Source organism: Mesorhizobium sp. M0676 (assembly GCF_040320535.1).
In the GTDB taxonomy this organism is placed as follows: Bacteria; Pseudomonadota; Alphaproteobacteria; order Rhizobiales; family Rhizobiaceae; genus Mesorhizobium.
Map to the genome: position 1 here is coordinate 55,822 of NZ_JAMYPU010000013.1, position 55,706 is coordinate 111,527.

Annotated in this window: 53 protein-coding genes (2 of these 53 only partly in view); 28 read left to right on the top strand and 25 right to left on the bottom strand. The window is 63.1% G+C overall.

The window, feature by feature from the left end; genetic code table 11:
* Nucleotides 1-5,378 carry the 5' portion of a kinesin gene (locus NKI35_RS16280; RefSeq protein ID WP_352740873.1) on the bottom strand. Its footprint begins 832 nt before the window's first position, so the window shows 5,378 of its 6,210 coding nt (coding positions 1-5,378); it begins with the start codon at nucleotides 5,376-5,378; the stop codon falls past the left edge of the window.
* 313 nt (nucleotides 5,379-5,691) lie between these two features.
* Here NKI35_RS16280 and NKI35_RS16285 point away from each other — a divergent pair, with 313 nt between their 5' ends.
* From NKI35_RS16285 to NKI35_RS16295, 3 genes are all read left to right on the top strand, one after another.
* Complete coding sequence (locus tag NKI35_RS16285; RefSeq protein ID WP_023700815.1) at nucleotides 5,692-6,030, top strand: Hpt domain-containing protein; 339 nt, start codon at nucleotides 5,692-5,694, stop codon at nucleotides 6,028-6,030.
* Between the two features lie 157 nt (nucleotides 6,031-6,187).
* On the top strand, nucleotides 6,188-6,508 hold the full coding sequence (locus NKI35_RS16290) for a 2Fe-2S iron-sulfur cluster-binding protein (protein WP_023673507.1): 321 nt from the start codon (nucleotides 6,188-6,190) through the stop codon (nucleotides 6,506-6,508).
* A gap of 104 nt (nucleotides 6,509-6,612) precedes the next feature.
* On the top strand, nucleotides 6,613-7,644 hold the full coding sequence (locus NKI35_RS16295; RefSeq protein WP_023673506.1) for an NAD(P)/FAD-dependent oxidoreductase: 1,032 nt from the start codon (nucleotides 6,613-6,615) through the stop codon (nucleotides 7,642-7,644).
* Between the two features lie 20 nt (nucleotides 7,645-7,664).
* Here the strand turns inward: NKI35_RS16295 and NKI35_RS16300 are convergent, their stop codons facing one another.
* Nucleotides 7,665-9,149, bottom strand: coding sequence for an MDR family MFS transporter (locus NKI35_RS16300; RefSeq protein ID WP_023833166.1), 1,485 nt, complete (start codon nucleotides 9,147-9,149; stop codon nucleotides 7,665-7,667).
* Between the two features lie 232 nt (nucleotides 9,150-9,381).
* On the bottom strand, nucleotides 9,382-10,002 hold the full coding sequence (locus NKI35_RS16305) for a DUF922 domain-containing Zn-dependent protease (RefSeq protein ID WP_352536834.1): 621 nt from the start codon (nucleotides 10,000-10,002) through the stop codon (nucleotides 9,382-9,384).
* A 163-nt stretch (nucleotides 10,003-10,165) separates the two neighbouring features.
* Between NKI35_RS16305 and folP the strand changes: the two genes are divergently transcribed.
* The 3 genes from folP to folK are packed head-to-tail and all read left to right on the top strand — an operon-like array spanning nucleotide 10,166 to nucleotide 11,890.
* Nucleotides 10,166-11,011 (top strand): dihydropteroate synthase, encoded by an 846-nt coding sequence (gene folP, locus NKI35_RS16310; protein WP_352740876.1) that lies wholly within the window; start codon nucleotides 10,166-10,168, stop codon nucleotides 11,009-11,011.
* 17 nt (nucleotides 11,012-11,028) lie between these two features.
* Nucleotides 11,029-11,388: a dihydroneopterin aldolase gene (gene folB / locus NKI35_RS16315; RefSeq protein ID WP_023673502.1), complete on the top strand. Its 360-nt coding sequence runs from the start codon at nucleotides 11,029-11,031 to the stop codon at nucleotides 11,386-11,388.
* Nucleotides 11,372-11,890 carry a 2-amino-4-hydroxy-6-hydroxymethyldihydropteridine diphosphokinase gene (gene folK / locus NKI35_RS16320; protein ID WP_023685987.1) on the top strand — a complete coding sequence of 173 codons (519 nt, stop codon included), beginning with the start codon at nucleotides 11,372-11,374 and terminating at the stop codon, nucleotides 11,888-11,890. Before folB ends, folK begins: the two co-directional genes overlap by 17 nt.
* Here the strand turns inward: folK and NKI35_RS16325 are convergent.
* Nucleotides 11,887-12,435 (bottom strand): DUF924 family protein, encoded by a 549-nt coding sequence (locus NKI35_RS16325; RefSeq protein ID WP_023673500.1) that lies wholly within the window; start codon nucleotides 12,433-12,435, stop codon nucleotides 11,887-11,889. The two genes, folK and NKI35_RS16325, sit on opposite strands and share 4 nt — an antisense overlap.
* Nucleotides 12,435-14,282, bottom strand: a complete 1,848-nt coding sequence (locus tag NKI35_RS16330; protein ID WP_352740877.1) for a monovalent cation:proton antiporter-2 (CPA2) family protein — start codon at nucleotides 14,280-14,282, stop codon at nucleotides 12,435-12,437. Before NKI35_RS16330 ends, NKI35_RS16325 begins: the two co-directional genes overlap by 1 nt.
* A gap of 160 nt (nucleotides 14,283-14,442) precedes the next feature.
* On the opposite strand from NKI35_RS16330, the gene NKI35_RS16335 reads away from it, so the two are divergent.
* From NKI35_RS16335 to NKI35_RS16345, 3 genes are all read left to right on the top strand, one after another.
* A complete protein-coding gene (locus tag NKI35_RS16335) occupies nucleotides 14,443-15,432 on the top strand; it encodes an AraC family transcriptional regulator (RefSeq protein ID WP_352740968.1) in 990 nt (329 codons plus the stop codon).
* 60 nt (nucleotides 15,433-15,492) lie between these two features.
* A complete protein-coding gene (locus NKI35_RS16340; protein WP_352740879.1) occupies nucleotides 15,493-16,701 on the top strand; it encodes an MFS transporter in 1,209 nt (402 codons plus the stop codon).
* Between the two features lie 183 nt (nucleotides 16,702-16,884).
* A complete protein-coding gene (locus tag NKI35_RS16345; RefSeq protein WP_023688654.1) occupies nucleotides 16,885-17,151 on the top strand; it encodes a hypothetical protein in 267 nt (88 codons plus the stop codon).
* Nucleotides 17,152-17,495: 344 nt separating this feature from the next.
* Here NKI35_RS16345 and NKI35_RS16350 read toward each other — a convergent pair whose 3' ends face one another.
* The 4 genes from NKI35_RS16350 to NKI35_RS16365 form a co-directional block, all read right to left on the bottom strand.
* Complete coding sequence (locus tag NKI35_RS16350) at nucleotides 17,496-18,044, bottom strand: hypothetical protein (RefSeq protein ID WP_023673495.1); 549 nt, start codon at nucleotides 18,042-18,044, stop codon at nucleotides 17,496-17,498.
* Between the two features lie 82 nt (nucleotides 18,045-18,126).
* Nucleotides 18,127-19,191, bottom strand: coding sequence for a YcjF family protein (locus tag NKI35_RS16355; RefSeq protein WP_023700805.1), 1,065 nt, complete (start codon nucleotides 19,189-19,191; stop codon nucleotides 18,127-18,129).
* Nucleotides 19,188-20,666 (bottom strand): YcjX family GTP-binding protein, encoded by a 1,479-nt coding sequence (locus NKI35_RS16360; RefSeq protein ID WP_352740881.1) that lies wholly within the window; start codon nucleotides 20,664-20,666, stop codon nucleotides 19,188-19,190. The genes NKI35_RS16355 and NKI35_RS16360 overlap by 4 nt, the downstream gene beginning before the upstream one ends.
* 86 nt (nucleotides 20,667-20,752) lie before the next feature.
* On the bottom strand, nucleotides 20,753-21,256 hold the full coding sequence (locus NKI35_RS16365; RefSeq protein WP_023693370.1) for a SixA phosphatase family protein: 504 nt from the start codon (nucleotides 21,254-21,256) through the stop codon (nucleotides 20,753-20,755).
* A 254-nt stretch (nucleotides 21,257-21,510) separates the two neighbouring features.
* Between NKI35_RS16365 and dksA the strand changes: the two genes are divergently transcribed.
* The gene (dksA, locus tag NKI35_RS16370; RefSeq protein WP_023673491.1) at nucleotides 21,511-21,927 is read left to right on the top strand and encodes an RNA polymerase-binding protein DksA; all 417 of its coding nucleotides are present in this window, start codon (nucleotides 21,511-21,513) and stop codon (nucleotides 21,925-21,927) included.
* Nucleotides 21,928-22,103: 176 nt separating this feature from the next.
* Here the strand turns inward: dksA and NKI35_RS16375 are convergent, their stop codons facing one another.
* Nucleotides 22,104-22,820, bottom strand: coding sequence for a hypothetical protein (locus NKI35_RS16375; RefSeq protein ID WP_352653609.1), 717 nt, complete (start codon nucleotides 22,818-22,820; stop codon nucleotides 22,104-22,106).
* 205 nt (nucleotides 22,821-23,025) lie between these two features.
* Between NKI35_RS16375 and cckA the strand changes: the two genes are divergently transcribed.
* A complete protein-coding gene (gene cckA / locus NKI35_RS16380) occupies nucleotides 23,026-25,596 on the top strand; it encodes a cell cycle histidine kinase CckA (protein ID WP_023670922.1) in 2,571 nt (856 codons plus the stop codon).
* Between the two features lie 84 nt (nucleotides 25,597-25,680).
* On the top strand, nucleotides 25,681-26,391 hold the full coding sequence (locus NKI35_RS16385) for a purine-nucleoside phosphorylase (RefSeq protein WP_352740884.1): 711 nt from the start codon (nucleotides 25,681-25,683) through the stop codon (nucleotides 26,389-26,391).
* Nucleotides 26,392-26,396: 5 nt separating this feature from the next.
* Here the strand turns inward: NKI35_RS16385 and NKI35_RS16390 are convergent, their stop codons facing one another.
* Entirely contained in the window at nucleotides 26,397-26,699 is a 303-nt protein-coding gene (locus NKI35_RS16390) for a ribbon-helix-helix domain-containing protein (RefSeq protein ID WP_352740886.1), read from the bottom strand.
* A gap of 220 nt (nucleotides 26,700-26,919) precedes the next feature.
* Here NKI35_RS16390 and NKI35_RS16395 point away from each other — a divergent pair, with 220 nt between their 5' ends.
* From NKI35_RS16395 to NKI35_RS16405, 3 genes are all read left to right on the top strand, one after another.
* Nucleotides 26,920-27,315, top strand: a complete 396-nt coding sequence (locus tag NKI35_RS16395; protein ID WP_352740888.1) for a VOC family protein — start codon at nucleotides 26,920-26,922, stop codon at nucleotides 27,313-27,315.
* 82 nt (nucleotides 27,316-27,397) lie between these two features.
* On the top strand, nucleotides 27,398-27,922 hold the full coding sequence (locus tag NKI35_RS16400; RefSeq protein WP_352740890.1) for a gluconate 2-dehydrogenase subunit 3 family protein: 525 nt from the start codon (nucleotides 27,398-27,400) through the stop codon (nucleotides 27,920-27,922).
* A gap of 50 nt (nucleotides 27,923-27,972) precedes the next feature.
* The gene (locus tag NKI35_RS16405) at nucleotides 27,973-29,544 is read left to right on the top strand and encodes a GMC family oxidoreductase (protein ID WP_352740892.1); all 1,572 of its coding nucleotides are present in this window, start codon (nucleotides 27,973-27,975) and stop codon (nucleotides 29,542-29,544) included.
* A 64-nt stretch (nucleotides 29,545-29,608) separates the two neighbouring features.
* Here NKI35_RS16405 and NKI35_RS16410 read toward each other — a convergent pair whose 3' ends face one another.
* Nucleotides 29,609-31,522 (bottom strand): PhoX family protein, encoded by a 1,914-nt coding sequence (locus tag NKI35_RS16410; protein ID WP_352740893.1) that lies wholly within the window; start codon nucleotides 31,520-31,522, stop codon nucleotides 29,609-29,611.
* Between the two features lie 118 nt (nucleotides 31,523-31,640).
* Nucleotides 31,641-32,036, bottom strand: coding sequence for a hypothetical protein (locus NKI35_RS16415; protein ID WP_023684620.1), 396 nt, complete (start codon nucleotides 32,034-32,036; stop codon nucleotides 31,641-31,643).
* Between the two features lie 314 nt (nucleotides 32,037-32,350).
* On the opposite strand from NKI35_RS16415, the gene urtA reads away from it, so the two are divergent.
* The 6 genes from urtA to NKI35_RS16445 all read left to right on the top strand — a co-directional run bounded on the left by urtA (nucleotide 32,351) and on the right by NKI35_RS16445 (nucleotide 38,842).
* A complete protein-coding gene (urtA, locus tag NKI35_RS16420; RefSeq protein WP_023684621.1) occupies nucleotides 32,351-33,661 on the top strand; it encodes an urea ABC transporter substrate-binding protein in 1,311 nt (436 codons plus the stop codon).
* Nucleotides 33,662-33,773: 112 nt separating this feature from the next.
* Nucleotides 33,774-35,390 carry an urea ABC transporter permease subunit UrtB gene (gene urtB / locus NKI35_RS16425; RefSeq protein ID WP_352740895.1) on the top strand — a complete coding sequence of 539 codons (1,617 nt, stop codon included), beginning with the start codon at nucleotides 33,774-33,776 and terminating at the stop codon, nucleotides 35,388-35,390.
* Entirely contained in the window at nucleotides 35,387-36,619 is a 1,233-nt protein-coding gene (urtC, locus tag NKI35_RS16430) for an urea ABC transporter permease subunit UrtC (RefSeq protein WP_023670933.1), read from the top strand. Before urtB ends, urtC begins: the two co-directional genes overlap by 4 nt.
* A gap of 4 nt (nucleotides 36,620-36,623) precedes the next feature.
* A complete protein-coding gene (gene urtD / locus NKI35_RS16435; protein ID WP_023696501.1) occupies nucleotides 36,624-37,370 on the top strand; it encodes an urea ABC transporter ATP-binding protein UrtD in 747 nt (248 codons plus the stop codon).
* Between the two features lie 69 nt (nucleotides 37,371-37,439).
* Complete coding sequence (gene urtE, locus NKI35_RS16440; RefSeq protein WP_023688639.1) at nucleotides 37,440-38,135, top strand: urea ABC transporter ATP-binding subunit UrtE; 696 nt, start codon at nucleotides 37,440-37,442, stop codon at nucleotides 38,133-38,135.
* A 530-nt stretch (nucleotides 38,136-38,665) separates the two neighbouring features.
* Entirely contained in the window at nucleotides 38,666-38,842 is a 177-nt protein-coding gene (locus tag NKI35_RS16445) for a hypothetical protein (RefSeq protein WP_023670936.1), read from the top strand.
* A 92-nt stretch (nucleotides 38,843-38,934) separates the two neighbouring features.
* Here NKI35_RS16445 and NKI35_RS16450 read toward each other — a convergent pair whose 3' ends face one another.
* The 8 genes from NKI35_RS16450 to NKI35_RS16485 form a co-directional block, all read right to left on the bottom strand.
* Nucleotides 38,935-40,080 carry a GGDEF domain-containing protein gene (locus tag NKI35_RS16450; RefSeq protein WP_352740897.1) on the bottom strand — a complete coding sequence of 382 codons (1,146 nt, stop codon included), beginning with the start codon at nucleotides 40,078-40,080 and terminating at the stop codon, nucleotides 38,935-38,937.
* Between the two features lie 315 nt (nucleotides 40,081-40,395).
* Nucleotides 40,396-41,199, bottom strand: coding sequence for a DUF72 domain-containing protein (locus NKI35_RS16455; RefSeq protein ID WP_023693383.1), 804 nt, complete (start codon nucleotides 41,197-41,199; stop codon nucleotides 40,396-40,398).
* A 28-nt stretch (nucleotides 41,200-41,227) separates the two neighbouring features.
* The gene (locus tag NKI35_RS16460) at nucleotides 41,228-41,692 is read right to left on the bottom strand and encodes a GNAT family N-acetyltransferase (protein WP_352740899.1); all 465 of its coding nucleotides are present in this window, start codon (nucleotides 41,690-41,692) and stop codon (nucleotides 41,228-41,230) included.
* 34 nt (nucleotides 41,693-41,726) lie between these two features.
* Nucleotides 41,727-44,648: an excinuclease ABC subunit UvrA gene (gene uvrA, locus NKI35_RS16465; RefSeq protein WP_352740901.1), complete on the bottom strand. Its 2,922-nt coding sequence runs from the start codon at nucleotides 44,646-44,648 to the stop codon at nucleotides 41,727-41,729.
* A 785-nt stretch (nucleotides 44,649-45,433) separates the two neighbouring features.
* Entirely contained in the window at nucleotides 45,434-45,655 is a 222-nt protein-coding gene (locus tag NKI35_RS16470; RefSeq protein WP_352740970.1) for a hypothetical protein, read from the bottom strand.
* Between the two features lie 146 nt (nucleotides 45,656-45,801).
* Nucleotides 45,802-46,410: an ATP-dependent Clp protease proteolytic subunit gene (locus NKI35_RS16475; protein ID WP_352740903.1), complete on the bottom strand. Its 609-nt coding sequence runs from the start codon at nucleotides 46,408-46,410 to the stop codon at nucleotides 45,802-45,804.
* 29 nt (nucleotides 46,411-46,439) lie between these two features.
* The gene (locus NKI35_RS16480) at nucleotides 46,440-46,907 is read right to left on the bottom strand and encodes an SRPBCC family protein (RefSeq protein ID WP_352740905.1); all 468 of its coding nucleotides are present in this window, start codon (nucleotides 46,905-46,907) and stop codon (nucleotides 46,440-46,442) included.
* Nucleotides 46,904-47,218, bottom strand: coding sequence for an ArsR/SmtB family transcription factor (locus NKI35_RS16485; RefSeq protein WP_023670944.1), 315 nt, complete (start codon nucleotides 47,216-47,218; stop codon nucleotides 46,904-46,906). The genes NKI35_RS16480 and NKI35_RS16485 overlap by 4 nt, the downstream gene beginning before the upstream one ends.
* A 133-nt stretch (nucleotides 47,219-47,351) precedes the next feature.
* Between NKI35_RS16485 and NKI35_RS16490 the strand changes: the two genes are divergently transcribed.
* From NKI35_RS16490 to NKI35_RS16505, 4 genes are all read left to right on the top strand, one after another.
* Nucleotides 47,352-47,846, top strand: a complete 495-nt coding sequence (locus tag NKI35_RS16490; protein WP_352740907.1) for an ABC transporter ATP-binding protein — start codon at nucleotides 47,352-47,354, stop codon at nucleotides 47,844-47,846.
* Between the two features lie 116 nt (nucleotides 47,847-47,962).
* Nucleotides 47,963-48,496, top strand: a complete 534-nt coding sequence (gene ssb / locus NKI35_RS16495; RefSeq protein WP_023670946.1) for a single-stranded DNA-binding protein — start codon at nucleotides 47,963-47,965, stop codon at nucleotides 48,494-48,496.
* 37 nt (nucleotides 48,497-48,533) lie between these two features.
* Nucleotides 48,534-48,932 (top strand): DUF2306 domain-containing protein, encoded by a 399-nt coding sequence (locus NKI35_RS16500; protein ID WP_023670947.1) that lies wholly within the window; start codon nucleotides 48,534-48,536, stop codon nucleotides 48,930-48,932.
* A gap of 23 nt (nucleotides 48,933-48,955) precedes the next feature.
* Nucleotides 48,956-49,381, top strand: coding sequence for an OsmC family protein (locus NKI35_RS16505; protein ID WP_023748736.1), 426 nt, complete (start codon nucleotides 48,956-48,958; stop codon nucleotides 49,379-49,381).
* A gap of 31 nt (nucleotides 49,382-49,412) precedes the next feature.
* Here the strand turns inward: NKI35_RS16505 and NKI35_RS16510 are convergent, their stop codons facing one another.
* The 3 genes from NKI35_RS16510 to NKI35_RS16520 all read right to left on the bottom strand — a co-directional run bounded on the left by NKI35_RS16510 (nucleotide 49,413) and on the right by NKI35_RS16520 (nucleotide 51,096).
* Nucleotides 49,413-50,042: a MarC family protein gene (locus NKI35_RS16510; protein WP_023670949.1), complete on the bottom strand. Its 630-nt coding sequence runs from the start codon at nucleotides 50,040-50,042 to the stop codon at nucleotides 49,413-49,415.
* Between the two features lie 106 nt (nucleotides 50,043-50,148).
* Nucleotides 50,149-50,526, bottom strand: a complete 378-nt coding sequence (locus NKI35_RS16515; RefSeq protein ID WP_352740909.1) for a VOC family protein — start codon at nucleotides 50,524-50,526, stop codon at nucleotides 50,149-50,151.
* A gap of 33 nt (nucleotides 50,527-50,559) precedes the next feature.
* Nucleotides 50,560-51,096 (bottom strand): hypothetical protein, encoded by a 537-nt coding sequence (locus NKI35_RS16520; RefSeq protein ID WP_023748734.1) that lies wholly within the window; start codon nucleotides 51,094-51,096, stop codon nucleotides 50,560-50,562.
* Between the two features lie 87 nt (nucleotides 51,097-51,183).
* Between NKI35_RS16520 and NKI35_RS16525 the strand changes: the two genes are divergently transcribed.
* Together NKI35_RS16525 and gyrA are read left to right on the top strand one after the other, a co-directional pair.
* On the top strand, nucleotides 51,184-52,035 hold the full coding sequence (locus NKI35_RS16525; RefSeq protein WP_352740911.1) for a helix-turn-helix transcriptional regulator: 852 nt from the start codon (nucleotides 51,184-51,186) through the stop codon (nucleotides 52,033-52,035).
* A 223-nt stretch (nucleotides 52,036-52,258) separates the two neighbouring features.
* Nucleotides 52,259-55,048 carry a DNA gyrase subunit A gene (gene gyrA / locus NKI35_RS16530; protein ID WP_352740913.1) on the top strand — a complete coding sequence of 930 codons (2,790 nt, stop codon included), beginning with the start codon at nucleotides 52,259-52,261 and terminating at the stop codon, nucleotides 55,046-55,048.
* Nucleotides 55,049-55,105: 57 nt separating this feature from the next.
* On the opposite strand, the gene NKI35_RS16535 is transcribed toward gyrA, so the two are convergent.
* A complete protein-coding gene (locus tag NKI35_RS16535; RefSeq protein WP_023700785.1) occupies nucleotides 55,106-55,252 on the bottom strand; it encodes a hypothetical protein in 147 nt (48 codons plus the stop codon).
* A gap of 194 nt (nucleotides 55,253-55,446) precedes the next feature.
* Between NKI35_RS16535 and coaD the strand changes: the two genes are divergently transcribed.
* On the top strand, nucleotides 55,447-55,706 hold the 5' portion of the coding sequence (coaD, locus tag NKI35_RS16540) for a pantetheine-phosphate adenylyltransferase (RefSeq protein ID WP_023670954.1). 241 nt of this gene lie beyond the right edge of the window; 260 of the gene's 501 nt are visible here — the first part of the coding sequence; the start codon lies at nucleotides 55,447-55,449; its stop codon lies beyond the right edge, outside the window.

Consider the following 55,706-nt stretch of genomic DNA (forward strand, 5'->3'; position numbering starts at 1 on the left):
GCGGTGCGCCGCATCTCCTCGGTCGCATCGGCGAACCGGCTGGTTGCCGAATCGACCACTTCCGTTATGGCGATGCGGATCTTGTCGGCTGATGCCAGCGTCTTGCCTTCGGCATTCTGCATCGTCTGGCCGACAAGGTTTTCGAACGAACGCATCACCTTCTCGAGGTCTTCCGACTTCTTGACCAGGCCGACGGCGAGATCTTCGAGCGACGATTGCCGCTCAAGAGTGTGCTCCAGATTGCTCTGCGCCGAGCTCAACAGATCCGAAGCCGAGGACAGCAAGCGGCTGTGCTCGTCGAACTTGGTGGCGATCGAGGCCACTTCGCGCAGGGTCGACGACGACAGTTCGGTAAGCCGCGTCGTGTTCGAATCGACCAGGCGTGCCGAGCTGGCGAAGGTCTGCGCCGCCTTTTCGGTGGTTGCCGCGAAGCTTTGCGTGCTGCCGCTCAGACGTTCGTCAACCTGGCCGAGGTTGATCGCCGCCTGTTCGATCAGCTCACCAAGCTGCGAGCTGGAGACGCTCATGCGGCCGATGAGGTCGGCGACGCTATCGGCGAGCGACGAGCGCGCGCCTTCGACGGCCGACAGCGTTTCGGCGGTGCGGCTGGCGAGCGCGTTGACGAGGGCGGCATTTTCGCTGCGCAGCTTCTCGGTCGCGCGTTCGGTGACCTCTTCCATGCTCTTTTGCAGTTCCGAGCCGCCCTGGGCGAAGCGCTCGACCAGCGGCCGCGCGGTTTCGTCCAGGATCTTCGCCATCTCGGCCGAACGCGCCGCCAGCATCGTGTTGAGCTCGCGGGTATTGGTGCCGATGGTCTTGGCAGCGTCGTTGGTGCTCTGGCCGATGTGCTGGCCGACCGCGGTAAAAGTCTCCGCAATCGTGTTGGCCCGCGAGATCAGCTGAGCTTCTGCGCTGGAAACCTGCTCGTTGAGCTTCTGGCCCATCGTCTCCGTCGTATAAAGAAGGCGGTTCTCGACGCTGGCGACCTGTTCCTCGACGCGCGAAGCTGCGGACGCAACGCTCGCAGCCAGCCGCTCGTCGGCCCCGGCCAAAGCCTGCTCCATCTCGCGGGCGTGGACGGCAAGTTCCTGGCCGGTCTGGCGTGCGCGTTCGGCAACACGCTGCTCGGTGCTGGCGAAGGCACCGACGATGTTGTCGGCATGCTCGCCGATCGTCGACGTGGAGTCGGCGATGCGCGACACCAGGCGGTGATCGGCCTCGTCGAAGATGCGGCTGATCTCGGTGGCGCGTGCCGACAGCGCGTCCGAACCCTCGGCAATGCGCGAGATCAGCTGTTGGTCGGCGGCGTCGAAGATGCGGCCAAGGTCCGAGGCGCGGGCGGCCAGCGCTTCGGCGGATTCGCCGATGCGCATGCTCAGCCGCTGGTCGGCGCCCTCGAAGTTACGCAGGATGTCGCCGGCGCGGTCGGCCAGCGACTGCGCCGTCTCGACCGCGCGGGCGACCAGCTTCTGGTCGGCGGCGTCGAACGTGCCGGCGATCTCGCCGGCGCGGGCAGCCAGCCGTCCGGCCGTTTCTTCGGCGCGGGCGAGCAGCGAGTTCGACGTCTCGTCATGCCGGGCAAGCAGCACGCTCGTTGTGTCTTCGGCGCGAGCAAGCAAGGCATTCGTCGTATCCTCGGCGCGAGCAAGCAGGGCGCTCGATGTGTCCTCGGCACGTGCGTGCAGACGGCGATCCGCGTCCTCGAAGGTGCGGGCGATGTCCTCGGCCCGGGCCAAAAGGGCGGCCGAGGTCTGCTCGGCACGCTCGGCGATCTTGCGGTCCGCGTCACTGAAGGCAGCACCGGCCTGTTCGTGCAGCGCGCTGGTGACTTCCATCACCTTCTCGCGCAGCGCGCCGGCAACGAAGACGGCGCTCTTTTCGAGCACGCTGCGGACATTGTCGACACCCACCGACAACGCGCGCTCCATGGTTCCGGCGCGCTCTTCGATGATGCCGGTCTGCTTGCTGAAGGCCTGCTCGATCTTCTCGACATCGGCGGCGATTGCCGCCGAGATATCGGTGCTTCTGCCGGCAATCTGGTCGATATGGCCCGACAGCGAGCGGTCGACATCCTTGCGTATGTCGGCGAGCTTTGACAGATCGTCTTCCAGCGCCTGGGTCAACATGTTGCGGCCTTCGGCCAGCTTGCCGACATGGCCGGCGATGATGTCGTCGACCTCACCGCGGCTTGCCGACAGCTTCTGCAGGTCGGCTTCCAGCGCACGCTTCAAGATGTCTCGGCCCTCGGCCAGCTTCTCGACCTGGCCTGCGACCAGTCCGTCGATGCTCGACCGGCTCTCGGCCAGCTTGGCGAGGTCGTCCTCGAGAGCCTTCGACAGCGTCGCGCGATCCCGGACGAGCTTGTCGCTGTGACCCTCGATCAGGCTGTTGACATTTTCCAAATCCGCTTCCAGCACCCGTGCGAACTCGCCACGGTTTTCGCTCAGCTTCTGCGACTGGTCGGCAATGGCGCTCCTGATCGCATTGAGATCGGCTTCGAGCGCCCGTGTCAGGATGTCGCGGCCCTCGGCGAGCTTCTCGACCTGCCCGGCGACCAGCCCATCGATGTTGGAGCGGCTCTCCGCCAGCTTGGCGATGTCGTCTTCCAATGCCTTTGAGAGCGCCGAACGGTCCTGGACGAGCCTGTTTTGATGATCGGCCATGATGCCGCTGACATTGTGCAAATCGTCCTGAAGCGCCTGGGATAGCGTCGAACGATCCTGGACAAGCCGGCTCGAGTGGTCGGTGATCAGGCTGTTAACATTCTGAAGGTCATCCTTAAGCGCCTGGGATAGCGTCGAACGATCCTGGACAAGCCGGTTCGAGTGGTCGGCGATCAGGCTGTTCACATTTTGCAGGTCGGCCTCCAATGCCTTGGAAAGCTGACCGCGCTCTTCCGCCACCTTGTCGGAATGACCCGCGATGGCGCCCTTGATGGTGTTGAGGTCGGCTTCGAGCGCGCGCTTGAGGATATCGCGGCCCTCGGCCAGCTTCTCGACCTGGCCGGCGACCAGCCCGTCGATGCTCGACCGGCTCTCGGCGAGCTTGGCGAGGTCGGCCTCGAGCGTCTGTGACAACAGGCCACGATCGTCGGCAAGCCGGCTCGAATGGTCGGAGAGCAGGCCCCTGATGCCGGATAGGTCGTTCTCCAGCGCCTTGCTGAGTTCGGTTCGGTCCTCGGCCAGTTTCGCCGAGTGGTTCTCGATCACGCCCTTGATGCCGATAATGTCGTTTTCGAGCGCCTTGGTCAGGATGGCACGGCCTTCGGCGATCTTTTCAACCTGGCCGGCGACCAGCCCGTCAATCGACGCGCGGCTGTCGGCGAGCTTGCCGAGATCGGCTTCCAGGGCGCGCGACAGAATGTTGCGGCCTTCGGCCAGTTTACCGACATGTCCGGCGACCATTTCGTCAATGATCGTACGGGCTTGCACAAGTTTTCCGGAGTCTTCATGCAAAGCCTGGTTGAGCCGGTTGCGGCCTTCTTCAAGCCGCTCGAGATGGCTGCCCAGCGACGCGTCGATGGCGGCGCGGGACTCGTTGACCTTGCGCAGATCCTCTTCCAGGGCGCGCGAGATCAGGTTGCGGCCTTCGGCCAGCTTCTGCACCTGGTTGGTTACGGCCGCATCGATGCCGGCACGGCCCTCGGCGAACTTCGCCAGGTCCGCCTGCATGGCAGCCGCCATGCGTTCGCGGCTTTCGGACAGCTTGCGGCTGTGGTTTTCGACGGCGTCCTCGATGCCGACACGGGCATCGGCAAGACGTTGGATGTCGGTGTCGAATGAGCGCGACACGACATGGCGGGCGGCTTCCATCCGGCCGGCGAAATCGCTGGCGCGGGCTTCGAGCATCGACGAGGTCGACGAGACGATGTCGGCCATGTCGGCGCCGATCTGGGTCTTGCCCTGATCGATCATGGCCGACAAATGATCCTTGCTCTCGGCAAAGGTGTGGGCGATCTCGCGGGCGCGCTCGACCAGCGTTTCGTTGATCTGGCGGGCGCGCGCCTCGAGCGCGGCGTTGAGCTTCTGCGTGCCGGTATCGAGTGCTTCGGCGCGGGTCTGGAATTCGCTGATCAGCGCCTGGCCGCGCTCGGCCAGCGTCCGCTCGATGCCGTTCAGGCTGGACTCGAATTCCGAGCTCAGGGTGCGGGCGGCGCCGCCGAGCAGCGACACCATACCGGTGGTGCGGTCGTCGAGCAGGTCGGTCAGCGACCGGGTCAGGCCGTCTGTGGTGTCCGTCAGCTTGGCGATGCGGGTGTCGAGCAGCGAAGCAAAGGCTTCGCCCGATGTCGACAGCCTGTCGGTGATCGAATCCAGCCGGGTTTCGACCGAATCGAAGATCGACATCGAGCTTTCATTGATGCGGTCAATCAGCGTGTCGCCGGAATTGGTGATCGTCATCGACAGCTTGGTCGACGCGTTGAGGATAGAGTCGCGAATAATGTCGGAGGCGGCGCCGATCTCGTCCTTCAGCGTTTCATGCGCGCCGGTGATCGAGGCGCGCACGCGCTCGGCATGAGTGACGACGGCTTCGCGCTCGCTGCCCAGCCCGTCGACCAGCGACCGGATGCGCGATTCATTCTCCGAATAGGAGCGTTCGATCTGGTTGACCTCGCTGTGGACCAGAGTTTCGAGCTCGACGGCGCGCGCCAGCGTGCGCTCGATGCCTTCGCCCATCGCCGCCACTTCACGGCGAACGGCCTGGCCGATCATCATCACGCGGTCTTGGGCGAGGTTTTCCGGCTCCGCCAAGCGGAAAGCCACCTCCGTCATCGATTGCGCGGCAATGCGCATTTCCTGCGCGCGGCGGATCATCGCCGCGAAGGCCCAAAACAGGACGACCGGTATGATTGCCGCGATCGCCAGGCCGATCAGTTCAGGGCGGGCCAGGATTTGATCGAACGTACGAATTTTCCAGATGCTGGGGCCAAACAGCAGATTGGCGAGGCCGCCGGCGCCGGCGATCCAGGCCAGCGACACGAACGCCACGACCCAATAGATCGTGCTAGACGCGCGCCGGTTGAGGCTGTGCAGCAGCGTCTTGTAATCTTTCTGGCGGTCGTCGTTTGCCGGCTTGAAGCCGGCTGGCTGGGCGCTGTTGCGCGATTCGACCGGGCGCAGCTCGGCGGGCTTGGCTGCCGGCTTCGCACTCTGGTTTTGTTGGACGGGCGCGTTTTGAGCGGGGGCGGGCTTCTGGGGGCGGCCTTCGCGCGCCAGTTCGTCCGCGGCCTGCGATATCTGCGCTTCCAGATCTTCCATCGACGCCGCGATATCGAGATCGCCGCTGCCGTCTCCGCTGAGATCGAGGTCTAGTGCCTTTTCGAGTTCCCTGGCTACGTCGCTGTCGAGAGTTCTGGTCGTCGTTGGTTTCTTCGCCATGCCTTCGCTACCCTGTACTAGCTGCCGAGGGACTTCTTATTTTTGCCTGATTCTGGCTCGTCTTATCCCACGCAGGAGGCTGAAAATGGACCTTCGTATCGTAATGACACACAGGGGTAAAGAAAACATGCATTCCGCGAGATACGTAAAACTTTAAATATAAGGTTAACGACAACGTGATCTAACCGCCTCAGCGGCAACAATTTTCCAGCCCATTCATTAACGCGTTGGCGACGGAAATCGCCTAGTTTTTTCGGCGATCGGCACAAGGAGTTTCAAATTGGTACGCGGTGAAAGCGGCATTGCCTTCTCAATGCCGGGCGGCGATGCGTCGGGACCGGCCCGTTCGCGCCCAGTGGATCTGGCCCATCTGGCCCGTCAGACAATGGGCGATCGCGCCCTCGAACAGGAGGTATTGGCACTGTTCGTACAGCAGGCGCTTTCCGTCCGCGACAGAATAGTCGATGCCGACATCAGGGAGCGACTGCTTCTGGCGCATGGGCTGAAAGGTTCGGCGCGCGGGGTCGGCGCCTTTGCCATCGCCGACTGCGCCACCTCGATCGAACAGCAGCCGGAAGATGCGCGCATCCTCAAGCGCCTCGGCACCCTGATCGAGGAAGTGCGCGATTTCATCGCCGCCATCAGCCGGTAATGGCTGCCGCTCGGCAGCGGCCACCGGGATGAATCGACGGGGCCAGGGCGTGCTTTGGCCAGCTTTCCGAAAAAACGTCACAAAGCGGCGCTTTCGCGCCGCAGTTGACTTGTCCGGCGGAGTGATTATCTCGGCTGGGACTCCCTTCAGGTGACAAATGACCAAGCTGACCTTCATTGCCCATGACGGCACTCCTTTCGATGTCGAGGCCGAAAACGGCTCGACCGTCATGGAGAATGCGATCCGTAGCGCGGTGCCGGGCATCGAGGCAGAATGCGGCGGCGCCTGCGCCTGCGCGACCTGCCATGTCTATGTCGACGAAGCCTGGACGGCCGAGGTCGGCGAGCCGGAGGCGATGGAAGAGGACATGCTGGACTTCGCCTATGACGTCCAGCCGAACTCGCGGCTGTCCTGCCAGATCAAGGTGCGCGACGCGCTTGACGGCCTGGTCGTGCGCGTGCCGGCTCGCCAGGGTTGATCTCCCGTACCATCTGATTTTTCCCGCCGCCGCTTGGCAGCGGGCCAATGCTCATGCAGTCTCGCGCCAGTTTCGCCCCAGTCTGACAATGAGGCTCGCCTGGCATGACCGATGTAATCAAGACGGACGCACTCATCGTCGGGGCGGGTCCGGTCGGCCTGTTCGCCGTGTTCGAACTTGGCCTCTTCGACATGAAGTGCCATCTGATCGATATCCTCGACCGACCGGGCGGCCAATGCGCCGAACTCTATCCGGAAAAGCCGATCTACGACATTCCAGGCTGGCCATCGATCTCGGCGCAAGGCCTGGTCGACAGACTGCTCGAGCAGATTCACCCGTTCAAGCCGGATTTTACCTTCAACCGCATGGTCTCCAGCCTGGAAAAGCTTGACGACGGCTCATTTCGGGTCACCACCGACGAGAACGAGGTGTTCGAAGCCAAGGTGGTGGTGATCGCCGCCGGTGGCGGCTCGTTCCAGCCCAAACGGCCGCCCATTCCCGGCATCGAGGCCTATGAGGGCAGGAGCGTCTTCTATTCGGTGCGCCGTATGGAGGAATTCCGCGGCCACGACCTCGTCATCGTCGGCGGCGGCGATTCCGCACTCGACTGGACGCTGAACCTGCAGCCGGTGGCAAAAAGCGTGACACTGGTCCACCGGCGCGCGGAATTCAGGGCGGCGCCCGACAGCGTCAACAAGATGTATGCCATGCAGGAGATGAAGCAGCTGGAGTTCCGGGTCGGCCAGGTGAGCGGCCTGACCGGCGCCGACGGCGAACTGGCCTCTGCTACCATCAAGGGCGGGCCTGACGGCGACATCGAGGTGCCGTGCACGCGCATGCTGCCGTTCTTCGGCCTGACCATGAAGCTCGGCCCGATCGCCGAATGGGGGCTCAACCTTCATGAGAACCTCATCCCGGTCGATACCGAGAAATTCCAGACTTCGGTGCCAGGCATCTTTGCCGTCGGCGACATCAACTGGTACCCAGGCAAGCTGAAGCTGATCCTGTCGGGTTTTCACGAGGTGGCGCTGATGGCGCAGGCCGCCAAGCGCATCATCAGCCCCGGTGAGCGCATCGTCTTCCAGTACACGACGTCGTCGACCAGCCTGCAGAAGAAGCTCGGCGTCGTGGAGTAGGTCCTACAGGGCTTTCCGAATCACTCCACCAGAACGACTGGCGCCTCGGCGTCGTCGCGGCCGCGCAGTGACTTCTCCGGCATCAGCGCCAGCGTCATCAGCGCCAGCACGAGCGTGACGGCCGCGGCAAGGAAGATCATCATGAAGGGCGTCGCCGAGACGATCTGTCCGGCAGCCGGCGCGCCTTCGCCGGCAAGCGGCAGGCCATAGCCGAGCGCGACGGCGCCGAGCATGGCGACGCCGAGCGCGCTGCCCAGCGAACGCAGGAAGGTCAGCACGCCGGTGGCAACGCCGAGATGCGCGCGGTCGACGGCGTTCTGCACCGATACGGTGGCGACCGGGAAGGTGGTGCCGCTTCCAAGGCCGATGCAGATGGTCAAGAGCTCGACCACCAGCAGCGAGGCGCGGCCGGCGACCAGGCTGAGCACGCCAAGACAGATAATGGCGAAGAGAACGCCGACCATGGCGATACGCTTGTAGTGGAAGAAGCGCGGTATCGTGCGGCCGCTGAACGTCGCGCCGGCGACCGTTCCGAGCAGCAGGCCGAGCATGGCAAGGCCCGACTGGCTGACCGACAGGCCGATGATCGACTGCAGATAGACCGGCAGATACACCGACAGGCCGATATTGGCGGCCTGCAGCAGGAACATCGACGCCGTGCCGGCAAGCACGATCGGATTGCTCAGCACTTCAAGCGAGATCAGCGGCTCGGCCGCACGCATCAGCCGCAAAGCGAACGCAGCCCAGAAGACCGCCGAACAGGCGAGCAGGCCGACGATCTCGCGCGAAGCCCATGGATAGGCGCTGCCGCCCCAGTTGAGGGCCAAAAGCAGCAATGCCGTCGCCACCACCAGAAGCAGCGCGCCCGGCGCGTCGATGCGATGCCGCTTTGCGGCGACCGGCAGTTTGCGCAGCGGCTTGTTGATGATGGCCATGGCCAAGATGCCGAGCGGGATGTTGATCCAGAAGATCAGCGACCAATGGAGATGTTCGGCAAATCCGCCGCCGAGCAAAGGCCCGGCGATGCTGGCGACAGCCCAGGTGCCCGAAATCCAGGCGGCATAGCGCGCGCGTTCGCGCGGCGGCACCAGGTCGCCGATGACGATCTGCGCCAGGGCGAACAGGCCGCCGCCGCCCGCACCCTGGATCGCCCGGCCGATGACCAGCACGAACATGTTGGGGGCCATGGCGCTGACCAGCGATCCCAGAAGGAAGATCAGGATCGCCGCATAGACGGTCGGCCGGCGGCCATAGACGTCGGAAATCTTGCCGTAGAGCGGCGCCATGGCCGTCGCCGTCAGGAGATATCCGGTCACGATCCACGGCAGGTAGTCGGCGTGGCCGAGCGAACGGCCGATGGTCGGCATGGCCGGCGCGACGATGGTCTGGTCGAGCGCCGCCAGCAGCATCGACAAAAGGATGCCGGCGATGATGACGTTCTTCTCGCTTTCCGTAAGCGGCGCGGCGGGCGCCACCCTAGCCGGCTTGTCGACAGCCTGGTCCATATCAGTGCATCCACAGTGTCTGCGAGCGATTGCGCGGCGCCAATGGCCGCTCCGCTATACGCCGCCTCGATTGGTCTTGATCTGGTGTTTCGAAGCTCGAGCCTTGCCACCTGACATATCTTGCGAGCCTGAAATATGTCGTCCCGTATAGGCCGATTTCGACCTTTGCCCGAAAATTTTCTGGGGCTGGCCTCATGTTTCGGCAGAATTGGCTTGGTATCAGCCCTGTGGTTCAGCCGGGCGGAAGCTGGCCGTTCTGGACGCGCTGCATGCGGTAGCGCAGCAGCCGCAGGATGCGGCTTTCGAAATTCACGCCTTCGACGCGGTCGAAGCGCAACTGGTCCTGGTCATGCCTGGCGAGTTCGGCCGCGGTGATCTGCGCCGCCTTCGCCTTTGCCCCGGCGCAGGTCTTTTGCGCAAAGCTCGCGTTCAGCGCGTCTTCGAGCAGACGGCCGTGGTTCTTGGCGATCTCGACATGACGCTCCTCATGGCGCTTGATGTCGGCCGACAGGGTGTCCCAGAACAGCCTGACATCGGGATCGGCCTTGCGCGGCCTGCGCCACTCCGGAAGGATGACCTTGACCTTGACGGTAACGGCGGCCTTGGCGATGCGGCAGGTGTCTGCGGTTTGCGCGTAGCTGATGCGGGTGGTGAACGCCATCTGGGTGGCGCCTGGATGCCGCATCCCGGTGCTTTTCACCTCGGGTCCATGCTTCGACAATTGCGTTTCGATGTCATCGAGCGTGCTGCCGCCGATGGCAAAATAGCTGTAGGTTTTCACCAGATTGGCAGCATTCGCCGGCAGGACGGTCAAAGCCAGCATCATGGCGCAGAGCAGGGGTCGTTTCATCATGTTGCCTCTTCACTCACCTTGCTTTACGGCCGTTGCCGGCGCAACGGAATTGATCTTCCACCGATCACGCATCGTTGATGGATTGCAAGCGCTCGATGAGCCACATGCCAATGAGCCACATGCCAATGAGCCACATGCCAATGAGACACATGGTTGAAGGACAATGACGACAAGGCGATGGCAACTGGCGCATAAGTGCCATCTCGACCTTGGCGAGAAAGCCATTGTGGTCGGCATTCTCAACGTCACGCCGGACAGTTTTTCGGATGGCGGACTGTTCATCACGCCTGACCAGGCGGTGGCGCAGGCGCACCGCATGGTGGAAGAAGGCGCCGCCGTCGTCGATATCGGCGGGGAATCGACGCGCCCCGGCGCCTCGCCCGTGACGCCTGAAGAAGAGCAGACCCGCATCCTGCCGGTGATCGCAGCACTCGCCGGTTCAGGCGAAGCCCTGATTTCGGTCGACACCTATCGCGAGGAAACCGCGCGCCTCGCCGTCGCCGCCGGCGCGCATATCGTCAACGATGTCTGGGGCTTGCAGCGTGAACCCGGCATCGCCCGCGTCGCCGCCGAGACCGGCGCCGGACTGGTCATCATGCATACCGGGCGCGGGCGGCAAAAACTGCCCGATGTCATCGCCGACCAGTTTTTGTTCCTCAAGGCTTCGCTGGAAATCGCCAGGCGCAGCGGCGTCGCGGACGATCATATCGTACTCGATGCCGGCTTCGGCTTCGCCAAGGAGACGGCTGAGGAAAACCTCGACCTGATGGCGCGGTTTTCCGAGCTTAAGGAGCTCGGTTTTCCCTTGATGGCCGGCACCTCCAGAAAACGCTTCATCGGCACCGTCACCGGCCGCGAAGCCGGCGCGCGCGCCGCCGGGACGGCAGCCACCAGTGTCATTCTGAGGCTGAAGGGCGCCGATCTGTTTCGCGTCCACGATGTCGCAATCAACGTGGACGCACTGGCGGTCGCCGATGCTATGCTGGCGCGCGAAAAGCCAGGACGCTGAGCCCAGGACAGTAAGAAATGTACGTCATCCGCATGAAGAACTGCGCCTTCTTTGCCCGGCACGGCGTGCTGGATGAGGAAGAGGCGCTTGGCCAGCGTTTTTATGTCGATGCCGAGTTGACGGTCGAGCCCAGCCGCCCGCTGGAGGATGATTCCATCGAGGACACCGTCAATTACGGCATCGCCTTCACGGTGATTGAAAAGATCGTCACTGGACATCGCCGCTTCCTGATCGAGGCGCTGGCGCTCGAAGTGGCGAAGGCGCTGACTTCACGGTTCCCGCAGATCAGGAAGGCCGAGATCACCGTGCGCAAGCCCAACGCACCGGTGCCCGGCGTGCTCGATTATGTCGAGGTGACCGTTGTCTGGCCAGAGTAACAATAACACGGTCTATCTCAGCCTTGGCGGCAATCTCGGCGATCCCTCGGCCTCGATGGCGGCGGCGCTGCGCCTGCTCGACGCCGACGAGAGCACGCGCGTCGTCGCCGTCTCCTCACTTTACCGCACGCCGCCCTGGGGCAAGCTCGACCAGCCGGATTTCCTCAACGCCGCTGCCGAAATCTCGACCTCGCTGGCGCCAAGGGCGCTGCTCGACCTCTGCCTCGAGGCCGAGCGCAAGCTGAAGCGGGTGCGCGAGGAGCGCTGGGGTCCGCGCCTGATCGACATCGACATATTGGTGTTCGGCGACCGCACAATCCACGAAACCGGGCTGGAGGTGCCGCATCCCCGAATGGTGGAGCGCGCCTTCGTGCTGGCGCCCTTGGCAGAGATCGCGCCGGATCTGGCGGTGGGCGGCAGGAGCGTGACCGAGCGGCTCAGCGCCGTCGATACGTCAGGCATAGAGCGGCTGGCTTCCGGCCGCGATTGGTGGCTGGGTTAACCGGAGAAGCCGCCGCCATCGAGAAATGCCTGTTCGTCCGCCGTCGTCTCGCGGCCAAGCATCTTGTTCCTGTGCGGAAAGCGGCCGAAGCGCTGGATGATGTCGCGGTGCTCGATGGCGTATTTCACATACTCCGGCGCCCTGGCGGTGGTGAGCTCGACCGATCTGTCCTGGTCGGCGGGCAGTTCCGAATGTTCGTAGGGCAGGTACAGGAAGACGCGCAGGTTTTCTTCCAGCGAAAGGTCATGGCCGGCCGCAATCGCCTTGGCGGCAAAGTGCCGTGCCAGCGGATCGGTGGCGTACATATGGCCTGAGCCGCGAAAGCAGTTGCGCGGAAACTGGTCGAGCAGGATCATCAGCGCCAGCGAACCCTCGGCATGCTCCGACCATGCGTCGCACTCGCGCCGCGCGGCGGCAAAGTGCAGGTCGAGAAACCTGCTGCGGAAATCCGCGTCGAAGACGTCGTTCTTCTCGAACCACGCGTCTTCGCCGGCCTCGCGCCAGAATTTGGTGACGGCGAGCGCGCGCTCATCCGATGCGGTCATCAGCTTTCCCCCTGATCGGCGGGCTCGGGCTTGTGCAGCACGCCGGCCGTCTCTTCGTTCAGCGCCTGGCCGGGCCGGCGCGGTTGCGTCAGCGGCGTCGGGATCGGCGTGCCGGTATTGCCCCTGAGGAAACGTTGCCCGGCGCGGACGCCTTCGGCCAGCTGCGTCTCCAGTCGGGCATTGTCGCGCCGTCGCACATCCTCGATGACATCGGCGACATCTTCCGGCTCGACGCCCAAAACCTCGAGCGCGGAACCGCCGAAGACGAGGGCCGATTCGAAGGTCTCGCGCAGCTGGAAGTCGACCCCGGCGCGGATGAGCGACAGGGCGGTGCCGCGATCGAAGGCACGCGCCAGGACAGTCAGCAACGGGAACTCCGCCTTGATCAGTTCCGCCATGCGCACCGTGGCGTCCGGCTTGTCGACGCAGATCAGCACGGCGCGCGCGCGGCCTGCACCTGCGGCGCGCAGAATGTCGAGCCGCGTGCCGTCGCCATAGTAGACCTTGAAGCCGAAATCGGCGGCCGCCTGTATCATTTCGACATCATTGTCGATGATCGACACATCGATGCCGCGCAACAAAAGCGGCTGGCTCGCGATCTGGCCGAAACGGCCGAAGCCGATGACCAGCACGCTGCCGGTAAGGCCGTCGGCGATGTCGACGCCTTCAAGCGACTGCTCGTCGCGCGGCGTCAAATATTTGAGCGCAATGATGGCCAGCGGCGTCAGCACCATGGAGATGATGATGATAGCGGTCAGCGTTGCGTTGGCCCGGCTGTCGATGATGCCAACCGCCGCCGCGGCCGAATAGAGGACGAAGGCGAATTCGCCGCCTTGCGCCATGATCACGGCGCGTTCCAGCGCTTCACGATGACCGCTCTTCAGCATGCGGGCGACGAGATAGATGCCGAGCGCATTCATCGCCATATAGGCGACGACATAGACGGCGATCAGCCGCCAGTTGTCGGCCACCACATGCAGGTCGAGCGACATGCCGACGGCGAGGAAGAAAAGGCCAAGCAGGATGCCGCGGAATGGCTCGACGTCGGCCTCCAGCTGGTGGCGGAAAGTCGATTCCGACAACAGCACGCCGGCCAGGAACGCGCCCATCGCCATCGACAGGCCGGAAAGCTGCATGGCCAGCGCTGACCCCAGCACGACCAGAAGTGCTGCCGCGGTCATCACCTCGCGCGCCTTGGCGTCGGCCAGGATGCGGAAGAACGGATTGAGCAGATAGCGGCCGGCTACCACCAGCCCGACGATGGCGCCAAGACCGATGCCGATTTCGGCCAGCCTCTGCTGCAGGGTCATCTCGGCGCCGCCCGGCGCCAGGAAGGCGACCAGCGCCAGAAGCGGCACGATTGCTAGATCCTCGAGCAGCAGGATGGACACGATGCGCTGGCCCTTGGGGCTGGCCATCTCGCCACGCTCTTCGAGAAGCTGCATGACGATCGCCGTCGAGGTCAGGACGAAGCCGGCGCCGGCAACGAAGGATTGCGCGATCGGAAAGCCGCCGGCGAGACCAACACCGGTAAGCAGCAATGCGCAGACGCCGACCTGCAGCGCGCCGAGGCCGAAAATCTCGCGGCGCAGGCCCCATAGCCGCGACGGCTGCATCTCCAGCCCGATGATGAACAGGAACATGACCACGCCGAGTTCGGCGACATGCAGGATGGCTTCCGATTCGGAAAAAATGCCAATACCGAACGGGCCGATGACCACGCCCGCGGCGAGATAGCCGAGGATCGAGCCCAGCCCCATGCGTTTGAAGATCGGAACGGCGACGACGCCTGCGGCAAGCAGCGCCACCACCTGAATGAGATCGCTGCCCGACGCTTCCGCTGCCATGCCTCTTGTCCCTGTGTCCGACAGCACTCCTTGCATGCACTGGGAGCGGGAGGCAAGGGCGGGAAGCCTGCCAGAATGGGTAGGGTGCCGTGGCAGCGATTCCCCGGTGGAACAACAGTCTGCGCTTGCCTGTCGGACGGCCGGTATCTATATCTGGCAAATGCCTGATTATTCGTCCCAGCCGTCGCCGCTGCCACATATCCCGATGGATGCGCTCAGCGAAGTTCTGCAAGACTTTCGCTTGAGTGGCGTCAACTATGGCCGCTGCGAACTCCGGCACCCATGGAGCATAGACTTTCCGCAACAACAACTGCTTCGTTTTCACTTTGTCGGCCAGGGTCCATGCTGGATTCACACCGAAGCGCAAGGCTGGCAGGAGTTGCGCGATGGCGATCTGGTGCTGCTGCCGCAAGGCATCGCCCATCGGCTGGCGAGTGCGCCGGACGTGGTGGGCGATTCGCTCGAGGGCTGCCAGGTGATCAAGTTGGGCGGCAACGTTTGCGAAGTGATACGGCAGGGAACGGGCGCGACAAGCACCCTTTTCTGCGGCTCCATGTCTCTCGGCTCCTATGCGCTCAATCCGTTGATCACGTTGATGCCGCCTCTCATCAAGGGTTGCGACGTGGCCGGCAATGACCCGATGGTCGGCCCTTTGCTGGCGGCCATGACGGTGGAGGCCGCGCAACCGCAGATGGGCAGCGCCACCATCCTGTCGCGTATGGCGGATTTGCTGACAGCCAGGCTCATACGCTGCTGGGTCAATTGCAACGGCGCCTCGACCATCGGTTGGCTTGCAGCCATCCGCGACCCCCATATAGGGCGCGCTCTGGCGGCCATGCATCGCGATCCCGGCCACAACTGGACGCTGGGAAGCCTGGCCGGCGTGGCAGGCCAATCGCGTTCGATTTTCGCCGAGCGCTTCAGCGCGGTATTGGGTGAGGGCGCCGCACATTATCTCGCCCGCCTGCGCATGCAGCTTGCCCGCGAATTGCTGGGCCAAAACGGCTTGTCTGTTGCCGAAGTCGCTACCCGTTTGGGCTATGATTCCGAGGCGTCCTTCGCCCGCGCGTTCAAGCGCATCACCAATGTCTCGCCAGGCGTTGTGCGCCGCACAATTCCCGGACGAATGGATATGAATTTCGGATTTTAAGGTACATAACATCCGGGCGGACTCGCCTATCTAAGATCTCCAAACTGTGGAGATCTTCCCGTGACTGACACAACATTACAGCTTGAAGACGGCGCCATTGGCCTTGATGCCGATGCACCAGCCGCGTGGAGCGCGGCCACCTGGTTCGCGGTCCTTTCATTGGCGGCCACCAGCTTTGCCCTGGTGTCTGCCGAATTCTTGCCGGCAGGTCTGTTGACGCCGATGGCGCGCGATCTCGGCATCAGCGAGGGAACGGCCGGACAGGTCGTCACCGCCACCGCTTCCGTTGGCGCCGTGACGGCCATGTTGAGCAATGTTCTCATCGGTCGATTGAACCGCAAGGCGGTGCTGGTTGGCCTCATGGCCCTGGCGGTCGGTTCCAATATTCTTGCGGCGCTGGCGCCCAATTTCTGGCTGCTGTTGCTGGGCCGGGCCGGGTTGGGGATCGCTCTTAGCGCTTTCTGGGCACTTTCCGTTGCCGTCGTGGCGCGGCTGGTTGGCGCCAATGCGACAGGTCGCGGCATGGCGATCGTGACCCTCGGCGTCTCGCTCGCCACCATTGCCGCGCCGTCGATGGGTGCGTTGATCAGTGACTGGCTGGGATGGCGCAGCGCCATGGCCATGACGGCGGGGCTGGCCGCGCTTGCCATGCTGCTGCAGCTTCTCAGCCTGCCGACCTTGCCTGCGGCGGCAAGCAACAGCCTTGCAGACGTCTTTCGGCTGACACGGCGGCGTGGCATCCAACTCGGTATGCTTGCCATTGTTCTGCTGATGACCGGGCATTTTGCCGGCTCGGTCTATGTGCGCCCGTTCCTCGAACAGGTGACGCTCCTCACAACCGGGCCGATTGCCCTGGCGCTGCTCGGGTTCGGCATCGCCGCTGTGATCGGCAATATTGCCGGTGGCCGCCTGGCCGACACCAACATCCACATGGCCCTCGCAGTAACCGCCGCGTTGATGGCGTTTGCGGCACTCGCTTTGGTGCTCTGGGGCGCGCAAACCGGCGTTGCCTTCGGCTTTGTTACGCTCTGGGGCTTCGCCTTCGGCATGGCGCCGGTGGTGCTGCCGACCAATATGTCTCGCGCGGCACCTGATGCGCTGGAAGCAGCAGGCAGCCTGATGGTCACTTCCTTCCAGGTTGCCATCACCGTCGGTGCGGTTGTCGGCGGCTATGTCGTGGACACCTATGGCGCTACGGGACCTTTGACCCTAACCGCCGTCCTTGCCGCGGCGACGGCCGCACTGGCGCTGCTGCAGCCTCGTGGCTGAAACCTTGCTTCGTCTGACACGGGCGGCCTCAATCAGGCCGTCCGCGCCGTTGCAGCAGCGCTGCACAGGTTTATGCGCCGCACACGTTGCGTTTTGCCGCAATCGGCGGCTATGGGACGCCAGGCTTCGGCCGTTGGAAGGCAGCGACGATCAAGTTCTGCCTTCGTGAGGAGAATGACTGACATGAAGAAGTTTTTGCTCGTCGGCGTGGGTGTCGCCATGCTTGCCGCATCGGCCTGTTCGAAGGCGCCTGAATGCACGCAGGAGATTGCCGCCAAGAAGGCGCAGGAGATGACCGCCGCGCTGCAGGAGGCGATCACCAAGGATCCGTCCAAGGCCGCCGACCTGACCGCCAAGGTGCAGGCTGTGACGACCAAATATCAGGGCGCTACCACGCCGGCCGACGCCTGCAAGGCCTATGACGAGCTGACGGCCGCCATCAAGGGCTGATTCTTCGTTCGGAAATTGAGAAAGGCGGTGGCTCGAGTAGCCGCCGCCTTTTTTGCTGGTGTTCTTAAAGCGCATCGCGCTGACACTAAGGACGGCCGGCACGCACAGGACCCTGACACGTTGGCCTTGCTGTGGCTTGGGCCATCGGAGACGCTGACATCATCGGTTGCGCGCCACATGTCCGGTCGCGACAGAAAGGTGCCGCCCCGAGCGGCCCGTGCTCGAGGAGCGCCAACCTGGCCGCAAGGTGGCGTGTCACTTCCCGACATCGAGCTGAGCGGAACAGCTCAGCTATCGCGCAGTGCAACCCCGTTCCGCGCTTTTTTCGGGGAACCGCTTGAGAGTCAGTTTTTGGCGATGGAGCCGACTTCGACGGCGTCGACGCGCTTGAGGCTCATGCCGATGACCGGCACCAGTTGCTGGTCGACGCGCACGGCGATAGTCACCGTCATCGAATTGTCGTCGGGAATGCGGGCCTGCATGACGCCGCGCAATTGGTTGCGGTTGATGGTGAAGACGACTTTGCGGGCATCGACCACGTTGCCGCCGATGATGTCCAGGCCCGACCCCGCGGCGCCGCCCATGAAATTGCCCTTGTAGTCGCGGCCCTTGCGCTCGACGGTCGCCGACATTTTCTGGGTGAAGACACCGACGCGGCAGTCGCCATCGAGCGTCATGCCGGTCTTGTTGTCCGGCGTCGAGCCGTCGAAGCTGCAGGTGAACTTCGTGCCCTTGTATTTGCCGGCGATGATTTCGCCCGGGCCGACCCATTTGCCTTCGACGGTGCGGAAGAACTGCTTGTCGGGCTCGGCTGCAAAGGCTTTCCCGGTCGGGCCCAGAGGTGCTGCAAGCGCGACCAGGGGCAGGACGCAGGACAAGATTACGCTTTTCATAGACGACACCCGGCAACAAGGAGGCTGTTGTTGGACGACCATGAACAAGATTGGTTAATGCTTGGTGACCGCGAGAGGGCGTTCACTTGCTTGAGGCGGGTGCTTCATTCTCTTTTTTGGCCGCAAACGAGGTCAGCGCCGACAGGAAATCGCCCATACCCGGCCGCCTGCCGGCAATGAAGGGCAGGGGCCGCGCCGTCTCCATGGCAGCAATGCCGATACGCGCCGTCATCATGCCGTTTACCACGCCTTCGCCGAGTTTCGCCGACAGCCGGGCGGCAAGGCCATGGCCGACGATCTGCTGGACGAAGCTGTCGCCGACGGCGATCGAGCCGGTCACCGCCAGATGGGCAAGAACGCTGCGCGCCAGCCGGAAAAAGCCCAGCGTGCCCGGCCTGCCGCCGTAGAGTTCGGACAAGCGGCGGATCAGGCGCCCGGCCTCGAACACGACATAGGCAACGTCTACGAGTGCGCGGGGGCTGACGGCGGTGACCAGCGACACGCGTTTGGCTGCTTCGAGGATCATCACCTTGGCTCTCGCATCGAGCGGCCCGAGAATCTCGGCTTCGGCCAGTCGCACCAGATTGCCGCCATCAATGATCTCGCCGCGCAATTCGGCCAGGGAGCGCCTGCCGGCCGCGGTTTCGGGTTTCGCAGCGACAAAGGCCGAAAGCTCTTCGACGACGGCCCTTGCAGCCTTCGGATCGTCGCGCGCCACGGCATCGAGCGCCCGCTTTTGCAGTTTTTCGACCTCGGCCAGCCGGGCGATAGCCAGGAATTCGCGCACCAGCACGACTGCGAGGGCCAACACGGCAATTGCGGCCATTCCCGCTGCCAGCCACCCCAGCCACTCTGCGCGCTCGAACAGGTCGCGGATGAGCTGGTCGGTCCACAGGCCGACGGCGAGCGAAACCAGCACGCCGACCGCGCCGAAAAACAGGCTGGCAAACAGCGAGCGCCTGCGCGGCGCGGTCGCCGGCGGCGGTTCGGCGGCGACAATGTCCGGCTCATCGAAGACATCGATCTCGGCCGGCACGACGACGGTGCGCGGCTTGCGCGGCGGCTCGGCATGGGGGCGGCGCGTTTCCTGCTTCGGTTCGGCCTCCGGCTCGATGCGGAAAGCTGCCGGTCTGCGGGGCGCGGTCATGCCAGATGGTCTCCGATCAGGAACTGCAAGGCGCGGTCTAGCCTGATATGCGGCAGCGACAGCGTGACGCCTTCAGCGGTGCGTTCGAGCTTTGGCGGGCGAAAGCGCACGAAACGGATCGCCGGATCGTCGCTGCTCTGCCGGTGGTCGGCTTCCGAAACGTCGAAAACCGCGTCAATTTTCTCCGGCAAGTCCCCGGGAAATATGGCGGTTTCGGCTTTACCATCAAAGGTTTCGCCGTTGATCTTCTCGCCCTTCAGCGGCGTGCCGATGATCACCGGCAGGGTTTCGCGGCCTTGCTTGACCGTGCCTTCGCGCGTCGCGCGCACCGCCGCCATGGCGACCACGTCGACATCGGCGCCGGTGAAATTTGCCCGCGCCACGGCGCGGTCGGCAAGCCGCCGCACGATTGCCTGCAGCCGGTCATGGCTTTCGTGATGCAAATGGTCGGCCTTGGTCGCGGCAACCAGGATGCGGTCGATGCGGCGTGAAAACAGGTCGGTGAGGAAATTGCCTCGGCCAGGACGGAAACAGGAGAGGATTTCGGTCACCGCGCGTTCCAGGTCGGCCATCGCGCCGGGGCCGGCGTTCAACGCCTGCATGGCGTCGATCACCACGATCTGGCGGTCGAGGCGGGTGATGTGTTCGCGGAAGAACGGTTTCACCACATGCGTCTTGTAGGCCTCGTAGCGGCGCTCCATCATCGCTTGCAGCGAGCCGGAGCGCGGCCGTTTCTCACCCTTGAGCAGCAAGGGCGCGAAGGTCAGCGCCGGCGATCCCTCGAGGTCGCCAGGCATCAGGAAACGGCCGGGCGGCAAGGTCGAAAGCGCCCGCTCGTCGAGCTTGCAGGCCTTGAGGTAGGCGGCAAAGCTCTCGGCGAGGCGTCGCGCCGTCATCTCGTAGGCATCGGCATTGGGGTCGATGGTCGCCGACAGCGTCCGCCAGTCCTGCGACACGTCGGCCCGCACCGGCAGCATCGCCATCTCGAACGCCTCGCGCGAAAAATCGGCGAAGGATTTGCCGAGCAGCGGCAGGTCGAGCAGCCATTCGCCGGGGTAGTCCACGATGTCGACCGACAATCGGCCGCTGGAAAACATCCGGTTCCAACCGGAGGCAGACTCATATTCGATGGTGAGCCTGAGTTCCGAAATGGCGCGCGTCGAGTCCGGCCAGGTGCGGTCGTTGACCAGGGCGGAGATATGGTCCTCGTACTGAAAACGCGGCACGGCATCGTCCGGCTGTTCCTCGAGGAAGGCGCGCGCGATCCGGCCCGACTTCTGCGCCTCGAAGAGCGGCAGGCGCCCGCCATGGATGAGATTGTGGACGAGAGCCGAGATGAACACCGTCTTGCCGGCCCGGGACAGGCCGGTGACGCCCAGCCGAAGCGACGGCGAAAAAAGCCCGCTCGCACGCCCCGACAGCGTATCCAGGGCAATTCTCGCTTCGTCGGTGAAAGTGGTCAGCGATGATGCCAAAATCTGTTCTCTCAGGCGTGCTCTTGCGCCCGATATAGGCTTTGCGGTTCAAGTTTGAAATGACGCCCGGCCTCGGCCGGCTCGGCTCAGAGATCGACGGGCGTCAGGAAGGCTTCGAGATAGCCCGCGCCTTGCGCAGCCTCGGTGAGGGTGCCGTCGAAGCGCACGACCGCAAGGCCGGAGGTCGGGAAACCATGGTTCATGATGGCCCGAGCAGCCTCGTCGCCGTCGCCCGAGACCGCCATGGCAAGGTCTTCCGTCATCGGATTGTGGCCGATGACCAGCAGCGAGCCGGGGCCGCCATTGCTGCGGATGATGGCGAGGTAGCCGGCGGCATCCTCGCTGTAGAGCGTGTCGAAGAACAGCACCCGGCCGGTATCGGTGTGGCCGGCGATGCCTTCCAGCGTCTGGCGCGCCCGCTTGGCGTTGGAGCAGAGCGTGATATCGGGGATGTAGTTGCGGGCACGCATCGCCGTCCCCATCATTTCGGCATCGGCAATGCCGGATGCGTCGAGCGGGCGATCGAAGTCGCGCACGCCGGGCAGGGCCCAGCCAGCCTTCGCATGCCTCAACAGATACAGTCTGCTCACCGGACCCCCAATGGTGTGCTGCCCACCAATGACACAACTGGATTAGCCACGAGAAAGGCCTGAGGCACAATGGGCGCCGCCGCCCAAGCGCAACGAATCATGTGCGAATTCGCCCGCGCCCTTCCTATGGAAGGCTTTGCTGAGGATCGCCCGCGCGGCATTAACAATTGCGTGAAACGCGCGCGGATTACGCTTGTGCAGCCTTCTCTGCGCGAATATATAGGCGCCAAATTTGGGGTTGTTGGGTGAGTCGAATGAACGATATCGTTACAGCCAATTACGTACCCTCCGAAGACGAGCCGTTCATGAACGAACGGCAGAAATCCTACTTTCGCTTGAAGCTCGTCACCTGGAAGACCGACATACTGCGCGAAGCGCGCGAAACCCTCGAAATCCTGCAGCAGGAAAACGCCAACCATCCCGATCTCGCCGATCGTGCTTCCTCGGAAACCGACCGGGCCATCGAGCTTCGGGCCCGCGACCGCCAGCGCAAGCTCATTTCAAAGATCGATTCGGCGCTGCAGCGCATCGATGAAGGCACTTACGGCTATTGCGAGGAAACCGGCGAGCCGATCGCGCTGAAGCGACTCGACGCGCGTCCGATCGCGACCTTGTCGATCGAAGCGCAGGAGCGCCACGAACGCCGCGAGAAGGTCTATCGCGACGATTGAGCCGCTGCCGTCAGGCAGGACTGTTTCATCGAAATGGCCGGGTTTCCCGGCCATTTGTGTTTTTAGCGAAGGGTTTAATCGCACGAAGTTAAAGCGCGTTGCGCTGAACGGATTTGTGCGACGCGCTTTAAGCGGCGTTCCGATCGGGAATCGGCAAGATGACGGCTCGCCGGGCTTTATCGTTTCTGGCTGGCGAGTTCGCCGAGCAGCTTGGTCATCTCGTCGTCGAGAGACTGCGGTGCCTTCGCAGCCGGCTTGCTTGCCGGTTTGGGGTGCGAATCGTCGAGCGAGACCTCGAGCTCCCGCATCAGGGTATCGTCGATGGACTCATGCTTCGGTGGCGGGGCCTGCCGGGCAGTATTGGCGGCGGAGCCATAGGCCGGCAGCGGTGTCACATTGCTCGCCTGGTAGATTTGAGCCGGTTTCGCCGCCGGTGCGGCCTGGCGCGGCGGAACGGCGGCTGGAGCAGCCCTTACCGGTTGCGGCGGTGGCGCCTGCCTTGCGGGCGCGGTGGGAGCGGGTTGTGCTGCGCGCGGCCGCGGCGCCTGTTGCTGCTGGCCAACACCGCCATCGCCGGTCAATGCCGGACGGCGTGGCGCTGCAAGCCTGATATCGCGCTCGACGACAACGTCGGTTGGGCCGCCGATCAAAAGCAGGTGTTCGATGTCGTCGCGACGGATGAGCACCAGCCGGCGGTGGCTGTCGACCGCCGTGGCGTCCATGACCGCCAGCCGTGTCTTGCGGTTCCTGCCGCCGGCAACGAAGGTGCCGAAGGTCAGGTTGCGGACCAGCCTGATGATGATGAGCACGATGACCAGCAGGACAAGGGCAGCAAACGTCCACAGCAGCGCTGCGGCATATCCGGGACCCGCCACATTATCCAGCCACTGCATCGGTGCCCCCAATCGGCTTTTGAAGTGGAGGGACACTAGACCGTTGCGGCCAGCCACCGCAAGTTGCCTTCACGCTTCGTGAACAGCTTGAAAACACCGACGCGTCATTTTTATCCGACATTTGCCGCCAAGGCCTTTTCCGGATTAGGAGAATGTGATTCAACCGGCCGGGGGCGGTGTCGGACAACTCACGAGCAGGGGGCATATGGCCAGGGAAACGCGCGGCGATTTCTATCCGGTACCGATCGTCGATCAGAACACGCGGCCAGGCGCGGTTACCCGGCTCATCGTGTTCATCATCGTCCTGACCGGGGCCGCGATCGTTTTCGGCATTTTCCGCGAGCGTCTTGGCGATCCGTTCTTGCTCGGCATGCTGGGCGTGCTTGCCATGATCGGCGTCGGCTTCCTGTTCGCCACGGCCATCGGCTTCGTGCAGATCGCGCCGCGTTCGACCGGGGACGAACTGTCGAAGGCCTTCGTCGATTCCATGTCGCAGGGCCTGATCGTCACCGACACCAAGGGCCGCGTCGTCTACGCCAACCGGGCCTACGCCGAGATGACCGGTGCTGCGTCGGCCGCCGATCTGAAGACGGTCGAAGGCCTGCTTTCCGATGTCCCCGAAGCTTCGGTGACCATATACCGGCTGGCCTCGGGCTTGCGCGATGGCCAGGCCGGCGACGGTGAGTTCCGGCTGGCACAGTCGATCCGGCCCGGCGCCGAACCCGGCGCGCGCTGGTACCGGGCGCGAGCCCGTACCTTCAGCGTTCCCGGTCAGCGCCTGCCGATGCTTGCCTGGCAGCTTGCCGATATCTCGCAGGAACGGGCCGAGCAGGAGCGTTTCTTCCTCGACTTGCAGAAGGCCATCGACCATCTCGACCATGCGCCGGCCGGTTTCTTCTCGGCCGACCAGGAAGGCCGTGTCACCTACATCAACGCCACGCTCGCCGAATGGCTGGGCATCGATCTGGCGAGCTTCACCCCTGGCGCCGTGACACTCCCGGAAATCGTCGCCGGCGACGGCATGGCGCTGGTGCGCTCGGTCAAGGCCGATCCCGGCACCACCCGCAACGCCGTCATCGATCTCGATCTTACGACGACGACCGGCGAGGCGCTGCCGGTGCGCTTCATGCATCGGGTCTCGGCCAGCCGCGAGGGGACCAACGGTCCCACCCGCACCATCGTGCTCAACCGCACCCAGGGCGAGGACGCATCGGCCGATCTTCGGGCTTCGGAGGTACGCTTCACTCGCTTCTTCAATTCGACGCCGATGGCCATTGCCGCCGTCGACAATGGCGGCCGCATCCTGCGCACCAACGCGCCGTTCCTGTCGCTGTTTTCCTCTGTCGTCGACGGCGACGCGGTTGACCGCCGCGTGCGGCTGGACACCGTGATCCATGAGCGCGACCGGCCGGCCTTTGCCGCCGCCTTCGAGAAGGCGCGGCTGAGGCAGGCCGACATCGAGCCGATCGACACGCTGCTGCCCGGCAATGAGGAGCGTCACATCCGCTTCTACGTCAACGCCGTCGCCGACGGCACCGGCGAGGGCGCCGAGGAATCGGCTATCGTCTATGCCGTCGAGACCACCGAGCAGAAGGCGCTCGAGGGCCAGATGGCGCAGAGCCAGAAGATGCAGGCGGTCGGACAGCTCGCCGGCGGCATCGCCCACGACTTCAACAATGTGCTGACCGCCATCATCATGGCGTCGGATCTTTTGCTGACCAATCACCGGCCGTCGGACCCGTCCTTCCCCGACATCATGAACATCAAGCAGAATGCCAACCGGGCGGCCTCGCTGGTGCGGCAGTTGCTCGCCTTCTCGCGCAAGCAGACATTGCGGCCGGAAGTGCTGAACCTGACCGACGTGCTTGCCGATCTCCGGATGCTGCTTGCCCGCCTGGTTGGCAACGAGATCAAGCTGAAGGTCGACCACGGCCGCGATTTGTGGCCGGTCAAGGTCGATATCGGCCAGTTCGAGCAGGTGGTGGTCAACCTGGCCGTCAACGCGCGCGACGCCATGCCGGCCGGCGGCGACCTCACCGTACGCACCCGCAACGTCACCGCCGAACAATGCAAGAGCTTCTCCTACCGCGAGCTCACGCCTGCCGACTATGTCGTGGTCGAGGTCGAGGATAGCGGCTCGGGCATTGCGCCGGACGTGCTGAAGAAGATCTTTGAGCCGTTCTTCACCACCAAGGAAGTCGGCAAAGGCACCGGCCTTGGCCTGTCGATGGTCTATGGCATCATCAAGCAGACCGGCGGTTTCATCTTCTGCGATTCCGAAGTCGGCAAGGGCTCGACCTTCCGCATCTTCCTGCCGCGCCATATCGTGGAGGCGAAGAAGCCCGGCGACGTCAGCGAGGCGCCGGCTGCGCCGGTGAAAGCCGCCGACAGCGCCAAGGACCTGTCGGGCTCGGCCACTGTGCTCCTCGTCGAGGACGAAGACGCCGTGCGCATGGGCGGCTCGCGGGCGCTGACCTCGCGCGGCTATACCGTCCATGAGGCCTCCTCGGGCGTTGAGGCGTTGGAAGTCTTCGAAGCGCTCGGCGGCAAGGTCGATATCGTCGTGTCCGACGTGGTGATGCCGGAAATGGACGGACCGACGCTGCTCGGCGAACTGCGCAAGCGCCAGCCCGACATCAAGTTCGTCTTCGTGTCCGGCTATGCCGAAGACGCTTTCGCCAGAAACCTGCCGCCGGACGCGCAATTCGGCTTCCTGCCGAAGCCGTTCTCCCTCAAGCAACTGGCCACCGTGGTCAAGGATGTATTGGAGTCCTAGGGCGCCCTAATTCAAAGCTTGCGCAATGACGTGACACTGCCATGATTGCAGGCGAAACGGGCGGCGGGTTTTGGGGAGCATGTCGTGACGCCGCACAACGAGGCTGCCAGGGGCGACTATGCCGCAACGGTGCTGTTGCCGGGCGATCCGCAACGCGCCGAGTGGATGGCAAAGACATTTCTTGAGGCGCCGCGCTGCGTCAACCGCCGCCGGGGCGCACTCGGCTTCACTGGTCTCTATCGCGGCCGTCCCATCAGCATCCAGGCCACCGGCATCGGTGTCCCGTCCTTCCTGGTCTATGCGCATGAACTCCTGGATGTTCACGGCGTAAAAACGCTGATCCGCACAGGCACCTGCGGCGGCCTGACACCCCGCGTGCCGCTGCGCTCCTTGGTGATCTCGCAGTCGGTGCGCGCCGAAGGCGGCCAAAGCGGCCAGGTCTTCGGCCTCTACGATGCTGCCGCCGGGCCCGATCCCGGCCTGTTCGCCCACGCTTTGGCCTGCGCCGCCCAGCTCGGCATCGACCACCAGGCCGGGCTGACCATCTGCAGCGATGTCTTCTACCACCCTGAAGGGCGCGACCGCTTTGCCGAAGCGCAGGCGCTTGGCGCTCTCGCTGTCGATATGGAAACCAGCGCACTCTACCGAATCGCGGCGCATTTCGGCGCCCGCGCGCTGTCGCTGCTGACCGTCGTCGACAACATCGCGACCGGCGAACAGACTGCCTATTCCGAACGTCAGGCGCTGTTCACCGATATGGCGCGGCTCGGGCTCGACGTTGCGGCGGAAGGCTAGCTTCCTCAGGCCGCTTCGCGCTTCGGCGTCAGCTCATCCATGTCTGGCCGGTGACCGCGCAGATAGAGCGCGCAGGTGGTACGCAGCATCGACGCGAAGTTGGGAATGGCGCCGTTGATCTCGATCGCTTCGTCATAGAGTTTTGAGATGAACTTCGGCGTCGTCAGGCCCTGGCTGTCGGCAATTTCGTCAAGCAGCGCCCAGAACGTTCCTTCAAGCTGGATACTCGTAGAGTGACCGTCGATGCGGATCGACCGGTTGATCTGTCGATAGCCTTCCGGATCCTGCCCGGCAACAACCCTGCACATCCTTACCTCCCGATATTGTTGGTTTTGGGCGCAGCGTGTCGCGCCTTCAAGTTGTGGTTGTCCCTGCATGTTCGGCCTTGTGGGCCGAATCGGCAATCGGACTTTCGTCTTTAGGCGCAGGCATAGCAGCGATTGCAAATTTAGCCGTGGTAACCGGCTGCCACCACCTTTCGCGCGTGCCGCCCATAATCGCCTCCAACATGCAGCGGCGGAGACTGATTTGGCGAAGGCAATCCATTCCATGATCCGGGTTCTCCAAGAGGCCAGATCCGTCGATTTCTACAGAAACGCTTTCGGGCTCGAAGTCGCCGACAGGCTGGATTTCGAGACATTCACGCTGATTTACCTTGCCAACGCCGAAACGGGGTTCGAGCTCGAACTCACCGTGAACAAGGGCCGCACCGAGCCTTATGGGCTAGGCGACGGTTACGGCCACCTGGCGGTCGCGGTGTCCGATCTCGACAGAGAACACGACCGGATCGGCGCGCTCGGCCTCAACCCCAAGAAGATCGTCGAATTCAACCGCGACGGATCGCTGATCGCCCGCTTTTTCTTCATCGAGGACCCCGACGGCTACAAGATCGAGGTTCTGCAGCGTGGAGGGCGCTTCCAGTAGGGGATTATCGGCCGCATTCAGCCCGCGCGACGCCAGCAACGGCGCTGTTCAAGGGCGCAAACAGCAAGCAGGGAGGAACAAAATGGTCACGATCTATGACGCGAGGCTCTCACGTCGTGAACTTCTCAAACGCGGCGGCATCGGCGCGTTGCTCGTCATTTCCGGCAGCGCCGTCATCAGCCCTGAAAATGCCTGGGGGCTCGAGACATCGGCGCTCAAGCCCGAAACCATGGCGACGCTGATCCAGATGGCGCGCGACATCTATCCGCACGATCAGGTGCCCGACAAATACTACGCCATCGCCGTAAAAAGCCATGACGAGCAGGCCGGCAAGGACGCTGCCTACAAGACGATGATCGAAGACGGCATCGCCGACCTCGACAAGAAGTCGGGCGAGGGCGGCTATCGCGGCCTCGGCTGGGAGGAGCAGCGCGTCGCCGTGCTGCAGCAGATCGAGGCGACGCCGTTCTTCCAGTCCATCCGCGGCGGCCTCGTCGTCAGCCTCTACAACCAGCAGGAGGTGTGGCCGATCTTCGGCTACGAGGGCGAATCCTACTCCAAGGGCGGCTACATCGCGCGCGGTTACGACGACATAGAGTGGCTCTGAGCCCTCCGTCGTTTTAAAACCCCGCAAACAGGAATTCATGGGAGGAAACCATGGCAGCTTCATTTGATCTCAACAACGACGGCGTTTTCGTGATCATCGGCTCCGGCGCCGGCGGCGGCACGCTCGGCAACGAACTCGCCCAGAAAGGCGTCGATGTCGTCATCCTCGAGGCCGGCGCGCGCCACGAATACGAGGATTTCATCAATGACGAGTGGGGTTCCTTCAGCCAGCTCGCCTGGACGGACAAGCGCACAACCTCAGGCGACTGGCGGGTGTCGAAGGATTTCCCCAATTTGCCGGCCTGGATCGTCAAATCGGTCGGCGGCTCGACCACGCACTGGGCAGGCGCCTCGCTGCGCTTCCAGGAGCATGAGTTCAGGACGCTCTCGACCTACGGCAAGCTGGAAGGCGCCAACCTGCTGGACTGGCCAGTCACATTGGCCGAGATGGAGCCGTACTACGCCAAGGCGGAAGCCAAGATGGGCGTCACCGGCACCAATGGCTGGCCGCGGCTGCCCGGCAACAACAACTTCAAGGTGCTCAAGGCCGGCGCCGACAAGCTCGGCTATAAGGAATGTCATACCGGCAACATGGCAATCAATTCGGTCGAGCGCGACGACCGCAACTCCTGCCAACAGACCGGCTTCTGCTTCCAGGGCTGCAAATGGGGCGCCAAATGGTCGACGCTCTACACCGAGATTCCCAAGGGTGAGGCGACCGGCCATCTCGAGGTCCGGCCAAACGCCATGGCGATCAAGATCAACCATGACGCTACCGGAAAAGTGACCGGCGTCGTCTATGCCGACAAGGACGGCAATCTGCAGGAGCAGAAGGCCCGCATTGTCGCCGTCGCCGGCAACTCGATCGAAAGCCCGCGCCTGCTGCTGAACTCCGAGTCAGCGAAGTTTCCGCAAGGGCTTGCCAATTCGTCGGGGCAGGTCGGCAAGAACTACATGCGCCACACCACCGGTTCGGTCTACGCCATTTTCGACCAACCGGTGCATATGTATCGCGGCACCACCATGGCCGGCATTATCCGCGACGAGGCGCGGCACGATCCCTCACGCGGCTTTGTCGGCGGCTATGAATTCGAGACGCTGTCGCTCGGCTTGCCCTTCATGGCCGCCTTCCTCAATCCCGGCGGCTGGGGCCGTTCATTCACCACCGCGCTCGACCACTATGATCACATGGCTGGCCTGTGGATCGTCGGCGAGGACATGCCGCGCGCGGAAAACCGCGTCACGCTGCACAAGGACGAGAAGGACGCGCACGGCATGCCGATCGCCGACGTGCATTTCGATGATCATCCCAACGACACAGCGATGCGCAATCATGCCTACAAGCAGGCCACAGCGCTTTACGATGCGGTCGGCGCGACGCGCTCCTTCCCGACGCCGCCCTATCCCTCAACCCACAATCTCGGCACCAACCGGATGAGCGAAAAGGCGGAAGACGGCGTCGTCAACAAGCATGGCCAGGCGCACGACATCAAGAACCTGTTCGTGTCGGACGGCAGCCAGTTCACCACCGGTGCGGCTGAAAATCCGACGCTGACGATCGTGTCGCTGGCTATCCGCCAGGCCGAATACATCGCTTCGCAAATGTCGGCCAAGACGATCTGAGCCGTCCTCCCGGATCGCTACGCGGAACGCGCATGGCGCGTTCCGCCTTTTTCACTAGGACTCACTATGCGCCGACCGGCTGTCCGTCCCTGCGGCGGATGGCGACGACGGAAGGTCGCGGCAACTGGCCGTCTTTGAAATCGGGCCATAGCGTCTGCACCTTGTCGAGCGTCTCGGCATCTTCCGCAGGGTGCTGCACCGACAGGAACAAAGTCGTGCCGTCCGGCGTGAAGCACGGGCCGGTCGCTTCGGCGCCGTGCGGGCAGGTGAACAGCAGCTTCGGCAGGCCGCGCGCCGCACCTTCGGTGTCGACGCCATAGACGCCGTCCGGCAGGTCGAAATCATTGGCGCCGTCCGTCGCCACCCACAGCCGCCCCGCCGGGTCGAAGGTGATGTTGTCGGGGCAGACGAACCAGCCATTGTCCGACGTATCCGGATGAAAAGTGGCGCCGACCTTGGCATCTTTCGGGTTGCCGCAGAGCACGAACAGGTCCCAGGCATAGTTTTCGGCCGTGTGGTCGGCGTCCGCGCCGCGGCCGCCGGGCGGGATCAGTTCGACAATATGGCCCCACAGGTTCTCCGGCCGCGTGTTGGCCGGATTGACCTTCGACTGGTCGCGCTTCTTGTTCTTGGTCATCACCGCATAGACGCGGCCGGTCACCGGATTGGTCTCGATGTCCTCGGGCCGGTCCATCGGCGTGGCGCCGAGCGCATCTGCCGCAAACCGCGTCTTCAACAGCACCTCGGCCTGGTCGGCAAAACCGTTCTCTGCGGTAAGCTTGCCCTGGCCGTGCACCAGCGGCAGCCACGTCATCGAGCCATCGGCATCGAAGCGGGCGACCGACAGCACGCCATCGTCGAGCAGATCGGCGCCGGAGGCCGGATTGGCCCTATCATAGGCCTTGGCCGAGACGAAGCGGTACATGTATTCGAAATAGTCGTCGTCACCCATATAGACGACGACGTGGCCGTCCTTGTTGAGGACCACGGTCGAGGCCTCATGCGACATGCGGCCAAGTGCCGTGCGCTTCACCGGCCTGGACTGAGGATCGTAAGGGTCGATCTCGACCACCCAGTCGAAGCGGTTGGCCTCGTTCGGTTCCTTGTCGAGGTTGAAGCGGTCATGGAAGCGGCCGCGGCCATAGATGTCGGAGCCGTCGAAGCCGTAACGGTCGAGCAGGTCGGCAGTCGGCGCCTTTTTCGGGTCGCCGCCGAAAATGTCGGACACGCCTTCCTCGCAGGTCAGCACCGTACCCCAGGGGGTGAAACCGCCGCTGCAGTTGTAGCTGGTGCCGAGCACTTTGGTGCCAGTCGCGTCGGCCGAGGTCTTCATCAGCGCATGGCCGGCAACCGGTCCGGAAACGGTCATTTCGGTGTTGGCGGTGATGCGGCGGTTCAGCGGACTGTCGGCCACGGTTTCCCACTTGCCGTCCTTCAATTGCACCTCGACGATCGAATGGCCCATCGCGGCCATGCCGAGATCGACCTGTTCCCTGGTCATCGTCTTGCCGGCATCGCCCTCGGTCATCCCCGGAAACATCACATTGGGCGAGATGTATTCGTTGTTGACGCAGAGCAGGCCATGATCAGAATTCACCGTGCCCTTCGGCAGCGGCATGAAGGCGATGTAGTCGCAATTGTAGCCGAAGCGCTTTTCCTGTTCCTCCGCCGCGACCTTGTTGCCGTCGAATTCGGCGAGGCCAGCTGCAAGCGGATCGCCCCAGCGCGCGACGATGGTCGTCTCATAGCCTTCGGCGGCGGCATGGGTCTTGTCGTAGACCCGCTTCGGCTCGGGAAAGCCGAGCGTCGACTGCGCTGCGGCGGCATGCGTTTCGCCGGCAAACAAGGAGCCGACAAAGCTGCCGCCGGCAATCAGCGCGCCGGAGGCGAGGCTGCCTTTCAAAAGAGACCGGCGCGAGACGCGCTCGGCAATGATTTCGCGGATGACGGGGGAGGATGAAGACGGTGTATTGGCCATGGTGTCTGCCTCTCAGGGTGGATGTTACAGCGCACCGTTGCCCCTAGTCTGCTTAGGCAACATTCACATGACATAAGAGGAAGGTTTTGCCGCAACTGGGCGCGGCACTACGCATCGCTCAGCCCTTGGTGCAGGTCGAGGCGGTGAAGGCGCCGTCGGGCTGCTTCAGAATGATGTCGAATGACGGGGCGGTCTCGCCGTCCAGTGTTGCCTGTGTCATGGAGACGGAGTTGCCACCGGTGGTATAGCCGCCCAGCGGCCCGAGCCAGGTGATCTCGCCATTGGCATTCATCTGATAGTTGTAGCCTTGCAGCGCCGTTCCGAACGTCACCGGGCCGGTATAGACATTGCCCTTGATAGTGATGTCGCCGAGGTTGAGGAAGGCGCCGAGCAAATAGACCTCGCAATGATAGGTGCCGTCAGGAAGTTTGCCCTCGCTGAAATCGGCGCGCGCGGCGCCGCTCGTTGCCATCAGCAGCAGGATGCAGGAAATGCGTGAGATGCGAGATGTCATGACGTCTCTCTTTTGAAGTGCGAGCTTGCCCTATTTTTGCGCGGTGCCGCAACATCGTTCGCCCGGAACCCACGGCCGGAGATCAAAAACTAGGCATTTGTCTCAATTGGGCGAAAATTAGGCAAAGGTCGTGTGCGCTGCGCAAATTTGCCTCAATCAATTTTTACCGGCTGCCTTTGTTGTTTCTCCAGGCTAATATACCAACCGGCTGATAACGCTCGGCTATTCCATCTTTGTGAGCGGCGCCTTCGCGTTTGGCACGGCAGTTGCTTTGCATTGTCGCGGTGCAATCAAACAGCTTGGGAGTCTTCGGTATGAGGGGTAATTTCTCCACAATAACAAAAATGTTTTCGGCGGGCGTGATCGCCGCCGGCCTGTCGATGTCGTCTCCGGCCAAGGCCGCCGAAGACACGATCAAGGTCGGCATTCTGCATTCGCTATCGGGGACCATGGCGATTTCGGAGACGACGCTGAAAGACGCCATGCTGATGCTCATCGAAGAGCAGAATGCCAAGGGCGGTCTGCTCGGCAAGAAGCTCGAGGCGGTCGTTGTCGATCCGGCCTCCAACTGGCCGCTCTTTGCCGAAAAGGCGCGCGAGCTGATCTCGAAGGACAAGGTCGCCGCCGTGTTCGGCTGCTGGACCTCGGTGTCGCGCAAATCGGTGTTGCCGGTGTTCTCGGAACTCGACAACATCCTGTTCTACCCCGTCCAGTATGAGGGCGAGGAAAGCGAGCGCAACGTGTTCTACACCGGCGCCGCCCCGAACCAGCAGGCGATTCCTGCCGTCGATTATCTCATGAGCGAGGACGGTGGCTCGGTGAAGCGCTGGGTGCTGGAAGGCACCGACTACGTCTATCCCCGAACCACCAACAAAATCCTCGAGGCCTATCTGAAGGCCAAGGGCGTCGCCGCCGAAGACATCATGGTCAACTACACGCCGTTCGGCTTCTCCGACTGGCAGACCGAAGTCTCCGCAATCAAGAAATTCGGCTCGGCCGGCAAGAAGACCGCCGTCGTCTCGACCGTCAATGGCGACGCCAACGTTCCGTTCTACAAGGAACTCGGCAACCAGGGCATCAAGGCCGAGGACATCCCGGTCATGGCCTTTTCGGTCGGTGAGGAAGAACTGGCCGGTCTCGATACCGCGCCGCTGGTCGGCCATCTCGCTGCCTGGAACTATTTCGAGAGCGTCGACACACCCGAAAACAAGAAGTTCATCGCCGACTGGCACAAGTTCATCAAGAATGACAAGCGCACCACCAACGACCCGATGGAAGCTCACTATATCGGCTTCAACATGTGGGTGAAGGCGGTCGAAAAGGCTGGCACCACCGATCCCGACAAGGTCATCGACGCCATGGTCGGCGTGTCCGTGCCGAACCTCACCGGCGGCTATTCGACCATGATGCCGAACCATCACATCACCAAGCCGGTGCTGATCGGCGAGATCCAGGCCGACGGCCAGTTCGAGACCGTGTCGCAGACGCCCGGCCTCGTGATGGGCGACGAATGGTCCGACTATCTGCCCGATTCCAAGGACCTGATTTCGGATTGGCGCGCGCCTCTGTCCTGCGGCAACTTCAACGTTGCCACCGGCAAATGCGGCGGCAAGGGCACGAACTGATCCCTCCCGGGACTGACCGATCGTGGACGCGTCCACGATCGGTACCGCCAAGCGTCCGGGCGCTTCAGCCCGCCCGGACGCGGAATTTCCCCACAGAAGAGTATCTGAACGGATGATCCTGTTGCGCACTCTCGGCCTCATGCTGGTGTTCCTGGTGGCAAGCCTATTGCCGTCGAACGCAGCCGAAGCCGATCTGCGCGCCATCGTCGCCAAATTCGCCGCGGGCACGGGCTTTGCCGCCACTGAGGCTGTTGTGCGCGAACTTGCCGCCACCGGCGATCCGCTGGTTGAACGGCCGCTTGCAGCCCTCGCCGAAGGCAATCTCTACATTCGTAAAGCCGATTCAGCCGTCTTCGTCGGCAGTGAGGCCGCCGACAGCGTCACGCTGCTCGACCCGCTGAGCGGCGAGAAAGCCGGCGACGCCGCCAAGGCCGACATCACCAAGATCAAGGTCAACAACACGCTGCGCCGTGTCATCCGAGATGCGCTGGGAACGCTGACGTTGCGCGCGAAAGATCCTTCTGTTCGCATCGCCGCCGCCGACACCATGTTCAAGACCCCCGATGCCGCCAATATCGAGCCGCTCGATGCAGCCATCGCCGCCGAGACCGACGCCAAGGTCAAGGCATTGTTCGAACAGGCGCGCGCGGCATCGGTGCTGGTCTCCGATAAGCCGGAGGCCGACAAGCTTGCCGCCATTGCCCTGATCGGCGCGCGCGGCGACCGCGACGCGGTCTCGCTGCTCACCGCGGTCGAGGCCAATGCGCAAGGCGCGGTCAAGGATGCCGCGACGGCGGCAATCGCCAGCATCAATTCGAGCCTGGCGCTGTGGGATGCCGGCCAGAACATATGGTACGGCATCTCGCTTGGCTCGGTGCTGCTGCTGGCCGCCATCGGCCTCGCCATCACCTTCGGCGTCATGGGCGTCATCAACATGGCGCATGGCGAGATGGTGATGCTCGGCGCCTACACCACCTTCGTCGTCCAGCAGGTGATCCGAACCTCATTCCCCGGCCTGTTCGACTGGTCGCTGGTGATCGCGCTGCCGCTCGCCTTCCTGGTTGCCGCTTCCGTCGGCCTGATCATCGAGCGCGGCGTCATCCGTTTCCTCTACGGCCGGCCGCTGGAAACGCTGCTCGCAACCTGGGGCGTCTCGCTTGTCCTGCAGCAGGCGGTGCGCTCGATCTTCGGACCGACCAACCAGGAGGTCGGCAACCCCTCCTGGATGTCGGGATCGTTCGATGTCGGCCAACTCGCCGTCACCTGGAACCGCCTCTGGATCCTGGTGTTCGCGCTCACCGTCTTCGGCGTGCTGCTCTTTGTTATGAAGCGCACGCCCTGGGGCCTTCAGATGCGCGCCGTCACCGCCAACCGCCGCATGGCCGCCTCGATGGGCATCAGGACGCCTTGGGTCGATGCGCTGACCTTTGCGCTCGGCTCCGGCATTGCCGGCATTGCCGGCGTCGCGCTCAGCCAGATCGACAATGTCTCGCCCAATCTCGGCCGCGGCTACATCATCGACAGCTTCATGGTCGTGGTCTTCGGCGGCGTCGGCAATCTCTGGGGCACGCTGGTCGGCGCCTTCTCGCTCGGCATCGTCAACAAGGTTCTCGAACCCTATGCTGGCGCGGTGCTCGGCAAGATCGTCGTGCTGGTGCTGATCATCCTGTTCATCCAGAAGCGCCCGCGCGGCCTGTTCGCGCTCAAGGGCAGGGCGGTGGAAACATGATCACGGGACGCTTCTTCGCCGCGGGTGCCGACCGTCGCATCGCCATCACTATTTTCATCCTGCTGACGGCCGCCATTATCGTGCCGCTGCTCAACCTCGCAGTGTCGCCGCAAAGCGCGTTCTATATTCCGTCCTACATCGTCGCGTTGACGGGCAAATACCTCTGCTATGCATTGCTTGCCTTGGCGCTCGATCTCGTCTGGGGCTATTGCGGCATCCTCTCGCTCGGCCATGGCGCCTTCTTCGCCCTCGGCGGCTATGCGATGGGCATGTACCTCATGCGCCAGATCGGCTCGCGCGGCGTTTACGGCAATCCGATCCTGCCCGATTTCATGGTGTTCCTGAACTACAAGGAATTGCCCTGGTTCTGGACCGGTTTCGACCACTTCTGGTTCGCCGCCATCATGGTGCTGGCGGTGCCCGGCCTGCTCGCCTTCGTCTTCGGCTGGTTCGCCTTCCGCAGCCGCGTCACCGGCGTCTATCTCTCCATCATCACCCAGGCGATGACCTACGCGCTGCTGCTCGCCTTCTTCCGCAATGACATGGGTTTCGGCGGCAACAACGGCTTGACCGATTTCAAGGATATTCTGGGCTTCAACGTGCAGGCCGACGCCACCCGCTCGGCCCTGTTTGCCGCCAGCGCCATCATACTCGCGCTCGCCGTCTTCATCACCTGGGCGATCGTCGGCTCCAAATACGGCAAGCTGCTGATGGCGGTGCGCGACGCCGAGAGCCGCACCCGCTTCCTCGGCTGGCGGGCGGAGAACGTGAAGCTGTTTGCCTTCACCGTCTCGGCTGTCATGGCCGGCATCGCCGGCGCGCTCTATGTGCCGCAGGTCGGTATCATCAATCCCGGCGAATTCGAGCCGTCCAATTCCATCGAAGTCGTGATCTGGGCAGCCGTCGGTGGGCGCGGCACCATTGTCGGCCCGATCGTCGGCGCGCTGCTGGTCAACGCCGGCAAATCCTGGTTCACCGGCCTGCTGCCGGAGTTCTGGCTGTTTGCGCTCGGCGGCCTGTTCGTCGCCGTAACCCTGTTCCTGCCAAAGGGCATCGTCGGCATGTGGGATTCCTGGCGCGGTAACGCTCGGGCGATGCGGGCTGCAGCGATTGCAGAGGAAGCGGGCACAGACCCTGATGCCCCGCCGCCATCGAAGATCGTGCGCAGCGCAGCAACAACGCCCGGTGCCTGGTCCGCGTCCGGGCCTGAACCGCAGCCGGCGGAATAGAGCGATGTCGAAGTCCAACACCATCCTCTATCTCGACGGCGTCTCGGTCTCCTTCGACGGTTTCCGCGCCATCAACAATCTGTCGCTGGTGCTCGACAAGGGCGAGATGCGCGCCATCATCGGTCCCAACGGCGCCGGCAAGACGACGATGATGGACATCGTCACCGGCAAGACCCGGCCCGACGAGGGCGAAGTGTTCTTCGACGGCCAGGTCGATCTGACCCGGCACGACGAGGCGGAGATCGCCATGATGGGCATCGGCCGCAAATTCCAGAAGCCGACCGTCTTCGAAAGCCACAGCGTCGAAGACAATCTGATGCTGGCGCTGAAGGGCCCGCGCTCGATCTTTCCGGCGCTGTTCCATCGCCGCTCGGCCGCCGAAGCCAGACAGATCGACGACATCCTCGGCATCATCCGGCTGGGCGACAAGCGCCACGATCTGGCAGCCAATCTCAGCCATGGCCAGAAACAGTGGCTGGAGATCGGCATGCTGCTGGCGCAGGACCCGAAGCTGCTTTTGGTTGACGAGCCGGTCGCAGGGATGACCGATGCCGAGACCGAGGAAACCGCGCGGTTGCTCAAGGACATAGCGCGCGACCATTCGGTCATCGTCGTCGAGCACGACATGCATTTCGTGCGCGAACTCGGCGTCAAGGTCACCTGCCTGCATGAGGGCTCGGTGCTGTCGGAAGGCTCGCTCGATTTCGTCTCGGCCGACGAGCGGGTCGTCGAAGTTTATCTCGGGAGATGAGCATGGTCTGGCGGGTGCAATTCCATCGCTTCGACTTTTCGTTCCTCCGCTTCTGGAGAAGGCGCTGACATGCTCGAAGTTTCCAACGCCACGCTCCATTACGGCGCCGCCCAGGCGCTGCGCGGCGTGTCGCTGACGGCAGGTGCCGGCAAGATCACCTGCGTGCTCGGCCGCAACGGCGTCGGCAAGACCAGTTTGATGAGATCGATCGTCGGCCACCACCGGCTGACGAGCGGAAGCGTTGCCTTCGAGGGGAAGGCGCTCGACCGGAGCGCGGCGTATGACCGCGCCCGGTCGGGCATCGCATTCGTACCGCAGGGCAGGGAGATCTTTCCGCTGCTGACGGTGCGCGAAAACCTGGAGTCCGGCTTTGCGCCGTTGAAGCGCGCCGACCGCAACGTGCCGGCGCATGTCTTCGAACTGTTTCCGGTGCTGAAGCAGATGCTGGGGCGGCGCGGCGGCGATCTCTCAGGCGGCCAGCAGCAGCAGCTCGCCATCGGCCGGGCGCTCGTCATGCGGCCGAAACTGCTGGTGCTCGACGAGCCGACCGAAGGCATCCAGCCCTCGATCATCAAGGACATCGGCCGCGCGATCCGCTATTTGCGCGATCAGGCCGGCATTGCGGTGCTTCTGGTCGAGCAATATCTGGATTTCTGCCGCGAGCTCGCCGACGAGGTCAACATCATGGACCGCGGCCAGATCGTCCACACCGGCCCGGCCGAAGATCTCGACCGGGCGGACGTCAGGAAGTTTCTGACGGTTTAGCGCAGGTCGACGGCTGCACGGATCGTACACGTCGAAGATTGGCTGAAAAGCCCACAATCACTTCGTCATTCTAGGGCGGAGCAAGGAGCGGAGCGACGCGCGCAGACCCTAGAATCCATGCCGCGACATCAGCCAAAGAGTGCCGCGATGCGGAACAAGATCGCTTCTGCGGCACATTGGCCATTCCACATTCTGCATCGTTAATGACGCTTCTTCGTCCCGGCATGGATCCCTGGGTCTTCGCTCCGCTTCGCGTCGCTACGCCCAAGGATGATGAAGTCGCGAAGATCCGCGCCCGTTGCGTCGGACTTTCGTCCGAGGCCGCCACCTCTGGCACGCCGAATACTGCATGCTAGTCTTTCCTAGGCCTCGGTGAGTCGGCCGCTTCCGTATCAGTCTGGTTCTGTAGCAGATCGAGGGAATATGCTGGCTCAGCCTGCAAGTTCCACGCAAGCAAGCCACCCTAGCTTCCCTCGCAGTTCTGATTGTCGGTCGATGCGTTCAGATAATCTTGCCAGGAGAATAGGGCTATGGAACGGTTCGTCGAGGACCACCAGAAACGACGGCTGACAGAGCGTGTCGACATCATCACCGCCATCAACATTCTGCGCTCGCAAGGCTACCAGCAGGATGAGCTGATCGGCGAAATCACCAAGGTTTTCTACGTCGACCTCGACACTTACAACGAGATCGTCATAGCGGCCTAAAAGCGCGTCGCGCCTGAACGGCCTCATGCGACGCGCTTTGGGGTGTTGTTTTACGTGTGGTGAGGTTCAGGCCGGCTGAATATCAGCCCAGCCTACCCGGCGCGCCGGAAGGCGAGCACACGGTTGCGGCCGCCGCGCTTGGCGCCGTAAAGCGCTTTGTCTGCGGCGCTGAGCACCTTGTCGAATTTGGTGCCGCCCTCGCTGCCGAAGGCGTAGCCGGCGCTGACGGTGCAGGACAGCAGGCGGGTCTCGGTATCGATCCGGCGCATGGCAAAACTGGCCCGGATCCGCTCGGCTTTGAATTCCACCTTTTCAGGCAAGGTGCGATCGAGCACCAATGCAAATTCCTCTCCGCCCATGCGCGCGGCGACATCGCCCGGCTGGAGATTGGCGGTCAAATCCTTGGCGAACAGTTTCAGCACCTCGTCGCCGGTGGCATGGCCGAACTCGTCATTTATGGCCTTGAAGCCGTCGAGATCGAACACGATCACGGCGGTGAAGGACCGGACCGGTGTTTTGCCGTGCAGGTCGAACAAAGCGCGCCGGTTGAGCAGTCCGGTCAGCGGATCGGTCAGCGCTTCGCGGCGATGATGCTGCGCCAGGCGTCCCTGGTTGAGCGCCAGCGACAGCGCGCCGATGCCGGTCATGCACGCGATGACGACGATGAGGCTGAAATCCTCGGCCCAGTTGCTCGGCGCATGGCCAAGCACCAGCCTGCCATCCCAGACAAGTGCACCGGAGCACAGCACGAAGGAAATTGCGGTGGCTGTGTAGAGCCCGGCAATGCCGAGGATCGGGGCAGGGAATTCGGTGCGGCCCTTCCAGTATTCATAGGCCGTCGCAAACAGGAGCAGCGCGGCGAAGGCATTCTCCAGCATGAAGCCCAGCCCGTCATAGCCAAGCGCCATCGGCGGCAAGGCGACTGCCAGCGAGACGCCGGCGCCGACAGCAATGCGGGGCAGCGGTGACCTCCCTGTCGTGAACTGATGGGCAGCGCCCAGCATGGTCGCGAAGCCGAGCAGCAGGAACGTGAAGCTGGCGAGGCCGAGCAGGCGTCCGGGCGCGTCGATATAGGCCTGGTAGGCGAAGACGTCGGCAACGATAAGAAGCACGCTGACCGCCCATGTCAGCAGGAATCTTTCCGAGCGCGCGGTAAGCCAGATGCCGAACAGCGTCAGGCCGAGGCAAGCGGCGGAAAACCCGACAGCCAACAGAAGGGAACTGTAGTCGAGCGACATACCCTCGTCCTTGCGCGCGGCGGCCGGCCTCTAGAAAGGACCCGCACCGGGTTTATGCAGGAAGGAGGTATCGATAAGGTTACGATGCGCATAAGCTATCACGCTTCGGTTGATCGTAGCAATTCTGGGTTGAAACCCTTTTCAAGGGAAAGCGCTACCCGGTTTTCCGGGAAAACCTGTCCGCACTTTTCCTGGAATTGCTCCTAATGCATGTCGCCCAGAAGTGTGCCGCGGTTCTGGGACAACGGCATGCATCAAGACAAAGACTTAAATCACGTCGTATGAATCCGTTTCAGCGCGACGCGCTTTAACCGATCAGCTCACCCGCTTCATCAGCGCCATGGCGCCGAACGGCGCGCGCACCTTGCCCTCGGTGATGAAATAGACGAACACATCGCGCGGTTTCACCGGCGCGTCGAAAGTCGGATCGGCGCGCCGCAGATCGGCCGGCTGCTTGCCTTGCGCCCAGGTCTTCACCCGCGCTGCCCATTCGTCCAGGCCATTCGGCGTATAGCAATCCGGATTGTCGTCGCTGCCGGTCTGCAGCCGCGCATAGATAAAATCGCCGGTGATGTCGGCGATACCAGGATATTTGGCATGGTCGGCATAGACGATTGCCGCCTTGTATTTGCGCGCCAGGCCCACAAATTCCGGCACGCTGAAACTGTCGTTGCGCACTTCCAGCGCATGGCGCAGCGCCACGCCATCCTGCTTTTCCGGCAGCAGCTTCAGGAAGGCCTCGAAATCGTCGGCGTCGAACTTTTTCGTCGGCGCGAACTGCCACAGGATCGGGCCCAGCTTGTCGCCCAGCGCGGCAATGCCGGAGCCGAGGAAGCGCGTCATGGACTCGCCGGCTTCGCCAAGCACGCGGCGGTTGGTGACGAAGCGATTGCCCTTCAGCGAATAGACGAAACCGTCCGGCGCCTCGCCCGCCCATTTGACGAAGGTCGGCTCCTTGAAGCTGGAATAGTAGGTGCCGTTGACCTCGATGCTCGGTACCTGGCGGGTGGCGTAACTCAGCTGTTTGGCCTTGGAAAGCTTGTCCGGGTAGAAGGACGTATCCCAGGGTTCGAAAGTCCAGCCGCCCATCCCGGCGCGGATTGTTCCTTGGCTGATCATCGTCTTCCTCCCAGTTCTAAAAATGCGGTCAGGCTATTTTTCCAACCGGTTTGATCATGTCGACCACGGTCCATCCGGGACGGTGGGGATTGGCTCGGCGGCCCGTTTCGTGGAAGCCATAGGCCGTATAGATCTCGATGTTCCGCTCCATGCGCGAATTGGTGTAGAGCCGCACCTCCGGCACACCCCATAGCCGCGCCTGTTCCTGGGCGAAGTCGAGCAGCGCGGTGCCGAGTTTCCTGCCCTGGAAAGCGGGGGAGACCGCGACGCTGAAGATCATCGCACGATCGGGATGGCGCTCAATAACGATCAGCCCGGCGAGTTCCGCGCCGCTCTCCAAGAGCCAGACCTCGCCACGCTCGATGCGTGGCGCATAGTCCTCGGTGACTGGGAGCGGCGGCGCGCCTAACAGGGGCGTGTAGTGCTCATAGGCGGTCTGCGTCAGCGAGACGACTGCGTCGAGATCACCGGCAAGCGCCTGTCGGACTGTCATTCAAAGCTCTCCAGGCGCCCGACCGGTCTGTCAGTTACTCCGCCGCTTCGCGCTTGCCTCCGGGCCGCCGCTCCAAAAGCTCCTTCAGGAAATGGCCGGTGTAGCTGCGCTTTTCGCGCACGATGGCTTCCGGTGTGCCCTGTGCCACCAGTTCGCCACCGCCATCGCCGCCTTCGGGGCCGAGGTCGAGCACCCAGTCGGCGGTCTTGATGACTTCGAGATTGTGCTCGATGACCACCACCGTGTTGCCCTGGTCGACCAGTTCGTGCAGCACTTCCAGCAACTTGGCGACGTCGTGGAAGTGCAGGCCGGTGGTCGGCTCGTCGAGGATGTAGAGCGTCTTGCCGGTCGCCTTGCGCGACAATTCCTTGGCGAGCTTGATGCGCTGCGCCTCGCCGCCCGACAGCGTCGTCGCCTGCTGGCCGATATGGATGTAGCCGAGGCCAACCTGCTTCAGCGTCTCGAGCTTGTCGCGCACGCCGGGCACCGCGGCAAAGAAATCGACGCCTTCCTCGACCGTCATGTCCAGGACGTCCGCGATCGACTTGCCCTTGAACACGACATCCAGCGTCTCGCGGTTGTAGCGCTTGCCATGGCAGACGTCGCAGGTGACATAGACGTCGGGCAAGAAGTGCATCTCGATCTTGATGACGCCGTCGCCCTGGCAGGCTTCGCAGCGGCCGCCCTTGACGTTGAAGGAGAAGCGCCCCGGCTGGTAGCCGCGGGCCTTGGCTTCGGGCAGGCCGGCGAACCAGTCGCGGATCGGTGTGAAGGCGCCGGTGTAGGTGGCCGGGTTCGAACGCGGTGTGCGGCCGATCGGCGACTGGTCGATGTCGATGACCTTGTCGAGGAATTCGAGGCCCTCGATGCGGTCGTGATCGGCCGGATGCTCGCGCGAGCCCATGATGCGGCGCGACGCCGCCTTGAACAGCGTCTCGATCAGGAAGGTCGATTTGCCGCCGCCAGACACGCCGGTGACGGCGGTAAAAGTGCCGAGCGGGATTTCGGCAGTGACGTTCTTGAGATTGTTGCCGCGCGCGCCGACGATCTTCAGCCGGCGGTTCTTCTTGGCCTCGCGCCTGACACCGGGCGTGGCGACTTCGAGCGCGCCCGACAGATATTTACCGGTGATCGAATTAGGATTGGCCATCACCTGCTGCGGCGTGCCCTGGGCGATGATCTCGCCGCCATGAATGCCGGCGGCCGGACCCATGTCGACGACATAATCGGCATGCAGGATGGCGTCCTCGTCATGCTCGACGACGATTACCGTGTTGCCGATGTCGCGCAGACGCTTCAGCGTGTCGAGCAGGCGGGCATTATCGCGCTGGTGCAGGCCGATCGACGGCTCATCTAGCACATAGAGCACGCCGGTGAGGCCGGAGCCGATCTGCGACGCCAGACGAATGCGCTGGCTCTCGCCGCCCGACAGCGTGCCGGAATTGCGCGACAGCGTCAGATAGTCGAGGCCGACATCGTTGAGGAAGCGTAGCCGGTCGCGGATCTCCTTGAGCACCCTGACAGCAATCTCGTTCTGCTTGTCATTGAGCTGCGCCGGCAGATCGGTGAACCACTGGTCGGCCTTGCGGATCGACAGCTCTGTGACTTCGCCGATATGCTTGCCGGCGATCTTCACCGCCAGCGCTTCCGGCTTCAGCCGGTATCCCTTGCAGACCGGGCAGGGCGTCGCCGACATGAAGCGCTCGATCTCCTCGCGCATCCAGGCGGATTCGGTTTCCTTCCACCGCCGTTCGAGATTGGGAATGACGCCCTCGAACGTCTTGGTGGTCTTGTAGGAGCGCAGGCCGTCATCATATTGGAAGGTGACCTCGCGCTCGCCGGTGCCACGCAGGACGGCATCCTTTGCCTCTTCGGTCAGGTCTTTGAACTTGTCGCCGAGCTTGAAGCCGTATGCCTTGCCCAGCGCTTCCAGCGTCTGCGCATAATAGGGCGAGGTCGATTTCGCCCACGGGCTGACGGCGCCGTCGCGCAGCGAGACGTTTTCGTCCGGCACGATCAGGCTGGCGTCGATGGCGCGCTGATTGCCGAGGCCGTCGCAGGTCGGGCAGGCGCCGAACGGGTTGTTGAACGAGAACAGCCTGGGCTCGATTTCCGGAATGGTGAAGCCGGAAACCGGGCAGGCGAATTTTTCCGAGAACAGGATGCGCTCATGCGTCTCGTTCTTCGATTTGTTGACCGAGTCCTCGCCGGTCTGGCTGGCGTCGAGCGGCCGGTCGGCGAACTCGGCCACCGCCAGCCCTTCGGCGAGCTTCAGCGCCGTTTCGATGGAATCGGCAAGCCGTGTCGCCAGGTCGCCGCGCACGACGATGCGGTCGACGACGACGTCTATGTCGTGCTTGTACTTCTTGTCCAGCGCCGGCACGTCGGCGATCTCGTAGAAGACGCCGTCGACCTTGACGCGCTGAAAGCCCTTCTTCTGCAGCTCCAGCAGTTCCTTGCGATATTCGCCCTTGCGGCCGCGCACGATCGGCGCCAGCAGGAAAAGGCGCGTGCCTTCCTCCACAGCCAGCACCCGGTCGACCATCTGGCTGACCGTCTGGCTTTCGATCGGCAGGCCGGTCGCCGGCGAATAGGGGATGCCGACGCGCGCGAACAGCAGGCGCATGTAGTCGTAGATCTCGGTGACGGTGCCGACTGTCGAGCGTGGGTTCTTCGACGTGGTCTTCTGCTCGATCGAGATGGCCGGCGACAGCCCGTCGATCTGGTCGACATCCGGCTTCTGCATCATTTCGAGGAACTGGCGCGCATAAGCCGACAGGCTCTCGACGTAACGGCGCTGGCCCTCGGCATAGATGGTGTCGAAAGCAAGCGACGATTTGCCGGAGCCCGACAGGCCGGTCATGACGATCAGGCTGTCACGCGGCAGGTCGAGATCGACATTCTTCAGGTTGTGTTCGCGTGCCCCGCGAATGGAAAGGTATTTATGGTCGGCCATCGCCGGTCGCCGCCTCAGGTCTGGTGTCAGTGGGATCGGCGGGTTTTCCCGGCCATTCCCTATGTAGGTATTTTTGCCGCCACGTCGAGAGACGCCACACTTCTCGACCAAAGCCGTTTAACCGTCTTTCGCGCGAAGGGGCAAGCGGAAAGAACAAAGACCGAACACGCTCCTGACAAAGCTGTGCAGAAACTGACAAGGGTGTTTCTCAGAAACTGACCGTGACGCAAGCTCCCGGCGATCACATTTTCCGTAACCGGCTATTCAAGGTTGACGTCGTCGAATCGGGGGCGCACTCTGCCGGAGTCAACGGAGCCGGCCGTCTTTGATGGCCTCGCCGCCCATAGCGGCCTGCGAGACGCCGCAGGTTTTTGCGATTTGTGCTTCGGATTGACACCTGTCGCAACGGACATAGGAGCGGAGCATGACGCCACCGGATAGTCCCTTGAGGCTCCACCTGCTAGTGGAGCCGCGGCGGGCATAAGTGCCAGGTAGTTTCGAGGCATTGAAGTGTATGTATCCAAATGGACGCATCGCGACAATCCAACAAACCACCCGACAAACCGTGACCTGCCGAATCCCACAAAAATCAGAGACGGCTAGTCGGATCGTCGGCTGAACGCCGCGAAGCATCCGAAATCAAAGTCGGTATAACACTACCGGCAGTTTGGATTTGGAATCCAAAAAAAGCCCCGACCGTTAGCGGAAGCAACGGCGGGGCTGTTCTTTTGTGAGGAAGTCGTCGGCGCAGGCTTTCTCTCCCGTATAGTAACTGGGAAAAGGGGCTACCGGCGCGGCGGCTTGATCCCACCCGTGCCGACATCGACAGTGATGCTGCCGGAAATCCTGACATCGGTGTCGCCGAACTTGAACGTGCCGTTCTCGCCGGCAGGCAGCGCGTCGTCCGGCTCCGGCTGCGGCGCGGGCTTGGCGATGCGGTAGTCGCCGGTCACGCCGGGCAGGGCGCCTTTCCGCGACGTGCTGGTGCTGCCCCCGGCAAAGGCCATGCTCGATGTCGCCGCCGTGATGGCAATGGCTATGGTCAGTCTGTTCAGGTGGTAGCGCATGGCAAGACTATAGTGCCGCGCTCAAGGCGAGGCCAGACCAGCGGCGTTGAAATTGAGGGAACACCGGCCTGCATTCAATCCGCCGATCAGGCCGCCGCCTTTTTGCGGGTGTCGAACACATGGTCGACGAGGCCCCACTCCTTGGCCTCCTTGGCGGTCATGAAGAAATCGCGGTCGAGCGTGCGTTCGACCTCTTCATAGGTGCGGCTGCAATGCTGCGCATACAGTTCCGTCATGTGCCGTTTGGTGCGCAAAATGCCTTCGGCATGGCGCTGGATGTCGGAGGCCTGGCCCTGGAAGCCGCCCAGAGGCTGGTGCAGCACGATGCTGGCGTTGGGGAGCGCGATGCGCCTGCCCGGCGTTCCCGCCATCAGCAGGAACGAGGCCATCGAGGCGGCAAAGCCTATGCACACCGTCGATACCGGGCAACTGACAAATTGCATCGTGTCGTAGATGGCGAAGCCGCTGGTCACCACGCCGCCCGGCGAGTTGATGTAAAGCGAGATCTCCTTGTCGGGGTTTTCGGATTCCAGTGACAGGAGCTGGGCGCAGACCAGCGCCGACATGCCGTCATTGATCTCGCCATTGACGAAGATGATGCGCTCGCGCAGCAGCCGCGAGAAAATGTCGAAGGCGCGTTCGCCGCGGCTCGATTGCTCGATCACCATCGGCACCAGATTGGCAAAGCCGCTCATCTCATTGTCTCCGTTTTGATTTTTCCGGTTCAGGCAGCGCGCAGCAACAGGCGTGGCGCGTTGGCGGCGACAGGCGGTTTGGGCTTGTATGCGCGCAGCCAGAGCCGGCAGCCGGCGCCGGCCATCGCGACCGCAGGCGTCAGGACAAACCCGTCATGGACGATGCGCAGATGCGTGCCGCCGGAAACGGTGCGGGCGAGTGTGAAGGTGACGATGCTCTCCAGCTCCTCGCGGTCGGCGTCGCCGGAACGCTCGCGCCAGGAATAGCGCAGCAGGCGCCCCGGTTCGGCATCGAGCACTTCGCACTCGATCGGCTTCTCAGGCCCGGCAAAGGCAAAGCGGCTGCCGGTTTCCGGATTGATGTCGTTCGGCATCATCCATTCCGCCAAGAGGTCCGGCACGGTCAGTGCCCGCCACACTTTTTCCGGTGCGTCCGGCAGATCGCATTCGAAGGCGAGGGCATCTTTGGCGGTCTGCGTCTGCTCTTCGTCGGTCATTGGTCCATGTCCTTCAAAACGGCCTTCAGTCTTTCGATGCGCTCCGGCCAGAATGCGCGGTAGCGTTCGATCCAGCCGAGCAGCGGCTCGAGCCCTTGCGGATCGGCGCGATAGTAGGCGTTGCGGCCGGCGCGTCTTTCGCTGACCAGGCCTGCGCCGCGCAGCACGGCAAGGTGCTGCGACACCGCCGGCTGCGACACGCTCATGCCAGTGCGCAACTCCGACACGCTCATCTCGCCGGAAGTCAGCCGCTCGTAGACGGCGCGTCGCGTCGGGTCGGCCAGGGCGCGAAAAATCTCTGCTTCGATCATGGCAAAAGCATAAGTCGATACTTATCGATTTGGCAAGGGGTGTTTTGAATGCCCCGTATTGATTGGATCCTGCCGGGCCTCTAATCCATGGGCAACAAGATGGGCCGATCATGGCGAGGCAGGAGTAGTATTTATGAATTCCAACGTCGATCGTTCGTCCGCCGAGAACCTCAACGAGGCTCTGAGGCTCTATCGCCGCCTCGTCCTCGGTATAGGCGCCATCGCCGTCATCGGTTTCGTGGCCGTGATCTTGTTGGCCAAGCTGGGTACGGCGCTATCGCCGCCATACGGGATTTACATCCTCGGCGAAGGATTGGGGACCTGGGGCCTGATCGCGGTGGTAGCGGCGCTCGTCGCTCAGGTCTGGTGGCACGGGCGCGCGATCGGGAAATTGCTGAATGACCCGGCTCTGAAATCTGAACCTGCAGTCGGGCTGATGTCGGCACCAACCGTGATCGCACAGCGCGCCCATGCCATGGGCATGGAGTGGAGCGGCTTTTTCGGTCCGTTGCGACCAGCGAAAAACGGCGCTGACGACACCGCTTCTCGCCGCTGCGTGTCAGCTAAATCCACGCGCCCGCGTCGGCGATTGCTGCCATTCCTTGACAATCCGTGGTTAACAGTATAGGAACGAAAAGGGAACAAAAACCTTGTGGGAAAAGCCAGCCGCGGCAAGCCAGGATTGTGCGCGGCCTGTAAGGTGAACGACTTGAAATTTGTTTCAGATGAGCACGGAGAAGTGTCATGGCGGGTAGCGTCAACAAGGTCATTCTGGTCGGTAACCTCGGCGCGGACCCTGAAATCCGCCGCCTGAATTCCGGTGATCCGGTCGTCAACATCCGCATCGCCACGTCGGAAAGCTGGCGCGACAAGAACTCCGGCGAGCGCAAGGAAAAGACCGAATGGCACAACGTGGTCATTTTCAATGACCAGATCGCCAAGGTCGCCGAGCAGTACCTGAAGAAGGGCATGAAGGTTTACGTCGAAGGCCAGCTGCAGACACGCAAATGGCAAGACCAGACCGGCGCCGACAAGTACACGACCGAAGTCGTGCTGCAGAAATTCCGCGGCGAGCTGCAGATGCTCGATTCTCGCGGCGAGGGCGGCGGTCAGGTCGGCAACTATGCCGGCGGCGGCGGCGCGAGCCGTGGCTCGGATTTCGGCCAGTCTGGCCCCAATGAGAGCTTCAACCGCGGCGGCAATAGCGGTGGCGGCGGTTCCAAGGGCGGCGGTGGCGGCGGCTCGTCGCGCGAACTGGACGACGAAATCCCGTTCTGAGCTGACGATAGTCAGCGATATCTGAGGAGAGGGTGCGGTGTCGCTCGGACCGCTTCTATCGGCGAGCCCTCCCATTCCATGGCACGCCTTCGCGGCCCTTGCCGCGCTGGCCGTTGGCGCTACGCAACTGGCGCTGCCGAAAGGCACGACGCGTCATCGTGTCGTCGGCTATGCCTGGGCGGCGCTGATGCTGGTCGTCGCCGTCTCCAGTTTCTGGATCCAGCAGATACGCCTCGTCGGTCCGTTCAGCCCGATCCATCTCTTATCGATTTTAGTGTTGATCGCCGTGCCGTTGGCGGTCTGGCACGCGCATATGCATCGGGTCGCCAAACATCGCAGGGTCATGATATCGCTGTATGTTTTCGCCCTGATCGGCGCCGGCGTGTTCACGCTGCTGCCGGGGCGGATCATGCACACGGTCGTCTTCGGCCAGTGACGCTTTCTGAAAGGAAGATTGCCGTGAAAGCCCGGATCAAATGGGTCGAGGAGCGCACCTTCGTCGGCGAGTCCGGCAGCGGCCACAAGGTTGTGCTGGGAACCGCCTCCGGGCCGGAAGGCAAGACGCCGGGTCCGAGCCCGATGGAACTGGTGCTGATCGGCACCGGCGGCTGCTCGGCCTATGATGTCGTTCACATCCTCGAAAAAGGCCGCGAGGCGATCGAGGACTGTGTTGTCGAACTCGACGCCGACCGGGCCGAAACCGACCCGAAAGTCTTCACCCGCATCCACATGCATTTCATCGTCACGGGCCACGCGCTGTCGCACGACAAGGTCCAGCGCGCCATCAACCTGTCGATCGAGAAATACTGCTCGGCCTCGGCTATGCTGGCCAAGACGGCTGTCATCACCCACGATTTCGAGGTCGTCGATACGGCGGTGGAGTAGGGAGCAGGGAGCAGGGAGCAGGGGCTGCCGTTTACCCCGCCATCAGCGCCTTGATGCCATCCGCGACGAACTGAACCGCAAGCGCGGCCAGGATGACGCCGAGCAGGCGGGTCAGGATCGAGCGGCCGGTCTGGCCGAGGATGCGGTCGATGCGCTCCGACAGCACGAACACCAGATAGGTGATGGCAAGGCAGACGAAGATGATGCCGACCAGCGCCGCTTGTGCTGCAAAACCCTGAAACGAGCCCGACAGTAGCACGGTCGCCGAAATCGCACCGGGGCCGGCGATCAGCGGGATCGCCAGCGGGAAGGCCGCGATGTTGTGGATCATGTCCTTGGTGATGGCGACGTCGCCGATCTTCTCCTTGCGGTCCTGGCGGCGCTCGAACACCATTTCGAACGCGATGAAGAACAGCAAAAACCCGCCGGCGACGCGGAAAGCCGGCAGCGTGATGCCGAACACCGACAGGATGGACGCCCCGGCCACCGCAAACAGCGCCATCACCAGGAAGCCGATGATCGAGGCGCGCACCGAAACCTGCTGACGTTCCTCGCGGTTCATGCCGCGTGTCACCGCGAGGAAGAGCGGCGCGAGACCTGGCGGGTCGATGGTCACCAGAATGGTGACGAAGGCGTTGAACAGGCTGTCGAAACTCGGCATCGCTGACCCCTCCCGCCGGGCCGGACCCCTGCGCCACGATAGTGGTAGAGCAAAGCCTGGCCGGTGGGAACCGTCTGAGATGGCGATACCGGAGACGCCGGCAGTGTTAGGCGGCAGCGTTGCAACAGGCCTCCAGGCGATAGCCGTCGGGATCGACGATGAAGGCAGCGTAATAGTTCTCGCCATAGTCGGCGCGCAGCCCCGGCGCGCCATTGTCGCTGCCGCCTGCACGCAAGGCGTCGGCGTGAAAGGCGTCGACGCTCCGCCTGGTCGGCGCGGTAAAGCAGAAATGCAGACCGGACTTCTCGTCCGACGGCACTGGCTGCTCCGCGTCGTTCACCCACAGCCCGACGGCTTGCGCACCATAACCCAGTGAGCCTGGCGACTGGCTGAGGCAGGAATAACCGAGCGGCTTTAGCGCGGCATCGTAGAAGGGGTTCGAAACGTTGGTGTCGCGGACACCGATCGAGACATGGTCAAGCATGTTTTTTCACCTTTTTTGCAATATGTTGCGTCATCAGTCCTGGGCGACGCGGCGCGCCAGGAACTCGACTTCGAGACGCCATGTCTTGCGATCGTCGTGCGAACGCTCGCCGAGCCAGCGGAAGCTGTCTTTGGTGATGCGTGAAAAGCTCCAGCGGACCGAGGAACCAGTGCCGTCGGCGCCGACCTGCACAATCGTGTCGCCTTCGGCGCGACCAAGCTGGCGGCTGTAATATTGGTTGCGCGGGTCGCTCCAGAAGATGTGCCAGGCATCCGAGCCGGGATCATAGGCCCGCAGCGTTGTGCCATAGAAAGTCCATTTGCCGAGCGAGGGCGAGGGGCCGGCATCCCGCGCGGGCAGGATCCATACATCCTGGATCGCCCTGCCTTCCAGGACCCAGCCGAAATGCACCTCGCCGCGTCCGGTGAGAACCGTGCCGTCCTCGAGATGGCGCGTGGCCTCGAATGTCCAGGCGCCGACGAAGCGGCCGTAGAGATCCAGCTTTTCAGCCAGGCCGGGATTGGGGCCGTCGCTGTGGAGCGCTTCGGCAAAGGAGGATGCACCGATCATACTTGCTGCCTTCGTTGTGTCAGGAGGCTGCAAGCGATAGGCCCCGGCAGGGTGTCGCGCTTGGGAAAAATTGCTATCTTTCAAGCCATGACGACGAGCCAACAAAACCTGGCATCGGGGCAGGGTTGGTATGTCTGTGACGTGCTGTGCACGGCCGGCGCCGGCGACCGCCCGTTCGAGGAGGCGCACGACACCTTCTGCGTTGCCGCTGTCACCAGCGGCACCTTTCGCTACCGCACCAGGCAAGGCGCCGCCATGCTGGCGCCGGGCGCGATCCTGCTCGGCAATGTCGGCGCCTGCTATGAATGCGGGCATGAGCATGGCGCCGGCGACCGTTGCCTGTCCTTCCACTTCGCTCCGGCCTATCTCGACCGCATCGCCAGCGACGTGCCCGGCGCGAGCAAGCTCGCCTTCGGCGTGCCGCATATGCCGCCCTTGCCGGCGCTGGCATCGCTGCTGGCCGAGGCGGAAGCGGCGCGCGAGATGGTCGACATCGACGCCTTTGAAGAGCTTGGCCTGCGAATTGCGGGCGCAGCACTGGCAGTTGCCGGCGCAGCACTGCCTGTGGCCAGCGATGCGGTGCCTGGCGTTCGACCGCCGAGCCGCCGCGACCAGAAACGGGTTGCCGAGGCGGTGCGGCAGATCGAGCTCAATGCCGACAGGCCGGTCTCGCTTTCCGAGCTTGCCTGCGCGACGGCGACCAGCCCGTATCATTTCCTGCGCACCTTCCGGCAGGTCGCCGGCATGACGCCCTATCAGTTTCTGCTGAGAACCCGGCTGCACCGCGCGGCGGTGCGGCTGCGCATGTCAGGCGATGCCATCTCGGCAATCGCCTTCGAGGCCGGTTTCAACGATTTGTCGACGTTCAACCGCCGTTTCCGGCGCGTCATGGGTGAGACGCCTGGCCACTATCGCACCCGGCGGGTGGCTACCCGCTGACGCGTCTGTCTGCCTCCAGATAAGCTGTTGGCTTGGAAAACTGTCCTTCGCAGGCTTTTGCCCCTGGCGGCGGCGAATGCGTTATGGCCAAATCGTCGCAATCAGAGGTATCCATTTGAATTTACCACTGAAATCCTCATTGGAAAAGCACCACGAATATTGGAGTTTCGGCCGTGCTTCCTATATAAGCGATCAGTGATTCCTGATTAGATTGTGATCCGATTTGACCGACCAAAAACCCCCGCGCGGCGCCGACGGCGGCCCTACCGGCATCGAGCCCATCTCCATCATCGAGGAGATGCAGAGCTCCTACCTCTCTTATGCCATGAGCGTCATCGTCAGCCGTGCGCTGCCCGATGTACGCGACGGCCTGAAGCCGGTTCACCGCCGCATTCTCTATGCGGCGCATGAGAGCGGTTACCACTGGAACCGCAAATATGTGAAGTCGGCCCGCCCGGTCGCCGACGTGATGGGTAAATACCATCCGCATGGCGACGCCTCGATCTACGACGCCTTGGTGCGCATGGCGCAGGACTGGTCGCTGCGCGTTCCGCTGATCGACGGGCAGGGTAATTTCGGCTCCATCGACGGCGATCCGCCGGCGGCGATGCGCTACACCGAATCGCGGCTGACCAAGGTCGCACATGAACTCTTGGAGGACATCGACAAGGAAACCGTCGATTTCCAGGAGACTTATGACGCATCCGACACCGAACCGAAGGTGCTGCCGGCCCGCTTCCCCAATCTTCTGGTCAACGGTTCCGGCGGCATCGCCGTCGGCATGGCCACCAACATCCCGCCGCACAATCTGGCCGAGATCTGCAACGGCGCCATCGCCATCATCGACAATCCGGCGATCGATTTGCCGGCGCTGATGGAGATCATTCCGGGTCCCGATTTCCCGACCGGCGGCATCGTGCTCGGCCGTTCCGGCATCTACAGCGCCTATGCGACTGGCCGTGGCTCTATCGTCATGCGCGGCAAGGTCAATGTCGAACAGCGCGGAAACGACCGTGAATCGATCATCATCACGGAAGTCCCGTACCAGGTGAACAAGGCCTCGATGATCGAGAAGATGGCCGAACTGGTGCGCGACAAGCGCATCGAAGGCATTTCCGACATTCGCGACGAAAGCGACCGCCAGGGCTACCGCGTCGTCATCGAGCTGAAGCGCGACGCCGTCGCCGACGTCATTCTCAACCAGCTTTATCGCTTCACGCCGCTGCAAACCTCCTTCGGCGCCAATATGGTGGCGCTGAACGGCGGCAAGCCGGAAGTGATGAACCTGACCGACATGCTAAAGGCATTTGTCGGCTTCCGCGAAGAGGTGATTAGCCGGCGCACGAAGTTCCTGCTGCGCAAGGCGCGTGACCGTGCCCATGTATTGGTCGGTCTCGCCATAGCCGTCGCCAACATCGACGAAGTGATCAAGCTGATCCGCACCGCGCCCGATCCGCAGACGGCGCGCGAGCAGTTGATGGAGCGGCGCTGGCCCTCCGGCGACGTCGAGTCATTGATTCTGCTGATCGACGATCCGCGCCATCGCATCAATGAGGATGGCACCTACAACCTGTCCGAGGAACAGGCGCGCGCCATCCTCGAACTGCGCCTGCAGCGCCTGACTGCGCTCGGCCGTGACGAAATCGCCGACGAGCTGAACACCATCGGCGACGAGATCAAGGATTACCTCGACATTCTGTCGTCCCGCGCCCGCATCCAGCAGATCGTCAAGGACGAGCTTGCCGCCGTGCGCGACGAGTTCGGCACGCCGCGCCGCACCGAGCTCACCGACGGCGGCGCCGACATGGAAGACGAGGATCTGATCCAGCGCGAGGACATGGTCGTCACCGTCAGCCATTCCGGCTACATCAAGCGCGTGCCGCTGTCGCTCTACCGGGCGCAACGCCGCGGCGGCAAGGGCCGCTCCGGCATGTCGACCAAGGAAGAGGATTTCGTCACCCGGCTGTTCGTCGCCAACACGCATACGCCGGTGCTGTTCTTCTCCTCGCGCGGCATCGTCTACAAGGAAAAGGTCTGGCGGCTGCCAATCGGCAATCCGCAGTCGCGCGGCAAGGCGCTGATCAACATGCTGCCGCTGGAGCAGGGCGAGCGCATCACCACCATCATGCCGCTGCCCGAGGACGAGACCAGCTGGGGCGAACTCGACGTCATGTTCGCCACCACGCGCGGCACCGTGCGCCGCAACAAGCTGTCCGAATTCGTCCAGGTCAACCGCAACGGCAAGATCGCCATGAAGCTGGAGGAGGAGGGCGACGAGATCCTCGGCGTCGAGACCTGCACAGACAATGACGATGTGCTTTTGACCGCCAGCTCCGGCCAGTGCATCCGCTTCCGCGTTGGCGATGTGCGCGTCTTCCAGAGCCGCAATTCGGTCGGCGTGCGCGGCATAAGCATGGCCGAGACCGACCGCATCATCTCCATGTCGGTGATCGAGCATGTCGATGCTTCACCGGCGGAACGCTCCGCCTACCTCAAGCGGGCAGCACTGGAGCGGCGGCTTGCCGCCGAGGTGACCGGCGAGGAAGAAGAGATTGCACTCACCAATGAGGAGATTGGCGAGGAGACCGAGCTTTCCGACAGCCGTTACGAAGAGCTCAAGGCGCATGAGCAGTATGTGCTGACGGTGACCGAATATGGCTACGGCAAGCGCTCGTCATCCTACGATTTCCGCCTGACCGGACGCGGCGGCAAGGGCATCCGCGCCACCGACGTGTCGAAGGTGGCCGAGATCGGCCAGCTGGTGGCGACTTTCCCGGTCGGCAATGACGACCAGATCATGCTGGTTTCGGACGGCGGCACGGTCATCCGGGTGCCGGTCAACGGTATCCGTTTCGCCAGCCGCGCCACCAAGGGCGTGACCATCTTCAACACCGCCGAAGGCGAAAAGGTGGTTTCGGTCGAACGGATCTCGGAGCCGCAGGCCGACGAGGATGTCGAAGAGAGTGTCATTGAGGCCGGGGCCGGAGATGCCGTACCGGACAGCGCCGAATAGGTTTTGACCAACAACGCCGGCCCGATGGGCCGGCGCAAACAAGAAACTAGCAATAAATCAGGGGTGACGGTGGGGCCAGCGAGCGCCGAAACCTTCGAACCGCTTTGTGCGGACACGGACGCGCTCTGCCTCGCTATGCAATCCGAATGCGGTGGCGATCAGCATGGCGACGGTCATTGCGGTGGCGAGCATGTAGATCAGCATGTGCGTGTTCTCCTGCGCCTATCCAACGGTTAGATCGGGTTTTGGTTTCATCTTCCGAAGTGCAAACTAGCGAACGCGGCGTGAAGTCTTCGTGATCAAGGCATTCATCTGTCGTTCATGTCTGCGAAAAGGTTCACGCAGATGTTCCCAATCGCATTTGCCTTCCGCCCAATGCCCCGCTAGAAGCACCTCCCATGACCGATCGCATCGCCCTTTATGCCGGCTCCTTCGACCCGCTGACCAACGGCCATCTCGATGTCCTGAAGGCATCGCTGGCTGTCGCCGACACGGTTTATGCGGCGATCGGCACCCACCCCGGCAAGACGCCGCTGTTTTCCTTCGACGAACGGGTGAAGCTGATCGAGGCCGCGACCAAGGCCGAATTTGGCCGCGACGGCGACCGTATCAAGGTCGTCGCCTTTGACGGGCTGGTCATCGACGCGGCCCGCAAGCA

What these genes read in the sequence shown, in the direction of transcription:
- NKI35_RS16290 (WP_023673507.1), top strand. Translation starts at nt 6,188, where the DNA reads ATGACCAAGCTGACCTTCATTGCCCATGACGGCACTCCTTTCGATGTC.
- NKI35_RS16475 (WP_352740903.1), bottom strand. Translation starts at nt 46,410, where the DNA reads ATGAGCGGCTTTGCCAATCTGGTGCCGATGGTGATCGAGCAATCGAGC.
- NKI35_RS16535 (WP_023700785.1), bottom strand. Translation starts at nt 55,252, where the DNA reads ATGCTGATCTACATGCTCGCCACCGCAATGACCGTCGCCATGCTGATC.
- NKI35_RS16455 (WP_023693383.1), bottom strand. Translation starts at nt 41,199, where the DNA reads ATGATCAGCCAAGGAACAATCCGCGCCGGGATGGGCGGCTGGACTTTC.
- NKI35_RS16375 (WP_352653609.1), bottom strand. Translation starts at nt 22,820, where the DNA reads ATGCAGTGGCTGGATAATGTGGCGGGTCCCGGATATGCCGCAGCGCTG.
- ssb (WP_023670946.1), top strand. Translation starts at nt 47,963, where the DNA reads ATGGCGGGTAGCGTCAACAAGGTCATTCTGGTCGGTAACCTCGGCGCG.
- urtE (WP_023688639.1), top strand. Translation starts at nt 37,440, where the DNA reads ATGCTCGAAGTTTCCAACGCCACGCTCCATTACGGCGCCGCCCAGGCG.
- urtC (WP_023670933.1), top strand. Translation starts at nt 35,387, where the DNA reads ATGATCACGGGACGCTTCTTCGCCGCGGGTGCCGACCGTCGCATCGCC.
- NKI35_RS16400 (WP_352740890.1), top strand. Translation starts at nt 27,398, where the DNA reads ATGGTCACGATCTATGACGCGAGGCTCTCACGTCGTGAACTTCTCAAA.
- NKI35_RS16525 (WP_352740911.1), top strand. Translation starts at nt 51,184, where the DNA reads ATGACGACGAGCCAACAAAACCTGGCATCGGGGCAGGGTTGGTATGTC.
- folB (WP_023673502.1), top strand. Translation starts at nt 11,029, where the DNA reads ATGTACGTCATCCGCATGAAGAACTGCGCCTTCTTTGCCCGGCACGGC.
- NKI35_RS16390 (WP_352740886.1), bottom strand. Translation starts at nt 26,699, where the DNA reads ATGTGCAGGGTTGTTGCCGGGCAGGATCCGGAAGGCTATCGACAGATC.
- urtD (WP_023696501.1), top strand. Translation starts at nt 36,624, where the DNA reads ATGTCGAAGTCCAACACCATCCTCTATCTCGACGGCGTCTCGGTCTCC.
- NKI35_RS16330 (WP_352740877.1), bottom strand. Translation starts at nt 14,282, where the DNA reads ATGGCAGCGGAAGCGTCGGGCAGCGATCTCATTCAGGTGGTGGCGCTG.
- NKI35_RS16450 (WP_352740897.1), bottom strand. Translation starts at nt 40,080, where the DNA reads ATGTCGCTCGACTACAGTTCCCTTCTGTTGGCTGTCGGGTTTTCCGCC.
- NKI35_RS16520 (WP_023748734.1), bottom strand. Translation starts at nt 51,096, where the DNA reads ATGATCGGTGCATCCTCCTTTGCCGAAGCGCTCCACAGCGACGGCCCC.
- NKI35_RS16350 (WP_023673495.1), bottom strand. Translation starts at nt 18,044, where the DNA reads ATGAAAAGCGTAATCTTGTCCTGCGTCCTGCCCCTGGTCGCGCTTGCA.
- NKI35_RS16305 (WP_352536834.1), bottom strand. Translation starts at nt 10,002, where the DNA reads ATGATGAAACGACCCCTGCTCTGCGCCATGATGCTGGCTTTGACCGTC.
- NKI35_RS16480 (WP_352740905.1), bottom strand. Translation starts at nt 46,907, where the DNA reads ATGACCGACGAAGAGCAGACGCAGACCGCCAAAGATGCCCTCGCCTTC.
- NKI35_RS16515 (WP_352740909.1), bottom strand. Translation starts at nt 50,526, where the DNA reads ATGCTTGACCATGTCTCGATCGGTGTCCGCGACACCAACGTTTCGAAC.
- NKI35_RS16510 (WP_023670949.1), bottom strand. Translation starts at nt 50,042, where the DNA reads ATGCCGAGTTTCGACAGCCTGTTCAACGCCTTCGTCACCATTCTGGTG.
- NKI35_RS16300 (WP_023833166.1), bottom strand. Translation starts at nt 9,149, where the DNA reads ATGGACCAGGCTGTCGACAAGCCGGCTAGGGTGGCGCCCGCCGCGCCG.
- NKI35_RS16355 (WP_023700805.1), bottom strand. Translation starts at nt 19,191, where the DNA reads ATGACCGCGCCCCGCAGACCGGCAGCTTTCCGCATCGAGCCGGAGGCC.
- NKI35_RS16295 (WP_023673506.1), top strand. Translation starts at nt 6,613, where the DNA reads ATGACCGATGTAATCAAGACGGACGCACTCATCGTCGGGGCGGGTCCG.
- urtA (WP_023684621.1), top strand. Translation starts at nt 32,351, where the DNA reads ATGAGGGGTAATTTCTCCACAATAACAAAAATGTTTTCGGCGGGCGTG.
- NKI35_RS16335 (WP_352740968.1), top strand. Translation starts at nt 14,443, where the DNA reads ATGCCTGATTATTCGTCCCAGCCGTCGCCGCTGCCACATATCCCGATG.
- dksA (WP_023673491.1), top strand. Translation starts at nt 21,511, where the DNA reads ATGAACGATATCGTTACAGCCAATTACGTACCCTCCGAAGACGAGCCG.
- NKI35_RS16445 (WP_023670936.1), top strand. Translation starts at nt 38,666, where the DNA reads ATGGAACGGTTCGTCGAGGACCACCAGAAACGACGGCTGACAGAGCGT.
- cckA (WP_023670922.1), top strand. Translation starts at nt 23,026, where the DNA reads ATGGCCAGGGAAACGCGCGGCGATTTCTATCCGGTACCGATCGTCGAT.
- NKI35_RS16485 (WP_023670944.1), bottom strand. Translation starts at nt 47,218, where the DNA reads ATGATCGAAGCAGAGATTTTTCGCGCCCTGGCCGACCCGACGCGACGC.
- NKI35_RS16345 (WP_023688654.1), top strand. Translation starts at nt 16,885, where the DNA reads ATGAAGAAGTTTTTGCTCGTCGGCGTGGGTGTCGCCATGCTTGCCGCA.
- NKI35_RS16410 (WP_352740893.1), bottom strand. Translation starts at nt 31,522, where the DNA reads ATGGCCAATACACCGTCTTCATCCTCCCCCGTCATCCGCGAAATCATT.
- folP (WP_352740876.1), top strand. Translation starts at nt 10,166, where the DNA reads ATGACGACAAGGCGATGGCAACTGGCGCATAAGTGCCATCTCGACCTT.
- urtB (WP_352740895.1), top strand. Translation starts at nt 33,774, where the DNA reads ATGATCCTGTTGCGCACTCTCGGCCTCATGCTGGTGTTCCTGGTGGCA.
- NKI35_RS16325 (WP_023673500.1), bottom strand. Translation starts at nt 12,435, where the DNA reads ATGACCGCATCGGATGAGCGCGCGCTCGCCGTCACCAAATTCTGGCGC.
- uvrA (WP_352740901.1), bottom strand. Translation starts at nt 44,648, where the DNA reads ATGGCCGACCATAAATACCTTTCCATTCGCGGGGCACGCGAACACAAC.
- NKI35_RS16460 (WP_352740899.1), bottom strand. Translation starts at nt 41,692, where the DNA reads ATGACAGTCCGACAGGCGCTTGCCGGTGATCTCGACGCAGTCGTCTCG.
- NKI35_RS16490 (WP_352740907.1), top strand. Translation starts at nt 47,352, where the DNA reads ATGAATTCCAACGTCGATCGTTCGTCCGCCGAGAACCTCAACGAGGCT.
- NKI35_RS16470 (WP_352740970.1), bottom strand. Translation starts at nt 45,655, where the DNA reads ATGGCCTTTGCCGGGGGCAGCACCAGCACGTCGCGGAAAGGCGCCCTG.
- NKI35_RS16415 (WP_023684620.1), bottom strand. Translation starts at nt 32,036, where the DNA reads ATGACATCTCGCATCTCACGCATTTCCTGCATCCTGCTGCTGATGGCA.
- NKI35_RS16285 (WP_023700815.1), top strand. Translation starts at nt 5,692, where the DNA reads ATGCCGGGCGGCGATGCGTCGGGACCGGCCCGTTCGCGCCCAGTGGAT.
- NKI35_RS16405 (WP_352740892.1), top strand. Translation starts at nt 27,973, where the DNA reads ATGGCAGCTTCATTTGATCTCAACAACGACGGCGTTTTCGTGATCATC.